Origin of the sequence: Actinoplanes hulinensis, from assembly GCF_019429605.1 — a bacterium.
GTDB classification, from domain to species: domain Bacteria; phylum Actinomycetota; class Actinomycetes; order Mycobacteriales; family Micromonosporaceae; genus Actinoplanes; species Actinoplanes campanulatus.
Genome location: NZ_JAHXZI010000026.1, coordinates 57,672 through 114,569 on the forward strand (window position 1 = coordinate 57,672; position 56,898 = coordinate 114,569).

Consider the following 56,898-nt stretch of genomic DNA (forward strand, 5'->3'; position numbering starts at 1 on the left):
GTTGCCGGGATCGATCAGGGTGGGACCGGATGTGGTCGGCAGGTGCGGCACCCGCTCGGTGTCGTCGTGTACCAGGCAGTAGATGGTCCGCAGATCGGACGGGTACACCGCCGAGCCGTGCCAGAGATCCGTGCCGGGCACACGGGTCAGCGGGACGTCGATGTTGAACCACGCACGGATGGCGGTCGCCTCTCCCCGCCAGAGGAAGGTGACCAGGTTCCGGCCCTCGTCGTACGGTTCGACCAGCGGCGTTCCGGTCACCGTGATCTCGGCCCAGAAACGGTCGACGGCTTCCGGTGTGGAGTCTTCGAGAAGAGCGGCGATCCGGGGACTCAGCATGACGGGCGTCTTTCGGTTCCGGATGGCGGCCGACCTGATGATCGGCCGCCATTCTCGATGGTCAGTTGCCGCTGGGGTTACTGATGCCGCCGGTGGTCTCGATCTTGTCGAGCTTGCGGATGACGATCTTCTCCATACCGTTCACCTCCTCACAGGTGTCGACTCGAATTCCTCCGCCGGGGCTGTCCGCAGGAAGAACCGGCGGACCCGGCCGCCGTGCCGCCGCCACCAGACGAAACCCCACACGGTCCAGTACGTCCCGATGATCGCCGAGGTCACCACGGCATCGATCATGACCGTTGCGCTATTGCCAGCGGTGAACGCGTTGACCGTCCGGGACGCGACGGTCACGGCGAAGGGCAGTGTGATGGTTAGGGCGACGGCGAGACAGACCGCGGTCCCCATGGCGAGCGCGATTGAGTAGAGGCGCACCGCGGTCCGTTCATGAGCAGGTAGTACGCGGGTCGGATCGTGCCGTGAACGGCGCCGCGGGTGGGCCAGGTAGCGCAGGTAAGCGGACCCGTCGGCGTACAGGTTTCGGCAGCCGGTCAGGTCCTGCAACGCGAAGTAGAGGTCAGTACGCATGAACATCAGCAACTGCGGCGGTAGCGCCAGCAGCGAGATGATCGACACGGTGGCGGCCACTCGGTCGGTAAGTGTTCCGGGCGCCGCGGGCAGACGGACCAGAGTCGCGGTCGCCGCGATGATCAGGTTCACCCCGATGCCGGACAGATAGACGATGATGCGGGCCCGCCGCGGAGCGCCCCAGATTCCGCTGACGTCGGTTTGCGCGCAGAGGAACTGCAGCCGGGTGGCGAACCCGACTCTGCCGCCGACTCCGTAGGCCCGTGCGGTTGCAAGGTGGCCGAACTCGTGGACGCCGACGATCAGCCAAGCAATGATCACGTTTCCGACGATCACGAGTGTGGTGTGGTCACTCCACAACAGGTCGTGATAGCTGGGCAGCACCTGCGGGCGGACTGCGGTAGCGACTCCGGCAGCGACTACGAGCAGCGCCGCGACGGTCAGGAACGGAACGCTGACGAGCCATCGGACGTGTTGTGCCCGCATCCGTGGCAGGGTCGAGCGCGGTGGCTCGTGCCCGGGAACGGCCACACCGTCGACGGCAGCGACGAACCCGAGTTCGACCAGGTCGCTGGCGAAGGACGCGACGTCCACGTCGGCCTGGTGATCGAGGAGGATGCGGCGGCGGGTCTCCTCTACGGTGAGTCCGTCACGCAGCAGCGTGATCGTGTCGGCGGCGACCGGCGGGACGGCGATGAACTCACCCGTGTCAGATCGGCCGATCACCCACTCGCACACGTCACCGTGGTGTTCGGCCCGCATGTGCAGGGGGTGCAGTCGGATACGGGATGTCGGCGTGGGGGTCACGGCCTGCCTCCGCATGCCGGGCACCGGGGATGTTTGCCGTATGGCGGGATGTCATGAGCTTCCTGGACGGCCAGGTTGATCCCGATCGGCCGCCCGGGCTCGACAGCGGGTACGCCCGTGATCAAGGCGACTGTCAGGTGTGCGGCAAGGTGCCCGGACAGGCCCGCCGAGACGGCTGTCACGGCCGCCGCGCTACCACGAGACGTCGAGTACGGACGTTCCGGAAGGGTGTCGCGGTGCCTGTCGTGTTCGTGTCGCCATTCGCATTCGTAACACGGGCCGTGGCCGGGGGTGTAAAGCGACGCCCGCACGGCTGGTCCGTGATAGCCGGCGTCGACCCATGGGGTGCCGGTGTCCAGGCACGCTTCGTTCACCCAGGCCCGGATCTCGCCCGGCTGGTCCGCACAGAGCAGAAAGACATCACAGTCTCTGGTGAGCTGCGGCAACTGTGCCGGCTGAGTGATGGTCAAGGTCGCGCTGGTGACCTCAATGTCGGAGTTGAGCCGCCGCAGCCTGCTCGCGGTGGCCTCGGCCTTCGGCCTGCCGATGTCGGCCTCGTCGAACTGCGACTGCCGGTTGAGGTTCGACAATTCGACGGTGTCGCCATCGACGCAGTGGATCCGCCCGATCCCTGACCCGGCGAGCGCCAGAGCCGCTGTGCCACCCGTGCCGCCGAGGCCCAGAATGGTCACTCGGGCCTGCTTCAACCGCAGTTGCGGCTCCCAGGAATTGTCCCGGCGGCGAAGATCCAGCCATCTGTAGAACTGCCGGCCACGGTCGTACCGCTGCTGGTCGCGAGGGGTGATTCGACCAGGTGGTTCGGCGGCGGTGTTGTCGAGGTAACCGGCGTCTATGAATCGCTGCACCGATGCGATGACCGTGGCGGGTTCTTCATGCTCGAACGTTGCCGTGACGTGGGCGGCGATGTCCTCTACCGACCGGGTTCCGTCGGCCGCTGAAAGCATCGCCCACACCAGGCCGTCCGGATCATCGACCTCCGCAGCCACCCCGTATACCGCACCGCCGATACGTACCCGGCCGTCAGGCATCCGGTAGAGACCGTGCTCCGGCTTGATGCGCGGACGCCACTCCACCGAAGCCATTCAGAACACCCCCCGTGCTCGTTTCGTGACCGAGCGTTCCAAGTGTGGGTGATCTGCGTCAAGCAATCGACATGTGACACAAGGCACGATGAACGTCGATGTCTTCTGTTGTATGAACCGCGCCGGTTGCCAGGACGAGGTCCGCGATCACCGCGCAGGCCACCGGTGCCGAGCCGAGCCGGTCAGTCAGTTCGGTGATCGCCTCGTCGATCATGGTGTCGGCTCGCTCCCGCTGCCCGGGCTGCCGGTCGCGAGTTGCCCCGGCAGGGCGGAAAGTCTTCCGACTCGTCCATCTGACCGTCTACCGACGTGACCGACTCGGCGGATTCTTGCACGAACACTTACCTGCATGAGTTCTGACCGTCCAGCGGTACTTTGTAATCGTTCTTGGGGTTCTGGCAGTGGCGCTTCGGCCCGCGCCGCGCGACGCTGAGCGAGCTGGGAACGCTTGGCTCGGAATCAGTCCTGCGGAGTGACCTTAAGGTAGGGCGTGGCTTTGAGTGGGCGGCCCCACACGGCCGAGCAGTGGCGGGTCTACCTCGCCGGATACAGCGCGGATCTCCTCCGTGTCGCCGACGCCGTTCGGCTTCACGAGCTGGGAGACGGACGGCGGGCCTTTGGGTGGCTCGGGTTCGCCGGCGCTGGCCAGGATGCGCTCGCCGCCGTCGAGGAGCGGCTCGGGGTGACACTTCCGCCGGGGTACCGTGCCTTCTTGGAAGCCTCTGACGGGTGGCTTGAGATGGGACCGTTCGTTTGGACGATGCGGACGACGGCCGACGTCGGATGGCTGCGGGACATTGAGCCCGAACTGTGCGATGCGGGTGACGAGGACGACGAGCTGATGGCCCGGGCGTTATTGGTGTCCGCCGATGCGGACGCGTGCTACTGGCTCCTTGATCCCGCGGACGTCAGCGATGACGGGGAGTGGGCGGCGTACGTCTGGGCGTCGTGGTATCCGGGTTTGGGTGATCGTTTCGATTCGTTCGCCGATCTGGTCGCCGCCGAGCGGGAGTCGTTCGAGGAGCTCAACGCCCGCGACGGGCGGCCAGTCGAGCCGGCCGGTGCGGCTGAGCTTGTTGCCGAGGGGCGGCGGATGGCACTGCGCGGCGACGTTGGGGGTGCGGCCGAGCGGTTCGAGTCGGCAGCCCGCAAGGGCTCGGGAGCGGGGCAGTACCTCGCTGTCGTGATAGCGGCGTTCCTGCAGCCCCAGGCGGCGCATCACAGGATCCGAAACGATGTACTTGGGCACCCGCATGTGGTCGAAGCGGTCGGTGCGGACGAGTGCGCGCCGAGCTTGTACCGCTGTTCCTGCGGCGCGAGTCCGGTGCGTGGGCCCAGCGGTTGGTGACGGAAGCGCTCGGTGAGATCGGTGACGCGCCGGCAGGGCAAGAATCATCCGAGTTCACCGCGGCACTTGAACAGGCCCGCGAACTCGTGCGCCGAGGCGAGACCGAGGCCGCCTGGTCGGTAGTGGCCGCAGCGGTGCCACGGTGGCACAGCGACGACCCACTGTGCATCGCGCCGTTGACGCTGCTCGCCGATCCGGAGCTGAGCCCGCTGGTAACCCCGCAGCGGGCCGCCTGGATCGCCACCACTCCGAGAGGTCATGATCACTGAGCGGCCCGGCGCGCCATGATCATGTGCGCGATACCGAAGGCCGCGTTGCGGGCGACGCCAGCCTTCGCCTGCCTCGCGTGCGGTTTGCCATCGACTACGTGACTCGCTCGCACGGCTGGCGCCGATTCAAGTTGCCCATCTTGGCGATTTCGTAGGCGTTGGTGCCGGATCAAGGTGCCGATCTTGCTCATCGACAAGCAGTGCATTCGAGATTGGTCGATCTTGCTGGTGCCCAAAGATTATGTCCGGGGCGCTCGATCAACCTGCCGGAAACAAGCGGTGCTTGAGCGGCCACGGGAACTTGCCCACGGAGGAACCGCAGCGATGGGGACTGGGCGGGGCTGGTTCGGGACCACCACGTGGGAGCGGTCGGCGGCTTTCGGTGAGCGTCGTGGGGATGACCTGTCTCTATTGGGCGACGACAGTGGGTCGTTGTGCCACCTATTGATGGGTTAGTGGCTGGTTCGTCTCTGCGTGAGGTGATCTGTGATGCCGATACCCCTGCCTTTATCTGCTACCGCGCCGCCGGATGTCTTCGATGCTTGGCAGCGCAGCGACCCGCCTGTACCGCGGATTCGTGGTCGCGGTCGACCGCTTGCCGCCGGTGGTTTGCGGTTCGCGTTCTACGGGCGGATTTCGCAACTGAAGGCCTTCGGGGTCGAGGTTTGGATGCCCGAGGCGGAAGGTCTGGTAGACCTCGAAAGCGCCGATCATCGGGCGTTGTTGATGATGTTGGGTCATCAGTCGCAGCGGGAGGTGTTGCGGACGCGGTTCCGGGTGCGGGCGGCGATGACGGCGCAGGTGCGGGAGCAGGGCCGTCATCCGGGTGGTCGCCCGCCGTACGGCTACCGGTTGGTGGATGCCGGGCCGCATCCGAGCACGGTGCAGGCGAGTTGGGGCCGGCGCCAGCATCGCCTGGTCGTGGATCCGGTGGCGGCGGAGCATGTGCGGTGGATCTTCGCCCGGCGTCTCGAGGGCTGGAGTACGGCGGGGATCGCGCGGGTGTTGAACGAGCGGCGGGTGCCGTCACCGGGTGTCTACGACCATGTCCGGAATCCGCATCGTGAGGGCACGGTGTGGACGTTGCGGACGGTGGCGGCGATTCTGGCTAACCCGCGGTACACGGGTCGGCAGGTGTGGAACAGGCAGTTCACCGATCACCGCGAAGCGGTACCGGGGGATCGGCGGAGCAGTCTCGGCCCGGTCCGGGTGTGGAATCCCCGTGCGGACTGGGTGATCTGCCCCGACCGCACCCACTCGGCGTTGGTGAGTGACGAGGACTTCACCACGGTCCAGGAGATCACCGCCCGAGCGGTGCCGGAGGACGGCCAGCAGCGCCGGTACGCGCTGACCGGCCTGCTGATCTGCGTGGTCTGCGGGCGACGGATGTCGGGGCACTGGGTGAACGGGCGGGCCGGGTATCGCTGCCGGCATGGGCACACCAGCGCCCAACCGACCCCGGAGGGTGCGCCGCGCTGGGTGTACCGGTCCGAAGCCCGCCTCGTTGAGGATCTGATCGCGGCCAACCCGGAACTGGCCGACCTGGTGGATGCCGGCGACGTCGCGGCCTATCTGAGGGCGCGGGACATGGTGGTCGTCTGCGGCCACGACAATCCGGTGATCGAGGAGGCCGCCGGCGAGCCCGAAGACCATCCTGTCACCGATGCCGAGCAGCCGGCCAGCATTGGAAACGCGAAGATCAAGTCACCATCGGGGGAGCGGGAGACCTCCGGTGCTGCGTCGACGGTGTCCGGTCGAGCAGAGGCCGGCGATGCGATCACTGTTTCGGAATAGCCGGGAGTTCGAGAAAGGCCAGGTAGCACGAAACCCCATTCGATCTTGCGGTGAGCGCGATGATCGATATGGGGTTTAACGTGTCCGAAGGGGGACTTGAACCCCCACGCCCTTGCGGGCACTAGCACCTCAAGCTAGCGCGTCTGCCATTCCGCCACCCGGACCTGCCTGAACAACATAACAACCCGCCGGCACAAGGTGTTGATCGGGGGTGGGTACCGTACGTGCGTGACATCGGAGAGATCGACGACATCGAGTGGGTCTCACTCTCACCCCGCGGAAGGCCCGATGGACTACCTCGCCCTGCTGCACGACGAGTTCGCCGCCTACCAGGCCTGCCTCGACGGGGACCTGACCGCGCCGGTGGAGCACTGCGGCGACTGGACGCTGCGTGACCTCACCGTTCACCTCGGGCAGGGCAACCTGTGGGCCGCCACCGCCATCATCGAGCTGCGCGGCGACTACCAGCCGGTACCGCCGCCGGAGGATCTGGGCGAATGGTTCGCGGGCACCGCCCGTACCCTCGAAAAAGCGCTCGAGCGTGACCCCGCCGCGGAGGCCTGGACCTTCGCCCCGCCGCGGACCGTCGCCTTCTGGCGACGCCGCCGCTGCCTCGAGACGCTCGTGCACCGCTGGGACGCCGAACACGCGCTCGGCCGGCCCGGCGAACTCGGGCCGGAGCTGTGCGGCGACGGCATCGCCGAGGTCATCGAGGTGTTCGTCCCGCGGATGATCAAACGCGGACTCGCCGTCGAACCGCAAGCGGCCGTCCGGTTCACCGCCACCGATCTCGGCGCATCGTGGGTGCTCGGGCCGGGGGAGCCGGTCGCCACCCTGACCGGTACGGCGCAGGAGCTGATGCTGGCGCTGTGGAACCGCCGCCCGCTGCCGTGGGAAACGGTCACCGGTGACGAGGCGGCCGCCCGCGCGGCGCTGACCGGCCCCCTCGTCCCCTGACCGCTTTTCAGAAGACGCGCTGACCGATTGTCACCAGACGGCGCGGACCGCCTCGGCGAGGTCCGCGCCCTGCCGCAGGCCGGCGCGCGCCGACGCCGGCCGGGCCGCCGGGTCCATGAAGTCGCGGCCGAACGCCTCCAGCGCGGCCGCATCCGGCTCGATGAGCAGCGTCTTCGTCGCGCCGGACGCGGCCATCTCGGCGACGATCCGGTCCCGGCCCAGCCATGCCAGCGGCGCGATCACCACGAGCCGTTCGGCGCCGGCGGCCAGGTCGGCGCCCGCGCCGAACCGCACGCCGCCATCCATGAACCGGCGTCCGTCGATGGTCACCGGCGGCATCAGGCCGGGCACGGCGCAACTCGCCGAGATCGCTTTCACCAGGGGTACGCCGGACGCCGCCCCCAACAGCACATCCTCACCGTCGGCCGTGTCCACCACCAGGACCCGCAGGTCACGGTCGGGCCACTCCTGCACCGGCAGCAGCGGCTCCATCCGGGCCAGGTACGCCTGCTCGTCGAGCGTGGAAGCGGCCAGCGCGAACTGACCCACCCGGGTGCGCGCCTCCCGTGGCGGCACCGACGGATCGGCCAGCACCGCCATGGCGGCCATCGCGGCGCCGGTGTCCCGGCCGCGACCGCCTCCGCCCGTACGCTCCTGTTCCTGCTGTTGGACGGTGACCGCCGCCTCCAGGTCGGTGCCCGCGGCGAGGATCGCGCCGACGACCGAACCCGCGGACGTACCGATGATGGTGTCGGCGTCGCCGAGCGGGACGCCCGCCCGCTGGAGGCCGCAGAGGACGCCGAGATGCCAGGCGATGCCGGTCACGCCACCGCCGCCGAGAACAAGAGCCTTCGTCACCTACCGAACGGTAACGACACGCCGCCAGGCGTCAAGACTCCTCGATGCGGCGACATGCGAGAAGTTCCCAGGTTTCCGCGGCGGCAGACGATATACCTGGAGAACTGCCATCCGAGATCGAGACTGGTGAGAAACGGTGACCGACCGGCACACGGACGCCATCGAAGAGGCGTACCTGCTGATCGAGGCCGCCCAGGGGCACCACGACGCCGCCCGGGTCGAGGCCGCCGACCGGGAGGCCATCGCCCACAGCTGGCACGACGTACGCCTGCTCCTGCACTTCGCCCGGTCCCTGGCCTGCCTGGATGCCGGACTCGACGACACCGAGCACGTCGACGCCATGCTCGCCGCCGCCGTCGCTCTCGACAGCCCGGCCCTGCTTGCCCTCTCCCTCGCCGTCAAGGCCGACCGGCGCGCCAGGAACCACCGCAACACCACCGCCGCCGGCGACTCGGCGTCCCGCCTGTTGGCCCAGGCCGTCGTGCTGCTCGACCACCCCTCGGACGAGCCGGTCGTGCACCGGGCCGCGGCCCTCATCCAGGTCGGCAGCGTCGCCCACGAACTCGGGCTCTGGGAACTCGCCCTCGAATACTACGAACGCACCCGGCAGCTCATGGCCGGCGACACCAGCCCCACCGGGAGACGCCAGTCGCGCGTCGTGGCCATCAACGAACTCGACCTGTCGCTGGACTGGGCGGCGGGGCTCGCCGGAATCGGCGACTGGCCCACCCGTACCGAAGACTTCGCCGACGTCACCGACGCCGAATGGCCGCCCATCTGGGTCGTCGAGTTCCACGGCAACCGCGACCTGCTCGCCGCCGTCGCCGGGCTGCCCGCCGACCGCGGCGTGCCGGTCGACGAGCGTGTCGCCACCCTGAGCGACGCCATCCGGGCCGCCCGTGCCGGCGACGCCGCCCGCGCCGCGCAACTCGCCGAAGAAGCCACCGAGGACTTTCCCTACCAGCTACCGACCCACGTCTACCTGCTGCAACTCGCGCTCATCGCCAAACGGCCCGGCACCAACCCCACCGCGATCCGGTACGGCGACGAGCTCGCCCGACTGCGCTGGAACGACCGGCTCGACCGGATGGCCGCCATGCGGGACGCCATCGCCGTCGAACGCCGCCGCCAGGATCACGAACAGCTCAGCCGGGACGTCGTCGTCGACGACCTGACCGGGCTGGCCAACCGTCGCGGATACCAGGCCTACCTGGACACCCTCGGCAACGCCACGGACCACGGGTCGTACGCGGTGATGATGATCGACGCGGACCATTTCAAGACGGTCAACGACCGGTTCGGTCACGATGTCGGTGACCTGGTGCTGGTCCGGCTCGGGCACATCCTCGCCGCGCAGGTCCGGCCCGCCGACCTGGCCGCCCGGCTCGGCGGGGACGAGTTCGTGGTCATCCTGGCCGAGGTGCTGCCGGGCGTGCCGGAGGCCCGGGCCGGGCAGATCCTGGACGCGGTCCGCACCCATCCGTGGGGCGAGATCGCGTCCGGCCTCACCGTCTCGGTCAGCATCGGCGTCCACCACGGCAGCCGGGCCGAGCTGCCGGCCCTGCTCTCCGACGCCGACCGCAGCCTCTACGAGGCCAAGCACCACGGCCGCGGCCGGGTCGCGATCACCGCCGGATAGTCAGGCGATCCGCGCGGAGCGGGGCATCCGGGCGATCACGTCGTCCCAGATGCCCTCGGGCAGGTCGTGGCCCACGCCGGGGTACTCCACGAACTGCGCGCCGGGGATCTGAGCGGCCAGATCGCGGCCCGCGTTCGGCTTGAGCATCGGGTCGTCGGCGCCCGACACGACAAGCGTCGGCGCGGTGATGCCGGACAGCGGCGGCAGCTTCACCGCCCGGCCGGCGGCCATGTGCCGCCGCGTCGTCCGCGGATCGCGGGGCGAGCGCTCGTGACCCAGAGTCGCCGCCTCGCGGACCCACTTCTCCGGGAACGGGTAGCCGGGGGAGGCCTGCGCCCGGTAGATCGCGACCTCGTTCTCGATCTTCTGCTCCGATGTGGTGGCCTTCGGCAGCTTGCGGAACTCCTTGAAGAAGCCGAGCTTGAGGTAGCGCAGCGTCCGCAGGACTCCCGCGGTGGCCGGGCTGCCCATGCAGAGGGTGAGGCCGCGGACCCGGCCGGGGTGCAGGAGCGCCATGCCCTGCGCGATCGCCGACGTGCCGCCCAGGACGTGCGCGCCGGCCCAGCCGAGCGCGTCCATCACCGCGAGCCCGTCGTCGATCATGTCGTTCATCGTGTACAGCGGGCGGCGGCTGCCCTTCGCCGGCTCCGGGTAGTGCGTGGACAGGCCGGTGTCGCGGTTGTCGTAGCGGGCCACGTGGAACCCGGCCTCGACCAGGCGCTCACAGAACGCGTCGTTCCACCAGACCATCTGGTAGTCGATCCCCAGAACCAGCAGCAACGGTTCACCGGTGGAGCCGAAGGTCTCGTACGCGATCTTGGCGTCACCGTTCGTGGCGTACTCGATTGCCATGTCTGCCTCCGTTTTCATGCACTCGCATGATAACGGGGTGCGGCCACCCCTTGCAATGCGCCCGCATGAGATAGGTTCGGTGCCGTGCCGAAGCAGGTCGACCACGAACAGCGCCGCCGGCTCCTCGCCGAAGCGGTCTTCGCCGTCATCGGAACCCGCGGATTCGAAGCCGTCAGCCTGCGTGACGTCGCCGTACAGGCCGGCGTCTCCATGGGCACCGTGCAGTACTACTTCCCGACCAAGCACCAGATGCTGCTGTTCGCCCTCGGCCACATGCGGGCCCGCGTGCTCGCGCGCATGCAGGCCACCCTCGCCGCTCTCGAGAACCCCACCCGCCGCGACGTCATCCGCGCCGCCACCGCGGTCATGCTCCCGGTCGACGAACCCGGCCGCGAAGAGGCCTGCGTGAACATCGCCTTCTTCTCCGCCGCCACCGTCACACCCGAATACGCACAGCAACTACGTGACGGGTACGCGCGCATCCTCACCGTCTCGACCGCGAACCTCCGGGAGGCGGCCCGCCTCGGGGAACTTCGCGACGGGATCGATCCCGATCGCGAGGCGCCCGCCCTCTACTTCCTCACCCAGGGGTTGATCGGCCCGATCCTCATCGGCCTCTACCCGCCCGACGAGGCCATGTCCCTGGTCGACGACCAGCTCGACCGCCTGTTTCGCTGAGCTGGAAGGATCATCGGCATGCCGAACCCCACTCTCACCGAATGCCGGTCACCGTGGGTCGTGGTCACCCGCGCGGACGACCCGTGGGTCACCGCCGAGGCGGGCGCCCTGCGGGATCAGGGCGGCATGATCGTACGGATGGCGGGCGCGGAACTGCGGGACCCGGCGTCACTCTTCACGGCCTTCGCACGTGAGCTGTCGTTCCCCGGGTACTTCGGCCGCAACTGGGACGCTCTCGTCGACTGCCTGCACGACTGGCACGGCCATGAGACGGCCGGGCAAGGGCTCGCCGTCCTGATCGACGACGCCGATCACCTGGCCCACGCCGACTTCCTGGGCGTCTTCATCTCGGTGCTCTGCCAAGCGGGATGGAAGGCGAACCTCCAACTCGACGCCGACGGCATCCCCCACGAGGATTGGCCGCCCTTCTCCTTGCACTTCGTACTCCTGGCCACCGAGCCCACCGCCTTCGCCGACGGTGCGGCATCCGGCATGGACGTCAGCGTGACGCTTGCCGACGGCCGGCTGGTGGCCACCCTCACCGGCGCCGACTGGCCGGGAAGCGACCCTCAAGAAAGCTGATCGTCGCCGACCCCGCCGGCCTGTCGTACAGCAGGTTCGAGCAGGGACAAGGTCCGTTGAGTGGCGTCGAGGGCGGCTCGGATGCCCACCGGCATCGGCAGGTTCGGGCCGGCGTGCCCGATGTCGACGTTGCCCAGGACCGGGATGTCGCGGTCGCCGAGGACGTCGAGGACTATCTCGGCGAGGGTGGGGGAGGCGTCCGGATCCTCCAGGCCGTGGATGTCGCGCGGGGTGCCCACGACCATGCCGGAGATGCGGTCGAGGATGCCGGCGTGGCGCATCACCTGTAGGTAGCTCCACACGTGCGCGGCCGCGCCGCCGATCTCCTCCCAGAACAGAACGGCTCCCTCGTACCGGTCCGGGGGAAGCGCAAAGCGCGTCGCCTGGGCCAGGACGACGCGGTTGATCACCCCGCCGATCAAGGGGCCCTCGGCGCGGCCGGGACGCCAGCACTCCCAGGACGGGCGGGTGGGCAGCGGGCCGAGCGGGTCGGTGCTGGTCAGCAGGCGGGAGTAGAGGTCTTCGAGTTCGGCTCGGCGGGACGGTGATGCGGTCTGCCAATGGCCGCCGAAGCCGGGGGTGGCCATGTCGGCGTGGAAGCCGATCAGGCCCGTACGCGCGTGGAGGACCAGATGCAGCAGGGAGATGTCGCTGTAGCCGAGGATGGGTTTGGGGTCGGCTTCGATGGCCTCGACGTCGATCAGGTCGAGGTAGCCGAGGACTGTCTGGCCGCCGTCGTTCGCGACGATCGCGCGTACCTCGGGATCGCGCAGGAAGCCGTTGAGCTCGGCGGCGATCTCCGCAGGGGTGGCGGCGCTCCACCAATGCCGGCGCCCTGCCTCGAGGAGCGGGGCCCGGCGAACCCGGAAGCCCATCCGTTCGAGCACGATGATCGTCTGCTCGACGTGGGGTTCGTAGATGTCGGGGAGTGGGCCGGACAGGGCCGCGATCACGATCAGGTCCCCGGGCTTCAAGGCGCGTGGGCGCAGCGTGGGAAGCATTCGGGCATCGTGCCCGGGCGTGTGACGAACCGCCACACATTTCCCAGGGCTTCGGCCCAGGTTCCTAGGATGATTTAGGAGGTGTGAGTCGCTGTCCGTCGGTATCCGGTAGGAGGTGGCTCGTGGCGACCGGTGTGGTGGTGGACAGTTCCGGCTTCGAGATCGTGGCCGGGGATCAGCGGATGGGGCCGCGCCGGGCGCTGACCGAGGCGGACGAGAAGTTGCTGTCCGATCTCGCGGCACGATACGTGCGGGCGGTGCAGTCCGAGGCCGGCGACGACGTCTTCCTCACGCTCGGTCAGGAGCTGTGGTCGTGGCTGGACGGTGACCAGGGCGAGCTGACGGCACTTCTGGCTCGGGTCTCGGCGCCGGTGACCTTCGAGATTCGGGCTGAGCGGGCGCCTTCGGAACGGGCGTGGGCGGTGCTACGGGCGCCCTTTGAGCTGCTGGCGCGCCAGGACGGCGGGTTTCTGGCGGCGGACGCGCTGGTGCGCTTCGGGGTGGTGCGCCGCCTCGGTGTCCCCGAGGCCGCACCGGAGCCTGACGGCTACCGGCTGGGACTGGCGTTCATGGCGTCGTCACCACGACGGCAGCATGAACTCGACTTCGAAGCCGAGGAGGCGGCGATCCTGGCCGCCGTCGACGACACCCGCGTCGACCTGGTGGTCGAGGACACCGGCAACCCTGAGGAACTGGGCCGCCGACTCGCCGACCTGGGCGGCATGCCGGTCGTCCATCTTTCCTGCCATGGCGTCAACAGATATCCGGTACGGGCGGGACAGCCCGCCGAGCCGGTCCTGATGATGGAGGACGAGGTCGGCGACGACCTGCCGACCACGGCCGCCGACCTGGTACGGCTGATGACCATCCGGCCGAGGTTGCTGTTCGTGTCGGCGTGCCTGACCGCGACGGCGGCCGGCGCGGCCGGGCATCTTCCGGCGGGTGCCGGGCGCCGCACCGGGACGGCGGACGGGGGGATGGACCCGATGCTGGTTCACTCGATGTCGACAGCCCTGGTCACGGCGGGCGTCCCCGCGGTGCTGGGCTGGGACGGCTCGGTCGGCGACCGGGCCGCGACCGTGTTCGCCAAGGATCTCTACAAGCAGCTGAGCAACCGCGCCGACCTCGCGGTGGCCGTCGGCGACGCCCGCCGGACCCTGCTCAACTCCGACGACCGTGCGGTACGCACGGACTGGCACCTGGCCAGGCTGTGGCTCGGGCCGACCGGCGGTGGCCCGCTCGTGACCGGAATCAACCGGCGGTCGCGGGTGTCGGCGGTGCACGGGACCAAGGTCTTCCTGGACCGTAAGCAGCATGTCCCGGTCGCGGCTCCGGCCATGTTCGTCGGCCGTCGTCCCGAGCTTCAACGCGCGTTGCGGGCCCTGCGCGGGCAGGACAAGGCGGGAGTGCTGCTGCACGGGCAGGGCCGCCTCGGCAAATCCAGTCTGGCGGCCCGGATCGCGGACCGCTGCCCACAGCTCGCACCGGCGGTGGTCTTCGGCGACTACAGCGTCGCCGCGATCCTGGAAGCGGTCGACGAAGCGGTACGCGCCAACCCGGAGGCCCGAGAGCTCATCAAGCGGCGGCGACCAGACGTCCGTGACCGGCCCGAAGCGCTGGAAGAGCTACTGATCGACCTGCTGAGTGGACCGTGCGCGCAGGCCACCGACGGACGGCGACCGCTGTTGCTCGTCATCGACGATCTCGAACAGGTCCTTCTGCCGGACCCCGACGGCCCGCATCGAGTCGATTCGCGGGTGGCTCCGGTGCTGGCAGGCGTGCTGCGGGTGTTCGACCCGAGCCTCACCGACAGTCGCCTGCTGATGACCAGCCGTTTTCGGTTCACTCTCGATGGTCTGGACTCCCGGTTGGAGCAGGTGCCGCTGCGCCCCCTGTCGCCGGTCGCCCAGCGCAAGCTGCTCAACCGGCAACAAGCGCAAGTCACCCTGCAACGCCGGCAGGAGCGAGACGCGCTTGCCGAACGCGCGATGACGGTCAGCCGTGGCAACCCGGGCCTACAGGACCTCATCGGTCTGCGCCTGGTCTTCAGCGACCAGATCGACCTTGGCCGGGCGGAGAGCGCGGTCGCCGGCATGGAGGACTATCTACATCAGGGCCAGCCGCCTTCGGAGGCCAAGCTGCGCGAATTCCTGGAGAACCTGGCCCTGGACACGCTGATCGAGCAGGCCGGGCAAGCGCATCGCGCGCTGCTGCGAGGCCTTACCCTGTTCGATCTGCCGGTGCCCGAGCCCGTGACCGACACCCTGGCTCACCGGACCGGAGGCTCGACAACCCGACTGCTCGGGCTCGGCCTGCTCGACGTCTTCTCGGACGCCTATGACCCACAACGGCCGGCCCTGGCCGCCAACGCCCTGGCCGCCGGGCGCCTTGACCCGCTCACCAGCGACAAGATCACCGATCTGGCCGGCGTGGTCATTGAGCCGCTGTATACCGCCTGGGGCGGCGATACGGAACGCGGCCGCGATACAGGCCTGGACCTGCAACTGACCCGGATCGCCCTGCATGCCGACACCCCGCGAGTAGTTGCCGACTGCGCCCCCGGCGCCGTGGAGGCGCTGCGTTCCGGGTCGGCAGTCGATGCGTTCCGACTCGGCGAAGAGGCCATCACCCTGCTTGACGGGCACCAGGTGCCGGTGCCGTTGCTACTACTTCGGTGGGTCGCTGAAGTGGCGAAAACCAGCGGAGACGGCCAGACGGCCGGGACGCTCTACAACCGGGCGATCCGGCAGACACAAGCCGAAGGAGTCGAACAGAGTGACCCGCTCGATCGCGCCCGCGTCCTGGCCGAACACGCCATTTACCTGGTTGACCGTGGTGAGCTGCAGCAAGCCGAACAAATCCTCCGGCAAGCCCACCAAATGTTCACCGCCGCAGGATCCGAATACGAAGCCGCCAGATGTCAAGGAGTAGTCGCTGACGTCCTCTTCCGGCGCGGAGAGTACGAGGAGGCTTTGCGTATTCACCGTGAGATCGAGTTGCCGGTCTATGAGCGGCTCGGGCAAGTCCGTGAGTCTGCGGTCGCTTGGGGAAAGGTCGCTGACATCTTCTTTTGGCGTGGTGAGTCCGAGGAGGCTTTGCGTATTCGCCGTGAGGTCGAGTTGCCGGTCTATGAGCGGCTCGGCGACGCGCACTCGGTTGCGGTTACCTGGGGCCAGATCGCCGATATTCTCTTTCAGCGTGGTGAGTCCGAGGAGGCTTTGCGTATTCGCCGTGAGGTCGAGTTGCCGGTCTATGAGCGGCTCGGCGACGCGCACTCGGTTGCGGCTACTTGGGGCAAGGTTGCTGACATCCTCTTCCGGAACGGTGAGCACGACGAGGCCTTGCGTCTTCGCCGCGAAGTGCAGTTGCCGGTCTATGAGCGGCTTCAGGACAAGCATTCAGCTGCGGTCACCTGGGGCAAGGTCGCTGACATTCTCTACTGGCGTGGTGAGTACGACGAGGTCTTGCGTATTCGCCGTGAGGTCGAGTTGCCGGTCTATGAGCGGCTCGGTGACGCACATTCGGCTGCGATTATCTGGGGCAGGATTGCTAACATCCACGTCCGGAGGGGAGAATACGATGAAGCGGCTTCCCTGCAAACCAAACGGTTACGTGCGAATGAGCGGTTAGGTGCGCTGGATGGAATTGCGGCTGCAAAATGGGAACTGGCTCAAATTGATATTATGCGGGAAGATTTTGAGGCCGCATTCCCCCGCCTTGTTGAGTCATTCCAAGCTTTTCAGCAACTTCGGCAAGCCGACGGTATCGCGATTGTCGGTACCACTCTTGGACAGTTCCTCGTGGCCTTCGGGCGGCAGGAAAAGGCAAGACCGGTTCTGGAGGCGAGCCTGTCCGCCGCTGAGAAGATCGGCGCAACGGAAATTGTCCAGGCCATCCATCAGCTGATGGATGGATTCCAGTGAATGTAGGGACGCTACTGGCCGCCAACGCGGAGGACCTCGGCCAGTTGACGGCGGCGGCGTGCTACGGCTTCGAAGCGGACGATCACCGGGACCGCCGCGACGAAGAGTGCGGCCACCACGGCCAGGCCAAGCCATGGCCACATGACTGCCGGGTCGACCTCCTGACCGGTCAGGAGCCGCAATTCCAGCGCACTGAACAACGCCGTCAAGGCGGCACCGGCCAGGACTCCACCCACCGCGGCTGTCAGGGCCCACGGCAGGAGTTCGCCGGCTGCGACTCGGCGGGCGTCTCGCGGGGTCAGGCCCAGCGTGCGGAGGCGGCTCAGGGTCTGCCAGCGCTGCGGGGCTCCCGCGGCTGCGGCCAGCGCGAACCCGGCCAACCCGAGCAGCACCAACAACACGGCCGAAGCCCAGGACAGCCAGAGGAGGCCGTTCACCAGCGGGGCGCCTTGGCGGTCACGCAACACCTCGGAACGCAGGAGCGCGCCGGCACCGGTGACGGCGGATTCGGTGCCGGGGCCGTTCACCCAGATCGTGTTCGGGACTGATTCGACGCCGGCGGCCGTCAGGGCCGCCGCGTCCACGATGACCACCTCGTCGGCGCCGCTCACCACCGGGGCCACGCCGGATGCCGTCAAGCGGACCGGTGGTTCGTCGTCGCGGCGCAGTTCCAAGGACATGCCGGGGCGCAGCTGGCCGGAGGCCGAGCGGACCAGCGCGGGCACCGACGGGTCGGGGACCCCACCGGAGCGGATGACCAAGCGGGACGGGACCAGGGCCTCGCCGGCGATGATGCGCGCTCCGTCGATCACCTGGGCGGTGGTCACCGACGTCACCCCCGGCTGCGCGGCGATGCGTTCGGCCACCGATGCCGTCGTGCCGGAAGCGTCGTCGGTGATGTCGATGCGGGCGTCGGCGCCGACCGTCTCGCGGGCGCCGTCGATCAGGCCCTGCCGCACGGTCGCGCCCAAGGTCAGCGCGAACACCGCCAGCACCGCCGACGTGACCAGCGTCAGCACCGGCAACGCCCGGCCGGAACTCTCCGCCGCCTGGGCCGCGCCGAACACCGCGAGCGGACGTCGCGACCGCAACAACCGGCGCAGCACCAGCCCGGTCACCAGCGGCAGCAGGCGCAGCAGCAGAAGAGAAGCGGCGACCGCCGCCAGGGTCGGCGCCAGGGCGGGCAGGCCGGGGGCGGGACCACGCTGGAAGAGGGACACGACGGCGGCGGTGGCCGCCAGCAGGACCGCGACCTCGGTGGCGGCTCGGCGCAGCGCGGCGGTGTGACGCAACCAGCGGCGAGCGGACCGGTTCGCGGGCACCTTACGGTCGCGGGTGGCCGAGGCCGCCGCGATGATCCCGTACGCCGGACCGGCGCCCGCCGCGGCGAGAACCACCGGCGCCACCCACCACCCGGCCACACTGCCCGTGACCAGGTAGGCGGCGGCGCACCCGACAGCGGCCGCCACCAGCGTGACCAGCCCCGATTCGAGGAGCAGCTCGGTGCCGAGGACGGGCAGCGTGGCACCCCGCTGACGGGCCAGCGCCAACGCCGCGGAACGACGGCGGCCCAGAAGCGAAGCGGCCAGCGCCAGGACCAGCACCGCCCCGGCGATGACCGCGAACAGCAGCACCGACGCCTGCACCCGGGCCGCCGAAACCTGTTCGGTCACGTCCCGCAGCACCGAGTCGAGCTGGGTGTTCCAGGTGGGCGCCGTGTCGAAACTGCTGGACGTCGCCGACGTCGCCTTCAACGTGATCGCCGTGGCCGCGATGCCGTGCGCCGTCTCCCACGTGAGCACCGAAGGGTCGGGGGAGAACGTGACGATCCGCCGCAGCTCGTCCGGCTTGAACGCCAACCGCGCGTCCGGCAGCGACTCGGCCGTCAACAGGCCACCGAACCGGGTCGTTCCGGCGCCGTCCGCGTCGGCGGCCGGATCCAGCAGCCACGGCGCGAGACGCCACGCCGGATCATTGCGGTCCACCGGACGGAAAATGCCACTGACCTGTACGTTCTTGGTCGCACCGCGCTCGTCGCGTACCTGAAGGAGTGCTCCCGGCCGTACCCCTGAGGAAGCCGCCGCCGACTCGCTCAGACCGACCCGCACCCGCCATGGTGGCCCGTTGTAGGGCACGTCGGCCTGGCCGTCGACGGTCGCCGAAGGCGCCGAACCGTCGATCCACTCCACCGCCGGGCTGTCGCCGCCGTCCAGATAGGCCATCCGGAAGGTACGCAGCACGCTGCCGTCGGTGAACCGCAACGTGGGAGTGATCACCGACGCGACCGGCGGCCGCAGCGCCGCCCGCAGATCAGGACTGAGCTGTTCGAGGGACCGGCCGCGAAGGTCGGCGAGGTCGGCGGCGAGATGTGACATCCGCATCCGGCCGGGGGAGCCGTCGCTGGTGAAGTCGTCCGGTTCCCAGCGGGCCTGCACGGTCACGTCGGCGCTGGGCCCGGCCTGGCGGACGGCGTCGCGGACGGCGGCGTCGGCGGTGTCGCGCATCAACCCGGGAACCGCCCCGGCGAGCAGGCTGACCAGCGCCACCACCAGCGCGGACAGGATCAGCGGGCCGGTGTCGGCGCGGGCCCGTCCCCGCACGCTGGGCCAGTGCAGGCCGACCCGCAGGACCGAGAGCCGGCCCGTCAACACGGTCATGACGTCACCCGCAGGTGGGCGGCGTCGGCGCGCCGCGACTGGACGATCACGACCCCGGCGACGGCGATCAGGCAACCGGCGGTCAGAGCGCCGAGGACGGCCAGCTCGGCCGGCCACGGCCACACCGGCGCGACGCCCGGCACCGGCGCCGCCCCCAGCTCCGAACGGATCATCAGCGGCGCCACCACCCACGTGGCCAGGGCGCCCACGGCCGCGCCGGCCGCCAGCAGCGGCACCATGACGATCGTGTGCTGGCCGAGCAGGGCGGTACGGATCTCGCGCCGCCGCATCCCGAGACCACGCAACCGGGCCACCTCCACGGCGCGGGCGTGCAGGTCACAGGTCACGTGCAGGGTCACCCCGGCGAGCAGCAGCAGGACCGCGGCCGGGACCAGCAGCCGCAACACCGCGGGCAGCCCGGCGGGAACCGGTCCGGTGGTCAATCGCATGGCTTCACCCGTACGCGTGTGGACCTCACCGAGATGGAGCCCGGCGGAAGCCGTGGCGTTCGACGGATGGGCGACCCACCACGCGTCGACCGGCATCTGCGGGTCACCGCGCACGAGCAGCGCCCGCGACAGCGTGTCCAGGTCGGCGAGCAGCGCCACCGACCCGGGCGCCGACGGCACGCCGGGCACGATCGAGGCGACCTTCACCGGTACGGGCGTGTTGCCGACCGTCACCTGCAACTCCGATCCGGGCGACACCGACAGTTGTTCGGCGAGCCGCCGCGACACCGCCACCGGCACCACCCCGGGATCCGGGAACGACGTCGCGACCACCTGGCGGGCCGCCTCGGTCGGACCGCCGAGCTCCACCGTCGCGGTCATCCGCAACGTCGCGCCGGAAACCGTGATCGCCGGCTCCCGCAACTGTTCCGGATAGGGCTGCGACGAGGCGGCCGTCCACGGTGCACCGCCGGACGCGCCTGGGATCGTCACCGTGACGTCGATGCGGCTGTCGCCGGTCGCGTCCCAGCCGAGCGCGTCGGAGGTGACCGGCAACAGCACGGCCACCAGCCGCAGCCCGTCCCCGTCGGCGCATCCCGGCAACTCGTGCGGTCGCCCGTCCAACGGGGTCGCCGCCGCCGAGCACACGGTCCGCAACCCGGTCGGGTCCTGGAGGATCAGTCGCGGCGTGGTGGCCAACTGCACGGCCCCGGTGGCCCGGCCGGTCACCGTGATCCGGCTCCCCGACGGCACCGTGATGCCTTCGGCAGCGGCGACCGGGGCGAGGCCCGCGCCGACCGCCGCCCAGTCCTCGCCGCCGCCGCGCAGCAGGGTTCCGGCCCGGTGGGCGTCGACGGCGACGAGCCGGGGCGGCTCACTGTTGCCGCCCAGCCACTGGCCCACGGCGACACCCCGGTTCGTAGCCGGGGCGACCGTCCCGCCGACCGCCGCCGCCACGACCGCGCCCTGCCCGGCGGACGGCGCGCCGCCCAGGGTGATCGCCAGATCGGTGCCGACCGACAGGTCGGCCTGATCGTGCTGGGACCGATGCCAGGTGGCGTCGAAAGCGACCCCGAACGTGGCGGCCGCACATCCGAGCGCGATCAGCAGGGCGGCCGCGGTGGGCCGGCGGGCGGCCTGGACCACGGCCAACGGCACCGGAAGACCGCGGGTGCGCGGGACCAGACGGTCCGCCATGGTGAGCGCCGGCGGCACCAGCCGCAGCGCCAGCACACAACCCGCGGCCAGCAGCAGCGCGGGGGACAGGATCCGGACCGCGTCGACCCGCGTCTGGGCGGTGTCCGGCTGCGACGTCAACTGCCACCAGCCGGCCGCCGCCAGCGCCACCAGCAGCAGATCGGCGCCGGACCGGGCCAGCGGCGCCGGGCGCTGCCGCCCACCGGCCGTCACCAGGATGGCCAGCAGCGTCCCGGCGGCCACCGCACCCACCTGCACACCGGTGACCGCCAGGTCCCCGCCGAGCCAGACATGCGCCGCCGACGACAACGGCACCGCCAGAACCGTCGCGACCAGCGCGAGAAGCCCCGCCTCGGCGGCCGCGACCCCGCCCAGCTGCCATCGGCTCGCGCCCATCGCCGACAGCAGCGCCGTCTCCTCGCCGCGTACGTCCGCGGTCAGCCGGCCGGCCAGCGCCAGAGCGGCCGCGGTCAGCGCCACCGCCAGGACCCCGACCGCCAGCACCGCGGCCGTGGTGACCTGCTGCTGCCGGCGGGCCTCGGCCAGCACCCCGGGCAGGGCGGAACCGACCCGCTCGATCTGTACCCGCTCACCGAGCACCGCCGACAGCCGCCGGTCGGCCGCCAGGGTGCCGGCCTCGATCCGGGCCAGCGCGCGATGGTCGGGATCGGACAGATCGGGGCGGGCGGTGATCTCCAGCCGGGACAGTGCCGACGTGCCCGACAGCAGGCCGGGATAGTCGACGAGGAAGGGCCCGTACGCCTCGGCCGGCTGCAACGCGCTCGCACCCCGGTACGCCAGGTCGAATCCGGTGCCGCCGAGCGGGTCACGATCCCAGCCGGCGCCGGGCTTCGTCCGTACGATCGCCGTGATTTTGATCGTCACCGGCGGCGCCGGATCGCGGGCCTGCTCAGCCCCGAGAGCGACCCGGTCACCGACCGTCAGATCCAGCAGCCGGGCCGTCGGTTCGAGTACGGCGGCCTCATCAGCGGAACCGGGCCAGCGCCCCGACACCAGCGACGCCCGCTCCGGAAGATCCTCCACCCCGGACAGATAACCGATCCGGCCGTCGGACAGCGGCCGCATCACCGACGACGCCCGCCCCGACATGGCCACCGGAAACGGCGCCAGCGCCTCGGCCAGCACCCGCCCGGTGTCGGCCACCACCGAGGGCACGTCGGCGCGGGCGACCGTCACCGCGTACCCGGTCACCTCGGTCCGCGCCGGCGTGGCCGCCGCGGCCGCCTTCTCCCGCGCCCGGTCCGCGCTCACCGTCACCAGCAGCGCACACACCCCGAGCAGCGCCGCCCCGGCCGTCACCACCGCCAGCAGCGCGGCGAGCAGCGGCCACTGCGCCCGCGCCCGGCGCCCGACGAGCCCCAGCACTACTCGTCGACCTGCCCGTCGCTGATCCGGACCACCCGGTCCGCCAGCGCCATCATCACCGGATCGTGCGTCGACACCAGCGCCGTCACCTTCTCCGACTCGACCACCGCACGCAGCAGCGCCATCACGGACCGGCCGGTCTCCGCGTCCAGCTGCCCGGTCGGCTCGTCGGCGATCAGCAGCCGCGGCGACGACGCCAGCGCCCGGGCGATCGCGACCCGCTGCTGCTGCCCGCCGGACAGCTCACCCGGCCGCTGTCTCGCGTGCTCACCCAAACCGACCAGGTCGAGCAGCAGCGCCACCCGCTTCTCCCGGTCGGCGGCCGGCATCCGGGCCAGCCGCAGCGGGGCGCCCACGTTCTCGGCCGCCGACAGCACCGGGATCAGGCCGAACGTCTGGAACACGTACGACACCTTCTCCCGGCGCAGCCGCGACAGGCCGTCCTCGTCCAGGCCGGTGACCTCGGCGCCGTCCACCTCGACGGTGCCCTCGTCCGGACGGTCCAGGCCGCCGACCACGTTCAGCAGCGTCGTCTTGCCCGAACCGGAACGCCCGACCAGCGCCACCATGCTCCCGGCCGGCACGTCGAAACTCACCCCGCGCAGCGCGTGCACCTGCCCGAACCGGCGATGCACCCCACGGATGCGCACCATCGCCGTCACGACGGGTCCGACCGGATCGTCACGTGATCGGCCTCCAGCGCCAGCCGCACCCGCCGGGTCAGCGCGAGCGCCTCCCGGTACTCGCGCGGGATCTGCACCCGGCCAGCCCGGTCCATCACCGCGTACTCCTCCGCGATCACCAGAGTGTCCCCGTCGGCGCCGGTCTCGGTGCGGCGCAACACCTCACTGCTGGTGCGGCCGTCCCGGATCGCCACCGTACGCTCCACCTGCCCGCTCACCTCCGGATCGTGGGTGACGACCACGACGGTCACCCCGAACTCCAGGTTCACCTTCCGCATCGCCTCGAACACCCCCGCCGACGTCGCGGTGTCCAGCTCACCGGTCGGCTCGTCGGCCAGCAGCACCCGCGGCCGGTTGGCCAGCGCCACCGCGATCGCCACCCGCTGCTGCTGCCCACCGGACATCTGCGCCGGCCGCCGGTCCGCGCAGTCGGCCACATCCAGCGCGGCCAGCAGTTCGTCGGCGCGGATCCGGCGTTCCTTTCCGGACATCTTGGCGGCGGCCATCGGCAGCTCCACCACCTGCCGCGACGTCAGATAGGGCACCAGGTTCGCGGCGGTCTGCTGTCGCACGAACCCGACCGTGTGCCGCCTGTACCGCACCCGGTCGCCGCGCGACATGGCCAGCAGATCCCAGTCGGCGACCCGGGCCCGCCCGGCGGTCGGCGCGTCGATCCCGGCGAGAATCGACAGCAGCGTCGACTTGCCCGACCCGGACGCCCCTACGACGGCGACCATCTCACCCTCATCGACGGCCAGGTCCAAACCTTGCAGCGCCTGCACCTCGATCGACCCGGTCTGATAGATCCGAACCAGACTCTCGCAGACGATCACGACATCTCAACTTTCTGACGGATCATGAGCGAGCCTATGTAACCCTCCGTTGTGACCGCGGTCAACCAGCCCTGAGAGAATGGATCTTCGAACGGCTGGGGGAGCGGATGAATCGACAGGTGCTGTTAACGCTAACTGTTTTGGTGCTCGCTGTGGGGTGCACCTCACCCGCACTCGACGACACCCCGTGGACCGGCGCGGCCTGCACGCTCGCCCACGACAGCGAGACGACATACGGCTACACCTGCGACAACGACGTCACCGTCACCATCGATCGCACCGGCGCATCCAGCTCGAAGAATTTCGATCAGAGCGAGAAATCGGCCCGCCAGGCCGGCATGCTCGTCACCGGCCTCGACGACGTCGGTGACAAGGCCATGCTCATCGCCGACCCGCCCGGCAAACTCATGCCCGCGACCACGCTGCACGGCGAGGCCGTCTCCCGCAACGCCATCCTCGTCGCGAAGATGACGCTGCCGGCCCCGATCGCCTCCGAAGCCGACATGACCGCTCACGCCACCGAAATGGCCACCGTCCTGAACGAAACCCTCAAAAACTTGCAAACCACTTAGCATTCGTACGGCCTGCGCCGCCCCCCGCCGAACCCACCCCGTCGGAGTGGCGCACCGCCACCGATTGCCGGGTCGAGGCCGCAGGGCCCGCTACGGCGCGAAGCGTCACTCACCCTCCGGACCGAACCCCGTCAGCCGACCGCCTACCGCCGAGCCACCAGTCAGCCCGGTGTAATAGACCGGCGGGGCAGACGACGTCGACACCGGCGGAACATCAGGCCCTTCCTCCGAGGCGCACCCTGCCAGCGTGACTAACAGTGCTCCCAGGCACAGGACCGGCCAAGATCGACGCATGCGCGGACAGTATCGTGCCGCGACTCCAGCCGTGCGGCAGGGCGTTCATCTCCTTGAAGTAGGCCGCAGTCGGGCTTCCGCTCGGGCCGGCCTCCAACCCGCCATCAGCCGACAATGATCCACATTGCACCATTTGGATTCCCGTGAACCGCTCATCCGGTTTTACGGATCTCTGCTCGGGCACCGGTGGGCGCGACAACGTTCATCGATGAAAGGAAGCGATCGTGCGCCTGACGACCATCCCGAAGATGCTGCTGGCCGGTGCGCTGGCACTGGCCACCGTGGGTGCCGTCGCGGCACCCGCTGCCGCCGCGCCCGCTCAACCGCCCGCGGTGGCGAAGGCCGCCGAGGGAACGATGACGTCCAGTGTCCAGGGCGCCTTCACTGATGCGTCGGGAGGCATCGGGCAGGTCACCGGCACCTTCGTCCCGACCGAGTTCGCCGTCCAGGGCGACGAGCTGGTGGCCGTCGGCACCCTGCACGCGGTGCTCACCGACTCGGCCGGCACCGCCGTCGGCACCGCGGACGAGACGGTGACCCTGCCGGTGCAGCTTCCCGGCTCCGGCGACGCCAGCGCCCTGGCGGCGTGCAACATCCTGCACCTGGTGCTCGGCCCGCTGGACCTGAATCTGCTCGGCCTGACGGTTCACCTCAACACCGTGGTCCTCGACATCACGGCGCATTCGGGGCCCGGCAATCTGCTCGGCAATCTGCTCTGCGCGATCGCCGGCCTGCTCGACGGCGGCCTGCCGTTCCCGCTGGCTCAGCTCGCCGACCTGCTGAATCAGGTCCTGGCCATCCTGGCCCTGTAGCGCACCTGTCGGTTCGGGGACGCCCGCCAGGCGTCCCCGAACCATGTCTATCGATATCCGGCGACCTTCCCGTAAGGTGGCGTCAGGGCAACCCTGACATCCGAGTCGGGCTGGGAGGCCGTCATGACCAGCGGAGCCAACGCCACCACCACCCCCCTTCAGCTCAGCTGCTCGTTCTGCGCCAAACCCCACACCGAGGTCGAGAAGGTGATCGCGGGCCCCGGCGTCTACATCTGCAACGAATGCGTCCAACTGTGCAACGACATCCTCGAGATCGAGCGGCAGAACCCGGCCGGGCCGACCCCACTGCCGGCCTGGGAGGAGTCGATGACCGACGAACAACTCCTGGACCTGCTGCCCCGGGTGGCCGCGGTGGGCGCCCAGATCGAGGCGAACCTCAAACGGCTGGTGTCCACCCTGCGCGGCCGCAACGTCACCTGGGCGCGCATCGGCGGCGCGCTCGGCATCACCCGGCAATCCACATGGGAACGCTTTTCCGGCGAGGAGTAGAAACGGCCTCCTCAGTGTTCCCGGCCACGGGCCGCCGCCAGCTCGTCGGTCAGCAGCAGCTCACGGCGCACCAGCCCGGCCCGGTAGGCGGCACGCCCCACCATGTGTGCCGCCACCGGAGCCGTGATCAACTGGAAGACGCCGACCAGCACCAGGGTGGTGATGTCCACGACGGTGCCGAGCCGGATCGCCGTACCGGTGAGGATCAGCAGCAGGCCCAGCACCTGCGGCTTGGTCGCGGCGTGCATCCGCGACAACAGGTCCGGAAAGCGCAGCAGCCCGACCCCGGCGGCCAGACTGAGCAGCGCCCCGCCCAGCAGACAGAACCCGGCGACGGCGTCCAGCACACCCATCACGACCCTCCCGCCACGGTGCCGGACTCCCGCGACGCCGGGCGGCCCGGCCCGGACCGGGCCGCCGGATCGGCGAACCGGGCCACCGCCACCGAACCGACCGCACCGAGCAGCGACAACCCGAGCAGAATCGGAAGCCCGGTCGCGTCCCTGCTGTAGGCGGCCTCCGCGGCGATCGCACACACCGTGATCGCGAGCAGCACGTCCATGGCCACGATCCGGTCCAGCGTCGACGGCCCCCGGACGATGCGGACCAGTGTCAATCCCGCCGCAGCGGCAAGGAACACAGCGACGACGATCATCCTGCACCTCCCTCGACGGCGGCGATCTCGGCATCGGAACCGACCGCCCCGATGATCCGCCGCTCGATCCCACGAACATCCCGCCGGAACCGGGCGATGTCCGCCGGCCCGGCCACATCGAACACATGGACGTAGAGCACCCCGGCCTCCCGGTCCAGGTCCACGATCAGGCTCCCCGGCACCAGCGACACCGCCTCCGCACACATCGTCAGATTCAGATCGGACCGGACCGCGAGCCGAAGCGCCAGCACCGCGCTGCGCGGCGCCCGCCGCCCCGCCAGAGCCGTCCACGCCAGCTGAAAACTCGCCACCCACAGGTCTATGACGAACCGGACCGTGAACCGCAGCAGCCCGACCGGCCGCAGCCGCCCCGCGAACGTCACCCGCGGCAGCGGGAACACCGCCAGCACCAGCACCGACACCAGCAGGCCACCGAACAGCGTCAACCACGAGAACGAGCCCCACAGCAGCATCCACACCACGGTGAGCGCGGCGACCGCGACCAGCCGGTCCCGCGTGCCCGCCATCATGGCAGCACCGCCCGTACGTAGGGGCTTCTCGCCAGCAGATCCGCGGCCACCGTGTCGGTGAGCGCGTACAGCGGCCCGGCCGCCACGGTGAACAGCATCCCCGCCACGACCAGCGCGGCGGTCGACGTCACCATCAGCCGCGACGACCGCAGCGGCGCCGCCACCGGAACGGTCGCCGGGGTACGCCAGAACGCCAGGTTCCACACCCGCGCCAGGGCGTACAGGGTGAGCAGGCTGGTCACCGCCGACCCGGCCACCAGCAGCCACGACAGCGCCGAACCGTCGCCGGCGCCGGCCTGGATCAGCCCCAGCTTGCCGAGGAACCCGGAGAACGGCGGTATCCCGGCCAGGTTCAGCGCCGGCAGGAAGAACAGCACCGCCAGCACCGGCGCCGTCCGCGCCAGCCCGCCCAGCCGATCCAGCGCGGTACTCCCGCCACGCCGCTCGATCAGCCCCGCCACCAGGAACAACGTCGTCTGCACCACGATGTGGTGCAGCGTGTAGAACACGGCCGCCGACAGCCCGGCCCGCGACGCCAGGCCCACCCCGAACAACAGGTAGCCGATGTGACTGACCAGCGTGAACGACAACAGCCGCTTGATGTCGGACTGCGCCACCGCGCCCAGGATGCCGACCACCATGGTCGACAGCGCCGCGACCATCAGCAGGTCGGCGACCCGCCCGCCGGGGAACAGCAGCGTCTCGGTCCGGATGATCGCGTACACGCCCACCTTCGTCAGCAGCCCGGCGAACACCGCCGTGACCGGCGCCGGCGCCGTCGGATAACTGTCCGGAAGCCACGCCGACAGCGGGAAGATCGCCGCCTTGATCCCGAACGCCAGCAGCAGCATGCCCTGCAACACCAGCCGTACACCGTCGGGCAGCGCGTCCAGCCGCTCCACCAGCTGCGCCATGTTCAGCGTCCCGGTGGCCGCATAGATCAGCCCGATCGCGGCCAGGAAGATCACCGACGACAGCAGGCTGACCACCACGTACGTCGTCCCCGCCCGGATCCGCGTCTCGGTCCCGCCCAGCGTGATCAGCACATAGCTGGCCGCCAGCAGGATCTCGAACCCGACGTACAGATTGAACAGGTCACCGGAGAGGAACGCGTTCGTCACACCCGCGGTCAGGATCAGATAGGTCGGGTGGTACACCGACAGCGGATGCTCCTCGTCACCGTCCGTGCCGCCCTGCCCGATCGAGTAGAGCAGCACACACAGCGTCACCGCGGACGACACCACCAGCATCAGCGTGGCCAACTGGTCGGCGACGAGCACGATCCCCAACGGCACCGGCCAGCCACCGACCGCCACGACCAGCGGCCCGTCGGCGGCCAGCACCAGCAGCACGGCCGACACCACCAGGGTCGCGGCGAGCACGCTCACACTGATCGCCCGCTGCACCCGCGGCCGCCGGAACATCAACAGTGTCGCCGCGGCACCCAGCAGCGGCATGACCACCGGCAGAGGAACGAGCCACGTCATCGCGAAGCCTCCAGGGCCTCGGCGTCGGATCCCTCGTCACGGTCGGCCAGCTCCCGCACCCGCCGGTCCTCGGCGTCGTCCTGCACCTCGTCATGACCGGTCAACAACCAACTGCGGTACGCCAGAGCCAGCAGGAACGCCGTCATCCCGAGAGTGATCACGATCGCGGTCAGGATCATCGCCTGCGGCAGCGGATCGGTCATCTCCGCCGGGTCGGCGACGCCCACGATCGGCGGCGCCCCGGGCCGGGCGGCCGTGAGCACGAGCAGATTCGCCCCGTTGCCCAGCAGCATGACGCCCAGCAACACCCGGGTCAGCGTACGTTCCAGCAACAGCACCGTCCCGGCGGCGAACAACACGCCGACCGCCAGCAGCAACGAGACGCTCATACCAGCTCCTTCGTGGCCGAAGCCGGTTCCGCGGCGGCCGCATGCCGGTCCACCTCCGCGCCGAGACTGCGCAGCACGTCCAGCACCAGCCCGACGACGATCAGATACACCCCGATGTCGAACAACGTCGACGTCACCACATGCACCTCACCGAGCAGTGGCACATGCAGGTCCAGGACGGCGCTCTGCAACACCTGCCCACCCAGCACCAGCGCCCCGGCCCCGGTGCCGACCGCCACCAGCAGCCCCGCCCCGAGCACCGCCCCGGCGTCGACCGGCGCCGCCGCGGCCAGCTCGTACCGGCCCCCGGCCAGATACCGCACGGTCAGCGCCAGCCCCGCCACCAGGCCACCGGTGAACCCGCCACCCGGCGTGTCATGGCCGGTGAGCAGCAGATAGACCGACAGCAGCATGATGACGTGGAAGATCAGCCGGGTGACGACCTCCAGCATCGTCGACCGCCGCCCCGCCTCCACGGTGTGCCCGGCCATCAGCCACACCGGCTCGTTCCGCGGCGGATCGGACGGCGTCTCCACCGGCCCGCGCCGATGCAGGCGCTCCGCCCGCCGGAAGATCAGACTGGCCACCCCGGTCGCCACCGCGACCAGCACCGCGACCTCGCCCATCGTGTCCCAGGCGCGGATGTCGACCAGGATCACGTTGACGATGTTGTGGCCGCCACCCAACGGCACCACCAGCTCCGGATAGGCCTGCGACACCGGCACCGCCTGCCGCGCCGACACCGCCAGATAGCCCACCCCGGCCATCACCGTGCCGACCGCCACCCCGATCCCGACCCGGACCCGGCGCCTCCACGGCCCGGGCCGCTGCGAGAAGTGACTGGGCAGCCTCCGCAGCACCAGCACCACCATGACCAGCGTGACCGTCTCCACCAGGAACTGGGTCAGCGCCAGATCCGGCGCGCCGTGCAACAGGAAGACGACAGCATTGGCGTAACCGGTGACCCCGACCAGGATCACCGCGGTGAGCCGGCGCCGAGCCGGCACCGCGAACACGGCGGCGACGATCAGAACCGCCACCGGCAGCAGATGCAACGGCGTCTCCCACAGCCGCACCGCCGTCGCGCCCGGCCACCCGGCCACCATCGCCGGACCCGCCGTCACGATCAGCATCAGCAGGATCAGCGCCAGATAGAACGGCAGCGAACCACGCTGCGTCGCCCCGGTCACCTCCACCGCGAGCCGGTCCGTCCCGGTCATCACCCGCTCATACCCCCGGCCGCCGGGCCGCGGCCCGGCCAGACCGGCCGGCAACACCTGGAACAGCAGCAGCCCGGCGGCCACGACCAGCACGGACAGGACCAGCGGCACACCGGGCCCGTGCCACAGCGCGAGGTGATCGGCGCTTCCGCGGAAACCGTCGGCGTACGGGCTGAGCACCCGGTCGAGGTGCCCCGCCCCGAAACCGGCCGCCACCCCGGCAGCGGCCAGCACCGCCGGAGCGGCCAGCAGCGACCCGCCCGCACCGGACGCGACCGCGGCGTTCTCGGCGGCGGGTCTGCGGGCGAAGGCACCCCACAGGAACCGGGCCGTGTACGCCACGGTCAGCACCGAGCCGGCCACCACACCGGCGAGCACCAGCCGGCCCACCGCCCCCGCGTCCAGCAGCGCGGCGAACACCGCCTCCTTCCCGGCGAACCCGATGGCCGGCGGCAGACCCGCCATCGACAACGCGGCCGGCACCGCGACCATCACCAGCAGCGGCGCACGCCGACCCCACCCGTCGAGCCGCCGCAGATCCCGGGTGCCCGCCGCCTTGTCGATCACCCCGACGACCAGGAACAGCGCCGCCTTGAACAGGGCGTGCGCGAACAGCATCGCCGTCCCCGCCAGCGCCGCCCCCGCCGTCCCGAACCCGAACACGGCGGTCAACAGCCCCAGCTGACTGACCGTGCCGTACGCGAGAAGAAGTTTCAGATCGTTCTGGAAGAGCGCCGCCCAACCACCCACCAGCATCGTGACCAGGCCCAGCCCGACCGCCGACACCCTCCAGACCGTCGCGGCCGCCCCACCCGCCGCGACGATCATCGGCGCGAACCCGGCCACCAGGAACACCCCGGCCTTCACCATCGACGCCGCATGCAGATAGGCGCTCACCGGGGTGGGCGCGGCCATCGCCGCCGGCAGCCAGAAACTGAACGGGAAGATCGCCGACTTCGACAGCGCCCCGATGAGGATCAACACCACCGCCACCACCAGCACCGGGCCGTCCGGCAGCGCCACCGCCACCTGCGACCAGCGGTAACCGCCCGCGTGCTCACCCAGGATCACCAGACCGACCAGCATCGCCAGCCCACCGGCCGTCGTCACGATCAGCGCCTGCAACGCCGCCCGCCGGTTCGGCCGGGCCTCGCCGGTGTGCCCGATCAGCAGGTACGACAGGACCGTGGTCAGCTCCCAGAACATGTACATCAGCAGCAGGTCGTCACTGACCACCAGGCCGAGCATCGCCCCCGCGAACCCGGTGAACACCGCCGCGAACCGGCCCAGCCCGGCCGTACCCGGCGCGAAGTAGCGGGCGCAGTAGACCAGCACCAGCGCGCCGACACCACCGACCAGCAACACCAGCAGCCACGACAGCGTGTCCACCCGGAACGCCAGGCTCAACCCGAGACCCGGAACCCACGGCTGAACCCACTCCCCGGACCGATGCGTCACCGCCCACCCGAACACACCCGCCGGAACGGCCGCCAGCAGATAGAACGCACGAGGCCCCCACAGCCGAACCAGCACCGGCGCCAGCAACGCGGCCACCAGGTGCGCGCCCAGCAGCATCAGCACGGCGCCGCCAGCAGATCGTGCAGCCGGGCCAGCGCCGGCGATCCACCGACGGCGATCAGCACGTCCCCGGCCCGCAGGAGAAAGGCGGGACCCGGGTGGGGGAGCATCCGCTCCCCGCGGATCACAGCGACGACGTCGGCGCCGTGCGGTGAGGCCAGCGGCCGGTCCACCGACCCCGAACCGGCCGGAACCCGGATCCGGATCGCCCGCATCCCGTCCGCGGCCGGGTCCGGCCCGTCGACGTGATCGAGCGTGACCATGGTGTGCAGCACGTCGGCCACCAGATGCGCCTCCTCGGCGCACAGCACCACCGTGCCGGCCGCCCGGTCAGGATCGACCGGATCGTAGATGGCCAGGTCACGGCCGCCATCAGGGCGCACGACGATCCCCAGCCGCGCCCCGTCCTGCGTGGTGAGCAGGTGTGACACGCCGACCCCGGGCAGACCGATCCGTTCCAGTGTCATGACGCCACCTCCCACTCGTTCCGGCATGACCTCCATCCAAGCCGCGCCGCCTCCCGGCGACCATCGGGACCGACCTCCATTCCCGGGGCGGGCCACCACCCATTTCGCCTCCGCCGTCCACGCGGAGGATGGGTGGCGGCCCGGATGGACGTCTCCCGACCGGATCGGGGACGCTGGGCCCGCAAGCAGTCGAGGATGGGTGCGATGGTGGACGAGAACCAGCGGTTGTCGCTGTTCTGGCGGATCTTCCTGCTCAACGCGGCCGTGGTGACCGCGGCATTCGGCCTGCTCATGGTCGGGCCGTTCACCGTCTCCACCCCGGTCCTGCTGACCGAGGCGATGATCCTCAGCGGTGTCCTGGCGGTGATGCTGGCCGCCAACGCCGGGCTCCTGCGCCTCGGGCTCGCCCCGCTCGACCGCCTCGCCCACACCATGAACACGGTCGACCTGCTACGCCCCGGACACCGGCTCACCGTCACCGGCCGCAACGGCATCGCCGACCTGATCCGCAGCTTCAACACCATGCTCGACCGCCTCGAAGCCGAGCGCGCCACCAGCGCCGCCCGCGCACTGTCCGCCCAGGAGGCCGAACGGCAGCGGATCGCCCAGGAACTGCACGACGAGGTCGGGCAGACCCTCACCGCCGTACTCCTCGAACTCAAACGGGTCGCCGACCACGCGCCCGAGCCGGTCTCCGGCGAGGTCCGGCAGGTGCAGGAGACCGTCCGCAACGGGCTCGACGAGATCCGCCGCATCGCCCGCCGCCTACGACCGGGCGTCCTCGAGGAACTCGGCCTCGCCAGCGCCCTCAAATCACTGGCCGGCGAGTTCTCCACAGCCGGCGTGACCGTGCGCCGCACCATCGATGCCGACCTGCCCGGCCTCGGCAAGGAGACGGAACTGGTGCTCTACCGGGTCGCCCAGGAGGCACTGACCAACACGGCCCGGCACTCCGGAGCCCGGCAGGTGACCCTCAGCCTCTCCCACCAGTCGCCCCGCACCCTGATCGAACTGCGCATCCGCGACGACGGCCGCGGAATCGCCGGAGCACCCGAAGGCGCCGGCATCGGCGGCATGCGCGAACGCGCCCTGCTGATCGGCGCCGACCTCACCATCGGCCCGGCTCCCGGCCGCGGCACCGAGGTCCTGCTACGAGTCCCCCTCGGCGAGGAGAAGCCCCATGACTGACCGCGAACCGGCACGCATCCTGCTCGCCGACGATCACGCCCTGGTCCGCCGCGGGGTCCGGCTCATCCTCGACAGCGAACCCGACCTGACCGTGGTCGCCGAAGCCTCCGACGGCGCCGAGGCCATCGCCCAGGCCCGCACCGAACGCCCCGACCTGGCGATCCTCGACATCGCCATGCCCCGGCTCACCGGCCTGCAGGCGGCCCGCGAACTGTCGCGCATCCTGCCCGACCTGCGCATCCTGATCCTCACCATGTACGACAACGAGCAGTACTTCTTCGAAGCCCTCAAAGCCGGGGCCTCCGGATACGTACTGAAATCCGTCGCCGACCGCGACCTCGTCGAGGCCTGCCGAGCCGCCGTCCGCGGCGAACCGTTCCTCTACCCGGGCGCCGTCAACGCCCTCATCCGTAACTACCTGGAACGCGTCGCCGACGGCGAAGACCCCGCCTCCGGCCGAACCATCACCGACCGCGAGGAGGAGGTCCTGAAACTGGTCGCCGAGGGCCACTCCTCCAAAGAGATCGCCGACCTGCTGGTGATCAGCGTCAAGACGGTAGAACGGCATCGCTCCAACCTGCTGCAGAAACTCGGCCTCCGCGACCGCCTCGAACTGACCCGCTATGCCATCCGCGCCGGCCTCATCGAACCCTGACCCCACCACACCCCGCCGCCGGACGACGTCAACGGCGATCCGCCTCCGTCTCCTCGATCGTGGCCCGCAGAATGTCGGCGATCTGCCGGAGAACGACCGTGGCGCCGCGGCGGTGTCCGGTCTGTGGCGGGCGGTCGCCGGGTAAGGCGTGGACGTCCATGGTGTTCTGTTCGGCGGCGTGCCGGGTGCGGCACAGGCCGCTCCTGGCACGCCGAAGCTCCGCCCCCTTGCGATGGGGATGGATGGACGCCAGTCACGCGTTCCGATGCCATCCATGGGGGCCGGAGCTCAGCGGCCTATTGTCTGCACTACGACGCATCGACCACCTCCTCCGTTTTCGGCCGACTGTCCGCCCCGTCCGGCCTGTGTGGCCGCCGACGCGGGGCGTGACTCGGTTTCGGCTGGTCACGCCCCGGCCGTCTCAGGCACCTTGTGCTCTGCCGGGGCGTGCCGGCCGCCGTCGGTTTCCCATGCGTCTCCGGGTGCGTTGTCGACGGCTGCTCGAAGGGCTGGTGTGCTGACCGTGGAAATGATGTTCTGGGCGTGGACGGGGTTGGTGCTGGTGGCGGCCAGGATCATCGCCGTGTCGGCGGTGCCGCTTGCGGTGTCGGGTGCGACGACGAGCAGATCGACGCGTTCGTTGCGTTCGCAGATCGCGGTCAGCAGGCTGAGCGGTTGGCTGGTGAAGTAGCCCAGCCGGAGCACCCTGCCGTGCACGCTGAGGCGGCGGGGGTGGTTGTCCCAGCCTCCGGCTGCCAGCACGAGCCGGGTGACCGGGCCGCGAATCTTGTCGATGGCCAGGACCAGGCCGGGTAGTTCGGCGATGGGATCGGTACTGCGTGGCCACCAGGCGCCGTCGAGCAGGGTGCGTCGGGAGCCGGTGGGCTCCAGGCGCAGCCGCGGAACGGACGGTGGCGTCACCGAGGCGATGGTCATGCGTGCGTGGGCAGTCGTGACTTTCATGGTCGACTCCTTTCGCCTGCCGCCGATGTCACCCGCGGGTCGAAACCGTCGGCAGGCTGGGTGTGCTGGTCCAAAGAGGCGTTGCTGAGGCACGTGCGATGAGGCGCCAAGTTGATCTAATGCGGGATCGTGAGCGTCTTGGCGGGGTGACGTCGAGTGGCTCGGCCCACCGCGGCGACGGCGGCGGAGCCGGGTTTGACGTAGCGGCCGGTGGTGCGTGGGCTGCGCCAGCGACCTTCGGCCATGAGTACGGATGGCGGCGTCACCGAGACGATGGTCATGCGTGCGTGGGCAGTCGTGACTTTCATGGTCGACTCCTTTCGCCTGCCGCCGATGTCACCCGCGGGTCGAAACCGGCGGCGAGCTGGCGGGGTGCGGTGGTCTAAAAGGGGTGCCGTACCCGGGTGATCGGTCTAGCGGCGCTGGTCTTGTTAGCGGCGCTGGTTGGACAGGCGGCGTAGCTGGGCGATCCGGACCGTGCCGACCACCATGGTCAGAATCGCCGCGCCGACTGCAGCGATCAGCAGCGCCAGGGCCAGCGGCAGGCTGCCGCCCATTCCCAGGAAATCGACCTGCACGCTACGGCTGTTCTGCCCGATGAAGACGATCAGCACCACGGACAGCAACGCGGCGGCACAGATGCCGGACCACGTCGAACCCGCGCGAGTGCGGGGCACCCGACCCGTCGGCGACGCCGCGGGCGTGACGCCCTCGGCCCGCGGCGGCGAGGCCGTGGAATGAGTAGATGGGATTCGAGTGAAGTGCCGGTCGTCGAACATGACATCCCCTGAGTGGTGGGCCGGTGTGGCGGGCACCTCAAGGACGGATGTCGTCGATTCCGGAATACCTTCATCGTACGCCTGTTCGGCCGCAACGGCCTGCTGTGTCAGCTGCTGATCGGCAAACCTGATCAACAGCCACCCGAGTCTCGCCGGGTATCCGTCCCTCGGACGCGCATGTCACTTACCCAGCGATCACGTGGGCGTACGGCGTTGGCCCTGGCATAACCGTCACGCAAAACCGAATGCCGCCGCCCTGATGATCAAGCCGAAACCTCGTGCTACCTGCGGAAACGGGTTCAGATACAGTCACTGACCTTGTCGTTTGACCGCCAACTCGGCGTTGCCACGGGCCAGCCTGCTGCGTTACCAGGTGCGACTACGGCAAGCCCGGTGGACGAGTCGCTGCGGGTAGAGCCGGATCGACCGTGCGTTATCTGTGGCCAGATCCGGATGTCGGGTTGCGCACATCAGACGAATATCGTCTCGGATCTCCTCGGAATTGGTGGCATCGGCGACGTAGCCGTGCAGGAAGTGCCGGACCTTCTCGATCGACGGAAGTGCCGAGCGTTCTTCCGCCCGTGAGCGAAACGGCTCGGGCAGCCGAGACGGATCCACGGTGACCTCAGCGTCGATCGGACTCACGAATTGCATCGCGGATCATCTCGGCTATCTCCCGAAGGAAGACTGCTGCGGCTTCGTCCGTAGCATTTTCACCCATTCCCCAGTTGGCATCCCAGGCCACCAGGCGCAGCAATGTTCCAGGAGGCTGCGGTTCGGAGAGGATAGTCTCGAACGCGGCGAGATACTGGTGGAGATAAAAGGTGCTGAAATTGGTGGTATCTCGTAGCTCCCGCCTGACCTCGTCCAAATCCTCGGCGTCTTCGACGTAGGTCTGCAGCATGTCGCGCACCTTGTCGAGCGGTGGACGGGCGGAGCGTTCGGCGATGCGGTTGCGCATCGGCTCAGGAAGGTCAGAGAAGTCCATGGAGTTCAGCCTAGTCCTGCGGGGAACGTCGTGATGATGAAGAATTCTAGCGGATCCGAACCGGCAACAATCTTGATGGCGATTCGTGCGAGACTTGTCACGGAATATTCGGGATCCGGAGGGCCTGGGTTGAACATGTTTTTGTTGCAATACCCATGGCCCACACGATGTCCGGCATCGAACCTTGCTTTATGTATGCCGTCCATCGCCAGATCGCTACGAATCTCTTCCCAATTGTTTTGGACATATTCGTTTACCGCGCGGTTCATAGTGGACGAGTCGATCCATTGGTACGACTTATTCTCAGAATGGCGCCACGGTTGATCGCCGTAAATTCGTCCCTCGACCGTTCGGACCCCCGAGGTCGGATCGTGGTGTCGCTGCAGCTGAACGTCTGGCCCGTGCCGTTCGATGGTGTGAGCGCCGCGTGGCTGGTACAACCGGTCGTTGTTCTCGAGGTTGACTCTCGGCGGGTCCTCACCCAGCGCCTCGTAGCGGCGCATGGCCTCCGACACATCGGAAGCCTTCAAGCCCGGTTCGTCCTGGCCGGAAGGGTCGGTGGCGATGTGGGGTGGATCGCCGGCCGTCATGGGGCGGGGGCGACCCTGACCGTCGACCGTGAGGGCGTCGAAACGCATGACGTCGCACGGCACGTCGCGGCCCGAGTGCATCGGGCCGGACTCGCTGATCTGGCGGGTCTGAGCGTCCAGATAGAGGATCGTGCCGTTCTGGTTCACCGCGGCGAACGCGTGCGTGCGACCCGCCTGGTCCTGCGTCGTGACGAACGCGAACGAACCGTGACCCAGGCCCAGCAGATGGTTGCGCAGACGGGCCTCGGCCAGGCGCACCTCGGTGCGGGCGTTCTCCGGATCCAGGGCGCCCACGTCGGTGAGGCCCTCGAAACGGCCGCCCGTCGTCGACTCGATGCGGGACGAGACACCACGCTCGGCACCGTACGGGCGGGACGGATCACCATTGCGGTAACCGTCGAACGTGCGCGGCGCGGACACCCTCGGGCGCCCGTGCATGTACGTGTCGAACAGTGACAACACCGTGTCACCGCAGTTGATCGACCGGGTCGGGTCGGCCTCCGGGCCACCGTCGTTGACCAGGCCGAACCACTCGCCGTCACGCGGATCGGCCTGCCGCACCGGGTTGCCGTCGCCGTCGCGCGGCACGGCACGTTCCAGGTCGGTCTGGTGCACCCGCAACGGCGGACGCAGGCCACCCCGCTGGTGGTAGCGGCGCGTCGTGTCGATCGAACGCGGGCTGTCGTCGCCGGTCAGTGCCGAACGGTCACCCGTCTCCACCGGGCCGGGCGCGAGATCGCTCGCACTCTCGTTGAGCCGCTCCCACTCCGCGCCGGTGACCTCGACGTCCCCGATCTCACCGCCACGCTCGATATCGGACGCCCGGACCTCCAGGTCATCGGCGTCGACCTCGAGCCGGCGGCGGTCCGCGACGATCCGGTCGGCTTCGGCGAGATCGCCGCGCTCGTCCGCGGACCGGAGCGGGTAACGCAGGTCGTCCGCCTGCGCCCGCTTCGTCTCGGCCTGCTTGCGCAGGTCACGGCCCATCTCCTGGCGATGGTTCTCGTCGAACTCGCGCCGGGTCCGCTCGTTCTCGTACTGATAATTCTCCCGGGCCTGCTGATCGGCCACCGCGTCCACGGCCGGCGTCTCCGCCAGCGTGACCTCGGGCTCGGTCCGCGGCCCAGGGTCAAGAACGGACAGCGGATCGCTGTCCGTCGGCGCGTCCATCGACGTCGGGTCCAGCACCGCCAGCGGATCGAAGACCCCGCGGTCCGGGTCGGCCTCCGTCGACGGCGAGCTTTCCTCCTCACCTGTACGCGTGACGCGCTCATTTTCGGGCGAAGGCGCACTGTCCTCCACCGACGTACGAACGGTGGTCTGATCCGCGCGCGCCTGAACGCTCGGCTCATCGACCGGACTGTCTACGGTCGCCTCCACCGTCGTCGACTGCTCGACGCTCGGCGAGGGCGTCACCGTCTGCGCCTGCTGCGTGTCGACAGTCGGCGGCGTGCTGACGGTCGGTGCCGGCTCCGTGTTCACCGACGGCGGTGCGGGTGGCTGTGTGGTGACCGGCGGGGTCGTGTTGACCGGGGGCGCGGGCGGGGCCGGCGGCGGGGACGGCTGGGTTACCGGGGTCTGCTGCTGGGGCTGGGCCTGCTGCTGGTAGGCCAGTGGGGGCGGAGGCGGCGTGGTCCGGCTGCTGTAGTGCGGGGCCGGCGGGGTGTTCGGAACGGCCATCGGGTTGCCCTGGCCGTCGAGCAGCAGGGCGTTGAGCTGGATGACGTTGGACGGGTCGTTCGTGCCGTTGTGGCCGTAGAGGGTTCGGTGGCCGGGGCCGCCCGCGAAGTTCGTGGCGTCGACGCACACGCCGCTCTGCGGGTCGATGAAATAGAGGACGCCGTTGTGGTTGACGGCGTTCCAGGCGTGCGCCGAACCGCCCGACCACTGGTTGATGATGATCGCGGTGGAGCCGTGGCCGCCCTGGAGCAGGGTGCGGGCGATCCGGGCGAAACCCTGGTCGATGTCGTTCTTGGCGTCGGCGTCGGACCTGTTGCCGACATGGGGTGTGACCTCGGTGAAGCCGCTGCCGGTCACACGTTCGGCGCGGTGGTGGCCGTCCGCCTCGCCCACGTGCCGGTCGGGGAGACCGTAGTTGTAGGTGTCGACGGTTCGGGCCGCGGCCACGGTCGGGCGGCCGTGCAGGTAGGTCTCCAGGAACGACAGCGAGCAGTCCAGGCAGTTGACGCCACGGGTCGGGTCCGAGGCCGGACCGCCGTCGTTCATCAGCCGCAGCCACTGTTGAGTCGGGTCCGGGGTGCGCTGGGGGCGGCCGTTCTGGTCCCGGGGGATCAGGCGCTCCAGGTCCTCCTGGTGCATCGCGAGTGGTATCCGCAGGCCGCCCGGCTGGTGGTAGCGGCGTTCGGTCCGGGCGTTCGGCGGGTTCGTGGTGCCGGTCAGCGCCGACTGGTCATTGCTCCAGATCGGGTTGTCGGAGAGGGTCCCCTGATCGAAGTTCGCCCGGTCGAAGTCCGTGCCGGTCAGCTGGATCGAGTACGGGTTGCTCAGGAGCTTCACGGCGTCGGCCCGGCGCTTGAGAGCGTCCAGTTCCTGCTTGCGGTACTGCAACTCCTGGTTCAGGTAGAAGTCGCGCCGCTTGATGTCCAGGGCCTGGGTGGCCATGTCCGCCCGCTGCCGGGCCGTCCACTGCCGCTGCCGGGCGTCCGCGATCTTCTGGTCCAGTGGTGTCAGCGTGCGCTGGACGATGTCGTTCTGGACGTCCAGCTTGTTCTGGTCGCGCTGGTCGAAGTACGCCTGCTCGGCCTGCTGCTGTTGCGGGGTCCGCTGTGTCAGGTGCGGAGCGCCGTGGGACGCGCCGGCCAGCGGCAGATCGTTGCGGCCGGCGTCCTGCCGTGATTGATCCTGCGAACCGGGCCGCTGATCCGGCGAGGTGGACGGTCCGGTCTGCGACGGAATCGACGTGGACGGGCCGCCGGGGGTGCCGGTGCTCGGCTGACTCGGGCTCGTGACGCTTGTCGAAGTCGAAGTCGAAGTCGAAGTCGAAGTCGAAGTCGAAGTCGGGTTCGAGGTCGATGTCGTCGCGGTCGGCGTGCCGGTGGTGGCCGTGGTCGTGGTGGTCGGCGACGTGGTGTTGGTCGTCGCGGTGACCGGTGCGGTGCTGGTGGTAGCCGGTGAGGTGGAAACCGTCGTCGGGGAGGAAGACGACGGCGACGTGGCAGGGGAGTACGACGGCGAGGTGGACGGCGATGTGCCGACGTTCAGGCTGGTCGGGGTGGTCGGGTTACCGCTCGCGAGCGACACGTTCGGGCTCGGCGAACTCATCGGGCCGCTGGTGGCCACCGACGGCCCGCCGACCGGCCCGGAGTTGCCGGTGTTCGGGGCGAACGCCACCGGCCCGTTCGAAGCCGTGCTGGACGGAGCCGTATTCACCGACGGCGACGGCGACGAGGTCGAGACGCTCGGACCGGTGTTGGCCGGCGCCTCGACGGTCGGCGTGACCCCGGACAGCGTGACCCCACTGCTGGAGGTGGAGGTGCTGACCTGCGAGTGAGTGGTCGTCGAGGCCTGAACGGCGTCATGCGAAGGCGACGGCGAGGACATGGGTGAAGACGACGGCGACGGCGACGAGGTGGAGGCGGACGACGGCGAGTGCGACGCGGGGGAGTGCGACGAGGCGGAGCTGTGGCTCGCCGGGGACGACCCGCCACCGGACACGCTTCCGCCAGAGGAGGACGACGAGGAGGACGAAGGCGACGAAGCGGAAGAGCCACCCTCCGACGCCCCCGAACCCGAGGACAGATCGCCGACCGCGGTGCTCACCCCCGTACCGGAAGAGGGGTTTGAAACCGACGACGAACCCGGCCCCGCATCACCCAGGGTGAGGCCCCCGGCGCTGTCGAGGCTGTTGCCGAGATCGTTGAACTCGGAGCGGGTGCCGCCGACCGCTGACCCGGCCGCGCCGGACGTGGCCGCCTTGCCGAGGTCCTCCCAGCCCGGCAGTTCGCCGCCGACCAGGGATCCGCCCAGCTCACCGAAGACCTCGCCACCGGCGCCGCGCAGCAGATTGTTCTTCCCGCCCGCACCGACGCCGGCGATCGTGGACGCCGCGCCACCGGCCGCACCCGCCGCCGTCGACTGGACCAGGTCACCGACCGAGAAGTCGTCGTGCCCGGCCGCGTCCTGGTAGGCCTGCACGCCGAGGTTGGTGAGCGCCTCCTCCTTGGCCTCGTCCTTGGCCTCGTGCAGCGCCTTCTTACCGAGGTCCTTCAGGCCCTTCTTGGTGGCGATGTCCTTGAGCGCCCGCTGCCCGGCCTCCTTGAGCGCCTGCTTGACGCCCTTCTTGGCGAGCTGCGCGACCAGCTTCTTGAAGATCTGCTGGATCGCGAACCGGGTCGCCGCGATCAGACCGCCGGCGGCCGGCGACGCCGCACCCAGCGTGAGCACCACCGTGATGCCGAGGCCGATCAGTTCGATGACGAACAGGCCAAGCTCGATCCACGCCTCGAGCTTGGCGGCCTCGATGTCGGCGCCGCACTCCTTGACCATGTCGCCCATCGCGTCGGCGAACGTGATCAGTGCGTTGAGCGGCGCGTCCTCACCGTTGGCGACCTTGTGCCAGGCGTCGATGAACGCCTCGATCGTGGTGCCGCTGCCGCCGTACGCGTCGATGAACCGCTGGGCCGCCTCGGCGGCGTCCTCCCGCGGGGTCACCAGCGCTTCCGCCAGCCGGTACCACTGGTCGGCGACGTCCCAGGTCAGCTTCTCGTTGCCCTCGGGCCAGTCGAAACCGACCACCCATTCGAGAGCGTCGTACGCCCATCCGGGCAGGTCCCACGGCGAGAAGTCGAACGGGTGCGGGATCGGGCTCGGCAGGATCGTCACGGCATCAGGCCCCGTACGACTTGGTGACGGTGTCGGAGGACCGCGCGTCGGCGCCCAGGTTGTCCTCGACCGAGGCGATGGCCGCGTCGCCGAGGCCCTGCACGTACCCGGAGATCTTGCCGAAAGCGTCGGTGAACTGCTGCAACAGCGGACCGTAGTTCTGCTGGAAGGCGGCGCCGATGTCGTCGCGGCCCCACGGCTGGCCCTGACTGGCCGCGTTCACCTCGGCGACCGTGCTGCTGTTCAGGCTGACCAGCTGTTTCCCGGCGGCGGACAGGTCCCGGCCGGCGGCGGTGGCGCGTTGCGGATCGAGGTACAGCTCACCGGTCATCGTCGTCACCGGCCTCCCGCATCAGCCGGTCCTGGCGGGCCAGCAGGCCACCGAAGTCGCCGTCACGCATGAACCGCGCCCCCGGCGAGTCGGCCGGAAGGTACTCACCGACCATCGCCTGCACCTGGTCTGTCGTCTTCGCGACAGCCTGCTCGACGGTCCGCAGAATCGTCCGGGACAGCTGGTCCGGATCCTGACGGCGGTAGACCTCCCGGTCCAGCTTCAGGTCGACCAGCTGGCCGCGGGCGCCGACGGTCGCCTTCACCAGACCGTCCGGCGACTCCGCGGTCACGGAAAGCCTGGCCAGCCGGTCCTGAATGTCGTCGAGGCCCAGCCGCAGACGCTGGTACTGCGACACCACGTCGTCGAAACGCGCACGCAGCGCATGATTCGGGTCGCGGTCGGCCTGTCTGCTCACGGTTGTCTCCCCGAGGACTCGCGAATTGACTGGAGCAACCTACCAGCAGCCTCTGCTCTAAGCTCCCCTCTCGATGGTTGAAGGAGGCGCTGGATGATCACGCTCGCCGAGGCGCGGGAGATCGCCACGGGATGGGCTCACCGGCAGACGGTCCGGCGCGGCTACCCGTGCACACCGCAGGTCGATGAGCTGGCGCTCGGCTACGCGGTCTGGATGCGGCTGCCGCCGGAGGCGCGGACCGGGCCGGGCGAGGACGTGATCACCGTCATCGACCGGGAGACCGGCCGGCTCTCGCACTGGCCGCCCGCGCCGTCCGAGGAGCTCGACCAGCGCTACACCGCCCGCCGGGACGCTGCCGTCGGGTCGCATCAGACCGCCGATCCGGTCGCTGAGCTGCGGCGGGAGGCGTACCGGCGGGTCAGCCCCTCGGTGGCCGCGCATTTCACCACCGAAGATGGGCGGCTGTTCCGGGCCCGCGGCGCCAAGGGCGACCAGGAGCTGCGGCACCACCCGCTGGTCGCCGAACGCCTGGCCGCGATCGCGCCGGGGGAGCTGGTCCGCGGCGCGGAGCGGCACGCCGAGCTGCTGGTCGTCTCCGACGTCCTGTACGAGACCGGCAGCCTCGGTGGCGGGCAGTTCGAGACGTTCCACATCCGGGAGAGCGGCGACCCCCGTGGCGGGGAGCCCGCGACACCCTGCTTCACCTGCTGTGACGTGCTCGTGGCGCTGGGCGTGCTGGGGGAGGACGACCGCACGTACCGCAAAGTCCGCCGCCTTGCCGAGGGCACCGATCCGGAGCCGGGCCGGTTCCCGCCGGACGTGGCGTGGGAACTCGCCGCCGAAGGCTGGGAGCCCTCACCCGTGCGGGAACGCCGCGCTTCAGCGGTTCTCCGGGCCATCGAGGAGAACAAAGGCGCGGAGTACGAGCTGAGGCGCTTCCCGGCCGCGGAGGCCGCGTTCCTGGAGTTCTACGACGTCGCCCCGAACCGCAACTGCCCCGGCGCCGGGCAGCGGGTCCGCTGGTTCCAGCTGGGCACCGGGTCGCCGCGTCATCTGGCCGACCCGCTGGGCGAGTTCGGCCGGGTCGTCGGCGCCCCAATGTTTCCGCTCGGCACCGAGGGCTACGAGGAGGCGGTGCTCGCGATCGACGAGCGCGGCCGGGTTTTCTCCCTCGACCAGGGTGGTGAGTGGTTCATCGGCGAGACCCTCGACGAGGCGATCGTCGCGCTGCTCACCGGTCTGCCGGCCGCCCGCATCCGTGACGATGGCACCTGGAGTCAGCCATGATCACCCGCCTTCGTGACGCCGGCATTTGGAGTCAGCCATGATCAGCCGTACCGAAGCCGAAGCCGCCGCCGCCGCCTGGGCGCGCGCCGAGACGCTGACCCGCGGGCAGCAGTGGCGGGCATCTGTCGAGGAGTTCGACCAGGGGTTCATCGTCCGGACCATCGCGGACGGGCCCGCTGACCCGGGCACCGGCGTGACCGTCATCGACCGGGAGACCGGCCGCGTCTCGACCTGGCCGGCCTGGCCGTCGGAAACCCTCAAGCAGCAGTACGAGCAGCGCCGCCCCGAAGTGGTCGGCCCGCCGAAGACCGCCGACCCCGAGATCCAGCTCCGCCGCGAGATCCACCGCCGGGCCGCCCCCAGCATCGCCGCCCACGCCACCGTCGACGGCCGCGTCTACATCGCCCGCGGCGCCAAAGGCGACCAGAAACTCAACCACCACCGGCTCGTCCTGGAACGGCTCGCCGAACAGTCACCGCAGGAGACGGTCCGCGGCTGCGACCGGCACGCCGAACTGATCGCCTGCTCCGACGCGCTGCACGACGTCGACCGCCGCCGGCACATGGCCGGCCAGGCCCCGCTGACGCTCGACGACGCCCGGCAGCTGCTGCGTGCCTCACAGTTCCAGACGTTCCAGATCCACGCGCCCGGCGACCCGCTCGCCGGCAAGCCGAACGACCCGTGCGAGACCTGCACCTACGTGCTCACCCAGCTGCGGCTCATGCCGTGGGGCAAGACCGGGGCGCTGCACCACTTCGTCGCCCCGTCCCGGCCCAACCCGGATCCGGCCCGGTTCTCCGACACGCTCGCCTCGGAGATGCTCAACGGCGGCTGGCTCCCGGACGTGCCGAACGAGTACGACACCGAGATGATCGAGACGCTGGTGGAGAGCGACGTGCTCCCGGTCCACGGCCAGGAACACCAGCACGAATGGTTCCCGGCGGCCGGGGAGGCGTACGGGCACACCAACCTGCTCGTGCTGTCGCGCCGGGCGCCCGGCCTGGAACAGCGCTCCCGGATGGTGCATGTCAACCCTGTCGATGCCGCGCACACCGCCGACCTGCTCCACGAGTTCGGGCGGGTCATCGGGGCGCGACTGTTCCCGCTGGGCCGGGTCAACGACGAGTCGGTCCTGGCGATCGACGAACACGGACGGGTCTTCGACCTCGACCAGGCCGGTGAATGGTTCGTCGCCGACACGTACATCGAGGCCCTGGAGACCCTGGTGCTGGGCAAACGCACCTACCGCGTCCGCGACGACGGCACCTGGGGCCCGTCCGCCTGACGCTGACTAGCGTGTGACGGCATGCGACGTACGCCGGAACAGCGGGCCCGGGACGCGCTGCGTGTCCACGCCCCCGACCAGGCACTCGTCCGGCTCGGATCCGGGCTGGACAACACGGCCTTCCTCGCCGGTGATCTGGTCCTGCGGGTGGCCGACGGGCACGACGTCCGGCGTGAGGCGGAGCTGCTTTCCCGCGTACGCCCGCTGGTGTCACTGCCCGTGCCCGAGATCCGGTTCGCCGACGAGGAAGCCGGGGTGCTCGCCTATCCGCTGCTGCCCGGCCGGCCGCTGCTGGGACGACCCGCCGGACCCGGGCTCGCGGCCGCGATCGGCCGGTTCCTGCGGGAACTGCACGCGATCGACGTGGCCGGGCCGGTCGAGCCCGCGGAACCGGGGGAGTGGCTGGAGGATCTCGACGGGCCGCCCGATCTGCTGCGGATCCTGCGGGATTCGGTGCCGGCGGCCGGTGAGAGGCTGGTGCTCACCCATGCCGATCTCGGCGCCGAGCACCTGCTGGAACACGACGGCCGTATCACCGGGGTGATCGACTGGACGGATGCGGCCGTCACCGACCCGGCCCTTGACTTCGCTCGCCTCTACCGTGACTTCGGCGCCGGTTTCCTCGCCGTGGTGGCCGACCTCTACGGGCCGCTGCCGGACCGGGACCGCATCGTGTTCTTCGCCCGGTGCGCGGCGCTGGAGGACCTGGCCTATGGCCACGAACCGTACGCTCGCGCCGCCCGTAACAGCCTCACCTGGCTGTTTCCCTGACCGCTCCTTACGCGATGATCATTGGCTGTGGGTCGATTGGTAAGGTCCGTAGCAAAGATCGGGCATTACTGAAGGAGTCGCGGTGAGCACGCTCGGCCGGGATGGGCGCAGCTGTCTGCTGGTCATCGACCTACAGGAGGCGGTGGTGGCCGACTGCCTCGACCGCGACGGTGTCCTGCACCGCACCGCGCGGCTCGTCGACCGGGCCCGCGCCGCCGGGACGCCGATCGTCCACATCCAGCACGACGGCCCCGGCCTGGAACGCGACAGCGACGGCTGGCAGTTCGCCGCCCCGCTGCGGGCCGCGCCGGGCGAGCCGGTGGTCGCCAAGAACTACCGGGACGGCTTCGCCGCCACCGACCTGGAGACCACCCTCACCCGCCTCGGCGCCGACCGGCTGATCATCGCCGGAGCGCAATCCGACTTCTGCGTACGCGCGACGATGCAGCACGCGGCCGCCGACGGCTACGACGTGACCCTGGTCGGCGACTGTCACACCACCGCCGACGCCCACCACGACGGCGTCACCATCAGCGCCGCCCAGATCATCGCCCACACCAATCTGTACGCCTCCACGCTGCGCTACCCGGGCCAGTCCTTCGCCGTCGACACCCACGACACCGTCACCCTGACCTGATCACCGGCTGTTCGCCCGCCGCTTGAGGGTCCGCTGATAGTCCTGGAAGCGGGCCTTCGCGATCACCGACCGGTCAGCGGTCCGCAGCACCAGGCCCTCGGCCGCGCCCTGACCGGACTCGTCCAGCGCCACCAGCGTGCGGGGCAGCCGGTCGCCGAGGAACGCGTACATGCCCTCGACGCCGGACGGCAGCTCGCCGGAGTCGATGGTGAACAGTCGCGGCGTCAGCTCCAGATCGGTGGCGAAGGCTTGCTCCGCCAGCTCCTGCTCGCCGAGGAAGCTCTGCCCCTGCTCGTCGCGCCACCGGGAGATCCGCTGGGGTGCCCACGCCAGCTTCTCCGCCCAGCCGTCGAGCACGGCGACGTCGAACAGCCGCCAGCCGGTGCCGCCCCTGGTCGAGTACTGCTTGGCCTGACCACCGATCTTGCCGCCGTAGAGTTCCAGGTAGAACACCCGAATCGTGTCGGCGCGCGTGCCGGCCAGGGCGTCGGCGAGCGGGCGCAGGTTGTCCACGATGCCCAGCGCCGGGTTGCCGATCAGATCACCCCGCGCGTAGAGAAGCTCCTCCCGCGAACCGAGCAGGTAGCCACCGTCCGGCAGCAGGATGACCCGCGAGTTGGTGCCGTCCACCTTCTCGGTCCCGATCACCGGGCCGGGGAAGACCGTCACCTCCTCGGTGAGGCCGCCGTTACGCGGGTCCAGCTCGTGATAGGTCGGGATCGACGGGTACTTGGTCAGCGAGTTGAGCGCGGCCAGATTCACGGCCCGGATGTCGAAGCCCGGCATGTCTCCCCCAGGAATGCGGTACGTGATGCCGACGATCGTGGCAGCGCCCTCGACGACGGGCGACCGATTTACGCGCCTCAAGGGATCGTGCCGGGGCTGCGCCGGCTCGTCGACTCACCCGCGCCGAAAAGCCGTCAGGCGCGGCAGCGGTCAAGGCAACCAGTGACCAGGGTGGACGCTGTCGTCCAGCGTCGTGACCCAGTCGCCGTCGGCGGCGCGGACGATGAGGTCGCCGTCGCCGTCGCCGTCGCCGTCGCCTTCACCGAAGCGCAGCACCGCGCCCTCGGCCTGCGCATACTTTCCGAACAAGGGTGCGGCGCCGATCAGCCGGGCGCCCACGAACGCCGCCGCCGGACCGTACGCTGACCGCTGATCCGGCGAAACGGTGACCGGCCGCAACTCCACCTCGTTGCGGCACCCGCACGAAATCAGGAGTGGGTGGTCGCCGAAGCGCCAGAGCAGGTCAGGCGCCGCCGGGTGGCTCAGGTGTTCGCCGCGCACAGGTTGATGCGCGATGACGTCGACGCCCTCCAACCGGTGCCCGATCAGCCCGGTCAGCAGCTCGGCGATCGTGGCCCGAGCCGGCACCGCGTAGGTGTCGACGCCGAGCCGGTTGAGCACCACGAAGAGCTGGCCCTCGACGAATGTTCCGGTCGTGTTCAGCGCTGCTTCCACCTCGGCGACCGGCGCCGGTTTCAGGCCGGCCTCCCGCGCCCACGCCACTGCGGCGTCGGCGGCGGCGATGCCGCTCAGCGTCTCGGCGAGCATGCGCTGCCTGGTTGCGGCCGCCTCGGCTTCGTATTCCGGGTCCACCCAGTCGTCACCCAGATAGTTGCCGTCCTCGTCGAACGGCGAAGACGGCAGCACAGTGTACGCGACCGCGCCGTCGATGTCCAGCCAGGTGTCCCAGAACGGCGTCCGCACACCGACCGCGTGCACATATGCGGCGGAACTGTCGAGGATGTCGGCGGCCAGCACCGGAGCCTCGGTCGCGTCACGCAGGTCGGTGAGGAACGTGTCCGGGAGGTCGCCGGACGAGGCCCAGATCCGGGTCACCTGCCATCCACCGGAAACCTGGTCGTACTCCAGGTCACCGTCGTGCAGCTCCGGCACCTCGGGCAGCAGCTCCCACACCAGAGGCTCGCCACGATGGATGACAAAACTTCCCCAGAATCCCATGGGAAGTGATCATGGCCTGTCCGGGCGAGCGTGTCAGCCCGAAGCGCCTGGTTGTCAGCAAGCGTAGTAGCCGGCCCGCGTTGCCGCTTGGCCGTTGAAGGCGGCGAACTGTTCAACCCACGCCGTCACTTGTTCGGCGCCGGGGTGTTCATCGAAAAAGGACAGCAGCTCCGCAACAACTCCTGCGTCCAGGGCGGCGCGTAGTCGGCGGGCGATGAACGCCGCCTCCGCCGCCGTAGTGTGGCCCTCGCTGTACAGGAAACGTCGGGCAGGCAGCGTTTCCTCGGAGATCTCCAGTCCTGGTGTCTCCAATGCTTGCGTGAAGCCGTCCCCGCTCAGAATCCCGGCCTCGATCATGATCAACCGGACGTAGTTCATCTGTTCGCTGCTGAACGCGCAGGGGGTGCCGGCAAAGCCGTCGTCGGTCGGCGGGTCGAAACTGAACGCGAATCCCATGATCGCGAAGAATAGCGCTGCCCGGTCGTGGTGGCCGGCCAGAACTGGACCAGGAACCCGGGATCGTCGCCGTCGCCGAAGCGGCAGGACAGGCGCACGTGCTGGTCGCCCGGACGGGTGAGGGTGAACCCGGGATCGGCCCAGCCGGCGGTCACCTGGTTCAACCGGATCGTCCCGGACGGGCAGGCGATGGTCACGGCGACGACGTCGTCCCATTCGTGGTCCTCGGCGGGTTCGCCGTCCCACTCCTCCAGGCGCAGGACCGCCTCGTCGCTGTCGAACGGTGTCTCCACCAGGATCGACGACCGGCCGGCGCACACCCAGTCGCCGGCCTCGTGCGGGAACGGCAGGTCCTCATCGGCGCCGTCGTCGGCGATGCCGAAGAGCCGGTGGTCGAGTAGCGTCGTGGTGGTTACCGCTGTCAGCCGGCTGCTCACAACCGGTCTCCTTCCGTCCGGGGGAGTGGACATGAACTGTGTGATCGTCCAGCAATGGGTCTCTGTGGATGGTTTCCTCGCCGGCCCCAACGGTGAGCGGGACGTCTTCGCGGCCGTCCAGGACTTCTCGGCCTCCGAAGCGCACAACATGGCGTTGCTCAAGTCGGTCGACGAGGTGCTGCTGGGACGGCGAACGTACCAGTCGTTCGCGGCGTTCTGGCCGACGGCGACCGACGAGCCGATGGCCCGGCAGGTCAACGCACTGTCCAAGACGGTCTGCTCGACCACGCTTACCGAGGCGCCGTGGGGATCGCACGCGCCGGCCCGCATCGTGGCGGACGCGGTCGAGCATGTGCGGTCGCGGCGCGAACTGCGGTTCCGGACCATCGTGTGGGGCAGCGCGTCGGTGATGCGTGCCCTGTTCGCGGCCGGTGAGGTCGACCAACTGGAGCTGTTCGTCGCCCCGATCGCGCTGGGTGACGGCACGCCGCTGCTGGAGCGCGGCGGCCCTCCGCTTCCGCTGCGGTTGCGGGAGACCGAGACGTGGCCGGCCGGCGTGGTCCGCATCCGCTACACCACCTGAGCCGTGTCCAGGGACTCACGGACGGCGTGCGACCGGTCGGCGTGCAGGCGCTGCGGACCGGTCATGAGGTGGCCTCCCGGTCGCGGAGGTGCTCCAGGCCGGTCATGAGGTGGCCTCCCGGTCGCGGAGGTGCTCCAGGCCGGTCATGAGGTGGCCTCCCGGTCGCGGAGGTGCTCCAGGCCGTCGAGGATCAGGTCCAGGCCGAAGGTGATGTCCGGGTCGCCGGGGTGGTGGCCTTCGGCGACCTGGCGGGTCAGCTCGGCCATGTGCGGATAACGGCCGCCGGCCAGCAGATACTCATACGCCGCGGCGGTGTCGGCGTAGTCGGAAGCGGCGATCGGGAAGTTCAGGCGGCGCAGGGTGAAACCGTAGACATAGCTGTCCATGGTGTTCCACGCGTAGTCGGCGAGCCGCCAGGAGAAGCCGGCGCCGCGCAGCACGCCGAGGGTGAAGTCGATGTAGCGCAGCATGGCCGGGCCGGTGTTGGTGCGTGACATCAGCAGTGCCGGCGCCCAGGGATGGCGGGTCAGCACGCGGTGGGCGGTCTCGCCGCGGCGGCGCATGGCGGCTTTCCAGTCGCCGTCGTCGCCGGGCAGGTCGATCTCGTCGACCACCAGGTCGACGATGCCGTCGAGGACGGCCTCCTTGTTGGCGACATGCCTGTACAGCGACATGGCCTCGACGCCCAGCTCGCGGCCGAGGTGGCGCATCGAGAGCGAGTCGGTGCCGCCGGAGTCGGCCAGCGCCAGGGCGGCCTGGAGCACCCGTCGCGTGCTCAGCGGCTCTCGGGACTTTGGCATCTTCTCGTCTCTCCGACGGGGTTGCGGAACCGCTCGACCATACCGCACCCTTGCTTACATCGTAAGCTTACACTGTAATCAGGAGGTGGAGTGCGATGAGGGCACTGGTCCAGACCGCGTTCGGATCACCCGGCCAGGCCGCGTTGCAGCAGGTCACCGACCCCGTCCCGGGCCCGGGTGACCTGCTCGTGCGGGTTCACGCGGCCGGGCTCAACGCCGCCGACCGGATGACCCTGCGCGGCGAGCCGTTCGGGATCCGGGCCGTCGCCGGCGGCCTGCGAAGACCCCGTGCCGGATTCGTCGTCGGCCGGGCGCTCGCCGGCCGGGTCGAGGCGATCGGAGACGGCGTCCGTGACCACCGGGTGGGCGACGACGTGCTGGCCGAGACCCCGGCGGCGATCGGCGAGCTGGTTCGCGTCCCGGCCCGGCTGGCCGCCGCGAAACCCGCCGGTCTCACCTTCACCGAGGCGGCGGCCCTGCCACTGGCCGGGACGACCGCGTTGCAGTCGATCCGGGACGCCGTCGGCGCCCGCGCCGGCCGCCGAGTGCTCATCACCGGCGCCTCCGGCGGCATCGGCACCTTCGCCGTCCAGCTGGCCGCCGCCCACGGCGCGATCGTCACCGCCTCCTGCGCCGGGCGCAACGCCGGCCTGGTCCGGGCACTCGGCGCCACCGGGGTCGTCGACTACGAGCACCGTGAACCACTCGCCGCGCCGGGGGAGGGCTACGACGCGATCCTCGACCTGGCCGGCAACTACACCCTCGCCGAGCTGCGGCGGTCGCTGCGGCCCGGCGGTGTCCTCGTGCTGTCGGTCGGCACCGGCGGCCGTTGGCTCGGCCCGGCCCGGCGCATCCTCACCGGCAAGCTCACCCGCGGCGGCCCGGTGCGAACCCTCCTGGCCCGCCCCGACCGGGACGACCTCACCGAGATCGCCGAGATGGCCGCCGCCGGCGAGCTCCGCCCGGTCATCGACCGGGTCTACCCCTTCCCGGAGGCGGCCGCCGCCCTGCACCACCTGGACCGCGGCCGGGTGGCCGGCAAGATCGTGATCGCGATGACCGGCGAGCCAGGCTGATCAAGAACACACCCACGTCCCGTACCGGGCCGGCACGGGACGTGGGTCCGTGGGCGTCAGTCGAAGATATCGACGTTCAGTATCGGGTGCTGGCCATTCGGCGAGCCGATCGTCGAACAGGTGAGCTCGTCCGGCGCATCGCACTTGAAATCATTTTTATCCGACGTGTCCGGGTCATTCCAATAGATCACCACATCGCCGTAATCACTTTCATAGGTGACGGTCCCCCCGGTGCCACCCTCGTCCTCGCTCGACGCCGTGCTCATCCGGCCGATACCATTGCTTGCTATCGTGTCCGGCGGATATTGAATCCATTCTCCATCGGTAACCTGCGAATGTGTCAGAACCATCACCTGACCGGTGCGGTTCTTGACGATGACCTTGGTGGTGTAGTCACCGGGATCGGCGGATGCCATGGTCGGCAGCCCCGCGGTGAGCGTTCCGGCCGCCAGCACGGCGGCGCCCAACGCGCGCATACCCGATATACGGAAACCAGGCAGGGTCATGCTGAAATCCCCTTCACAAGATCGCGAATACGGAGGCGATAACCGCCGTCCGTGAGTCGTTCTCAAGTATCCCGTCCATGCCCCGGCCGCTCACCGAATCCGCAGAACCCAATTGAGGACGTACGGCCCAGAATGCCGTTCCGGCGATGGAGAGACAGATACGGAAGAGCTATGCGAACAAAGCGGCCAGATTGCTCAAAGCCATCCGGGTGCCCAGTTCGTTGTCGGCGGCGGGGATCGCGTCCGGGATGTTCTCGTGCACGATCACCACCTCGGTCCCGCCCGGCACGGCCGTCAACCTCGTCGTCATCGTCATCACCGTGCGCAGCGCCGGATCTCCGGACTCGAACCGGAACTCCTCGACCACCTCGGCATCCGGCACCAGCCTGCGGAAACAACCGTGGTACGTGTCGGTGTGCGCCGACGACTTCCCCGACCCGGCCGGCGACTCATACGTCAGCGAGATCCGGAAACCGCCACCCTCCCGGGCGTCGAACTCGTGCACCTCACTGGTCATACCCTCCGGCACCCGCCACCTCGCGAGCGCCGACGGGTCCAGCAGCGCCCGGTAGACCTCTGCCGGACTGGCGGGCACATGCTGGGACACCGTCGTCGTGTACACCCGGCGATCCTATGCGGTCAGGATGATCAGCCGCCGGGTCGCGCGAGTCATCGCCACATAACGGTCCACCGCGCCGAACGCCTCCGGCTCCACCAGGACCACCAGGTCGAACTCCAGACCCTTGGCCAGCTCCGGGGTCAGCGAACGGACCCGCGGCGTGCCCTCGAACGACGGATCACCGATCACACAGGCCACACCGTCCGGATGCCCGGCCTGCCACGACGACAACACTTCGGGCAGGTCGTCGACGGCACCGTGGACGACCGGCAGACCACTGCGCCGAATCGACGCCGGCACGTTGGCATCCGGCAGCACCGCCCGGATCACCGGCTCCGCCTCCACCATCACCTCCTCCGGAGTGCGGTAGTTGACGGTCAGCGACGCCACCGCCACCCGGTCGACACCGACCCGCGTCAGGCGCTCGCGCCACGACTCGGTGAACGGCCGCCGGGTCTGCGCCCGGTCACCGACGATGGTGAAACTGCGCGACGGGCAGCGCAGCAGCAGCATCCGCCACTCCGCGTCGGTCAGCTCCTGCGCCTCGTCGACCACGATGTGCGCGAACGGCCCGGCCAGCCGATCCGGGTCGACCGTGCCCAGGGCCGCCTCGTCGACCAGGGCATCGTGGAAATCCTCGCCGCGCAGCATGGTCACCAGGCCGGTGCCGTACTCGTCATCGGCCGCCTCGATCAGATCGTCGACGACCCGGGACATGCGCTCACGCTCGGCGGCCGCCGTCGCCTCCCGCCGCCGCGACCGCGCGGACGCGTCCGGGTCACCCAGCCGCTGCCGGGCCGCGTCCAGCAACGGCAGATCGGACACCGTCCACGCCTGCGCGTCGGCGCGCTGCAACCGGCGGACCTCGTCCACACTCAACCAGGGAGCACATTTGCGCAGGTAGGCGGGCACCGACCAGAGATCGGCCACCAGATCGGTGGGCTTGAGCACCGGCCAGACCCGGTTGAACGCCGCCCGCAGGTCACGATGCGGCGGCACGTCCAGGACCGCCAGCAACTCGGCCCAGATCTGGTCGCGAGCCTCGTTGTGCGGGGTCCCGGGCTCCACCGCCTCGAACGCCCGCGCCCAGTCGGCGGCGGTCACCCGTACGTCCGTCTCGTCGGTTTCCATGATCGTCGGCTTGGTGGGCGGCTCCTCGTAGAACCGGACCGCGGCCTCGATCGCCGCCACCATGTCCACCGACGACTTGAGCCGGGCCACCTCCGGATCGGCCTCCACGGTCGCCGTGGCACCCTCGGCGACCAGGTCACGCAGCGTACAGATCTGCACGTCCTCCTCACCCAGGCTGGGCAGCACATCGGAGACGTACGCCAGATAGGGCTGATGCGGCCCGACGAACAGCACCCCACCACGACGCCGGCCCAGCTGCGGATCGGAGTAGAGCAGATAGGCGGTCCGGTGCAGCGCCACCACCGTCTTGCCGGTGCCCGGCCCGCCGTCGACGACCAGCGCCCCACGCGAACCGGCCCGGATGATCGCATCCTGATCGGCCTGGATGGTGCCCAGCACATCCCGCATCCGATCCGAACGCTCCGCACCGAGACTCGCGATGAACGCCGACTGGTCGTCGAGCGCCGCGGCGTGCCCGGCGAAGTCGTCCGCCGCGAACACCTCGTCCCAGTAGTCGCTGATCCGCCCCCGCGCCCACCGGTAGCGGCGACGGCTGACCAGCCCCATCGGATTACCGTGCGTGGCGCCGAAGAACGGCTCGGCCGCCGGCGACCGCCAATCGATCAGCAACTGGCGGCCGCTGCTGTCGGTGAGGCCCTGCCGCCCGACATACACCGGCTCCGGATCATCGGCGCTGACCATGTGCCCCAGACACAGGTCCACACCGAACCGGCGCAGCGACCGCAGCCGCGCGCTGAGCCGCCGAACCTCCTGGTCACGATCGAGCGCCTGCTGACCGATCCCGGCCCGCGCCCGGCGCGCGGTGTCGAGCCGATCGGACAGTTCGGACAGTCGCTGTTCGAGCGACTCCGCCAGCACGGCGAAATGCCTCTCGTCGGCGGCGATCAGCGCCGGGTCGGCCTTGGCGGCAAGGTTCGCGGGCAGGTGGAACACAGAGTTCAAAACGCGGAATCCGATCCTCGATCGCGACCGGGGACGACGAACGCCGACCCCATGAGCAGCGATTTTGCGCCCTACCCCGGGTCTTGCCGCAAGCCCCGGGGTGCGATATACCTTAGAAAGGGAAGGGGAGTGACCAGACCTCCGAACCCCAAAATCCAATCCTTCGCGTGGGGCGTCGCACGCTCGCGGAGCGCCCTAATCCCGCCAGCGGTAACCGATGCCGTCGAAGACGATCATGCTGAGGTCCCGGTGGTCGTTCATCACTCACAGCCGCCGAGGATAGCCACACCCCCCGACTTGAGCGATCGCTCAAACAAGAGATATCGTCGGCTTGAGCGCCCGCTCAAAAGGCGCTCGTACGGGGGAGGCCGAAGGTGGAGAAGTTCCGGATCAGGTCGGCGAACATTGTGCTGACCGGCATCGTCATCGCGTTCGGCGTCGTGTTCTTCACGATGACCGTCCGCGCCGGCAAGGCCGACAGCGCCCTGCTGTTCGTCGTGCTGCCGACCGTCCTGGCCGCCGCGCTCACGCTCACACCGGGCAGGAGCACACACGGCACGGTGTTCCGGCTCACCACCGTCGGCCTGTTGCTGGCGGCCGTGGCGCTGCACGAAGGCGCGATCTGCGTCGTGCTCGCCGCGCCGCTGGTCTACGGCGTCGCACACGGCGTCACCGCCCTGTGCCGGATGTTCCAGGACCGCGACCGGATCATCCCCGTCCTGCTCCCGATCCCGCTGCTGCTCACCGGGGTCGAGGGCGTCAACCCCGAATGGCGCGTCGACCCCGACCAGTCGGTGCAGGTCAGCCGGGTCGTCGCGGCGGCACCCGCCGACGTCGCCGCCCGCCTCGCCGCCGGCCCGCAACCCGTCGCCACCCGTCCGCTGCCGCTGCGCCTGCTCGGCGTGCCCACTCCCGGGCACGTGCACGGCACCGGACTCACCGTCGGCGACCGGTGGATGTTCGGCTACCACGGCAGCGCCCACGGACCCGGCGGCCAGATCGTCACCGAGGTCCGCGCCGCCACCGACCACGAGATCACCTTCGCGGTCCTCGAGGACACCTCCATCACCGGCCGCTGGGTGCGGATGCGCGACGCCACCATCAGCTGGCGGCCCAGCGGCACCGGCACCGAGGTCACGCTGCGCATCGACTACCGGCGCGGCCTCGACCCGTC

53 protein-coding genes, 1 tRNA gene and 1 pseudogene (2 of these 55 running past the window's edge) are annotated in these 56,898 nt (G+C 69.9%); 20 read left to right on the top strand and 35 right to left on the bottom strand.

The window, feature by feature from the left end:
• The 4 genes from KZ829_RS36765 to KZ829_RS36780 form a co-directional block, all read right to left on the bottom strand.
• Positions 1–339, bottom strand: partial view of an alpha/beta hydrolase gene (locus tag KZ829_RS36765; RefSeq protein WP_220148445.1) — the 5' portion only. 837 nt of this gene lie to the left of the window's left edge; 339 of the gene's 1,176 nt are visible here — the first part of the coding sequence; the start codon lies at positions 337–339; its stop codon lies beyond the left edge, outside the window.
• A gap of 141 nt (positions 340–480) precedes the next feature.
• Positions 481–1,686, bottom strand: a complete 1,206-nt coding sequence (locus KZ829_RS36770) for a M50 family metallopeptidase (protein WP_220148446.1) — start codon at positions 1,684–1,686, stop codon at positions 481–483.
• 41 nt (positions 1,687–1,727) lie between these two features.
• The gene (locus KZ829_RS36775) at positions 1,728–2,834 is read right to left on the bottom strand and encodes a ThiF family adenylyltransferase (RefSeq protein ID WP_220148447.1); all 1,107 of its coding nucleotides are present in this window, start codon (positions 2,832–2,834) and stop codon (positions 1,728–1,730) included.
• Between the two features lie 58 nt (positions 2,835–2,892).
• Positions 2,893–3,048: a hypothetical protein gene (locus KZ829_RS36780; RefSeq protein ID WP_220148448.1), complete on the bottom strand. Its 156-nt coding sequence runs from the start codon at positions 3,046–3,048 to the stop codon at positions 2,893–2,895.
• 276 nt (positions 3,049–3,324) lie between these two features.
• On the opposite strand from KZ829_RS36780, the gene KZ829_RS36785 reads away from it, so the two are divergent.
• The 3 genes from KZ829_RS36785 to KZ829_RS36795 all read left to right on the top strand — a co-directional run bounded on the left by KZ829_RS36785 (position 3,325) and on the right by KZ829_RS36795 (position 6,245).
• Positions 3,325–4,182: an SMI1/KNR4 family protein gene (locus KZ829_RS36785; RefSeq protein WP_220148449.1), complete on the top strand. Its 858-nt coding sequence runs from the start codon at positions 3,325–3,327 to the stop codon at positions 4,180–4,182.
• Positions 4,179–4,451 carry a hypothetical protein gene (locus KZ829_RS36790; RefSeq protein ID WP_220148450.1) on the top strand — a complete coding sequence of 91 codons (273 nt, stop codon included), beginning with the start codon at positions 4,179–4,181 and terminating at the stop codon, positions 4,449–4,451. The genes KZ829_RS36785 and KZ829_RS36790 overlap by 4 nt, the downstream gene beginning before the upstream one ends.
• A 489-nt stretch (positions 4,452–4,940) precedes the next feature.
• The gene (locus KZ829_RS36795) at positions 4,941–6,245 is read left to right on the top strand and encodes a recombinase family protein (protein WP_220148451.1); all 1,305 of its coding nucleotides are present in this window, start codon (positions 4,941–4,943) and stop codon (positions 6,243–6,245) included.
• Positions 6,246–6,326: 81 nt separating this feature from the next.
• Here the strand turns inward: KZ829_RS36795 and KZ829_RS36800 are convergent.
• A tRNA-Leu gene (locus KZ829_RS36800) sits at positions 6,327–6,409 on the bottom strand.
• 124 nt (positions 6,410–6,533) lie between these two features.
• On the opposite strand from KZ829_RS36800, the gene KZ829_RS36805 reads away from it, so the two are divergent.
• Positions 6,534–7,202, top strand: a complete 669-nt coding sequence (locus tag KZ829_RS36805; RefSeq protein WP_220148452.1) for a maleylpyruvate isomerase family mycothiol-dependent enzyme — start codon at positions 6,534–6,536, stop codon at positions 7,200–7,202.
• A 30-nt stretch (positions 7,203–7,232) separates the two neighbouring features.
• On the opposite strand, the gene KZ829_RS36810 is transcribed toward KZ829_RS36805, so the two are convergent.
• Positions 7,233–8,060, bottom strand: a complete 828-nt coding sequence (locus KZ829_RS36810) for a patatin-like phospholipase family protein (protein ID WP_220148453.1) — start codon at positions 8,058–8,060, stop codon at positions 7,233–7,235.
• 136 nt (positions 8,061–8,196) lie between these two features.
• Between KZ829_RS36810 and KZ829_RS44720 the strand changes: the two genes are divergently transcribed.
• Positions 8,197–9,699 (top strand): GGDEF domain-containing protein, encoded by a 1,503-nt coding sequence (locus KZ829_RS44720; RefSeq protein WP_220148454.1) that lies wholly within the window; start codon positions 8,197–8,199, stop codon positions 9,697–9,699.
• Here the strand turns inward: KZ829_RS44720 and KZ829_RS36820 are convergent, their stop codons facing one another.
• Positions 9,700–10,551 (bottom strand): alpha/beta fold hydrolase, encoded by an 852-nt coding sequence (locus KZ829_RS36820; protein WP_220148455.1) that lies wholly within the window; start codon positions 10,549–10,551, stop codon positions 9,700–9,702.
• Positions 10,552–10,635: 84 nt separating this feature from the next.
• On the opposite strand from KZ829_RS36820, the gene KZ829_RS44725 reads away from it, so the two are divergent.
• Together KZ829_RS44725 and KZ829_RS36830 are read left to right on the top strand one after the other, a co-directional pair.
• Complete coding sequence (locus KZ829_RS44725; RefSeq protein WP_220148456.1) at positions 10,636–11,229, top strand: TetR/AcrR family transcriptional regulator; 594 nt, start codon at positions 10,636–10,638, stop codon at positions 11,227–11,229.
• Between the two features lie 18 nt (positions 11,230–11,247).
• The gene (locus KZ829_RS36830; protein ID WP_220148457.1) at positions 11,248–11,811 is read left to right on the top strand and encodes a barstar family protein; all 564 of its coding nucleotides are present in this window, start codon (positions 11,248–11,250) and stop codon (positions 11,809–11,811) included.
• On the opposite strand, the gene KZ829_RS36835 is transcribed toward KZ829_RS36830, so the two are convergent.
• Complete coding sequence (locus KZ829_RS36835) at positions 11,799–12,812, bottom strand: S66 peptidase family protein (protein ID WP_220148458.1); 1,014 nt, start codon at positions 12,810–12,812, stop codon at positions 11,799–11,801. The genes KZ829_RS36830 and KZ829_RS36835 overlap by 13 nt on opposite strands.
• A 122-nt stretch (positions 12,813–12,934) precedes the next feature.
• Here KZ829_RS36835 and KZ829_RS36840 point away from each other — a divergent pair, with 122 nt between their 5' ends.
• The gene (locus tag KZ829_RS36840) at positions 12,935–16,735 is read left to right on the top strand and encodes a CHAT domain-containing protein (protein ID WP_220148459.1); all 3,801 of its coding nucleotides are present in this window, start codon (positions 12,935–12,937) and stop codon (positions 16,733–16,735) included.
• Positions 16,736–16,746: 11 nt separating this feature from the next.
• Here KZ829_RS36840 and KZ829_RS36845 read toward each other — a convergent pair whose 3' ends face one another.
• Genes KZ829_RS36845 through KZ829_RS36860 form a run of 4 tightly spaced genes read right to left on the bottom strand, consistent with a single transcriptional unit; the run spans position 16,747 to position 23,940 of the window.
• Positions 16,747–19,392, bottom strand: coding sequence for an FtsX-like permease family protein (locus tag KZ829_RS36845; protein WP_220148460.1), 2,646 nt, complete (start codon positions 19,390–19,392; stop codon positions 16,747–16,749).
• Complete coding sequence (locus KZ829_RS36850; RefSeq protein WP_220148461.1) at positions 19,389–22,424, bottom strand: FtsX-like permease family protein; 3,036 nt, start codon at positions 22,422–22,424, stop codon at positions 19,389–19,391. The genes KZ829_RS36845 and KZ829_RS36850 overlap by 4 nt, the downstream gene beginning before the upstream one ends.
• Positions 22,424–23,077, bottom strand: a complete 654-nt coding sequence (locus tag KZ829_RS36855; RefSeq protein ID WP_220148462.1) for an ABC transporter ATP-binding protein — start codon at positions 23,075–23,077, stop codon at positions 22,424–22,426. Before KZ829_RS36855 ends, KZ829_RS36850 begins: the two co-directional genes overlap by 1 nt.
• A gap of 5 nt (positions 23,078–23,082) precedes the next feature.
• Positions 23,083–23,940, bottom strand: coding sequence for an ABC transporter ATP-binding protein (locus tag KZ829_RS36860; protein WP_220148463.1), 858 nt, complete (start codon positions 23,938–23,940; stop codon positions 23,083–23,085).
• Positions 23,941–24,047: 107 nt separating this feature from the next.
• Between KZ829_RS36860 and KZ829_RS36865 the strand changes: the two genes are divergently transcribed.
• From KZ829_RS36865 to KZ829_RS43600, 3 genes and pseudogenes are all read left to right on the top strand, one after another.
• On the top strand, positions 24,048–24,512 hold the full coding sequence (locus KZ829_RS36865) for a hypothetical protein (RefSeq protein WP_220148464.1): 465 nt from the start codon (positions 24,048–24,050) through the stop codon (positions 24,510–24,512).
• A gap of 518 nt (positions 24,513–25,030) precedes the next feature.
• Positions 25,031–25,618 carry a hypothetical protein gene (locus KZ829_RS36870; RefSeq protein ID WP_308285820.1) on the top strand — a complete coding sequence of 196 codons (588 nt, stop codon included), beginning with the start codon at positions 25,031–25,033 and terminating at the stop codon, positions 25,616–25,618.
• A gap of 123 nt (positions 25,619–25,741) precedes the next feature.
• Positions 25,742–25,897 (top strand): annotated as a pseudogene (locus KZ829_RS43600) (ClpX C4-type zinc finger protein); the annotation flags it as partial.
• Between the two features lie 242 nt (positions 25,898–26,139).
• Here the strand turns inward: KZ829_RS43600 and mnhG are convergent.
• The 7 genes from mnhG to KZ829_RS36910 are packed head-to-tail and all read right to left on the bottom strand — an operon-like array spanning position 26,140 to position 32,454.
• Positions 26,140–26,481 carry a monovalent cation/H(+) antiporter subunit G gene (gene mnhG, locus KZ829_RS36880; protein WP_220148466.1) on the bottom strand — a complete coding sequence of 114 codons (342 nt, stop codon included), beginning with the start codon at positions 26,479–26,481 and terminating at the stop codon, positions 26,140–26,142.
• Positions 26,481–26,783 carry a monovalent cation/H+ antiporter complex subunit F gene (locus KZ829_RS36885; protein WP_220148467.1) on the bottom strand — a complete coding sequence of 101 codons (303 nt, stop codon included), beginning with the start codon at positions 26,781–26,783 and terminating at the stop codon, positions 26,481–26,483. Before KZ829_RS36885 ends, mnhG begins: the two co-directional genes overlap by 1 nt.
• Complete coding sequence (locus KZ829_RS36890; RefSeq protein ID WP_220148468.1) at positions 26,780–27,313, bottom strand: Na+/H+ antiporter subunit E; 534 nt, start codon at positions 27,311–27,313, stop codon at positions 26,780–26,782. Before KZ829_RS36890 ends, KZ829_RS36885 begins: the two co-directional genes overlap by 4 nt.
• On the bottom strand, positions 27,310–28,800 hold the full coding sequence (locus KZ829_RS36895) for a Na+/H+ antiporter subunit D (RefSeq protein ID WP_220148469.1): 1,491 nt from the start codon (positions 28,798–28,800) through the stop codon (positions 27,310–27,312). The genes KZ829_RS36890 and KZ829_RS36895 overlap by 4 nt, the downstream gene beginning before the upstream one ends.
• Entirely contained in the window at positions 28,797–29,189 is a 393-nt protein-coding gene (locus tag KZ829_RS36900) for a Na(+)/H(+) antiporter subunit C (protein ID WP_220148470.1), read from the bottom strand. The genes KZ829_RS36895 and KZ829_RS36900 overlap by 4 nt, the downstream gene beginning before the upstream one ends.
• Complete coding sequence (locus KZ829_RS36905; protein ID WP_220148471.1) at positions 29,186–31,990, bottom strand: Na+/H+ antiporter subunit A; 2,805 nt, start codon at positions 31,988–31,990, stop codon at positions 29,186–29,188. The genes KZ829_RS36900 and KZ829_RS36905 overlap by 4 nt, the downstream gene beginning before the upstream one ends.
• Complete coding sequence (locus tag KZ829_RS36910; protein ID WP_220148472.1) at positions 31,984–32,454, bottom strand: cation:proton antiporter regulatory subunit; 471 nt, start codon at positions 32,452–32,454, stop codon at positions 31,984–31,986. The genes KZ829_RS36905 and KZ829_RS36910 overlap by 7 nt, the downstream gene beginning before the upstream one ends.
• Positions 32,455–32,649: 195 nt before the next feature.
• Between KZ829_RS36910 and KZ829_RS36915 the strand changes: the two genes are divergently transcribed.
• Both KZ829_RS36915 and KZ829_RS36920 read left to right on the top strand, forming a co-directional pair.
• Positions 32,650–33,642: a HAMP domain-containing sensor histidine kinase gene (locus tag KZ829_RS36915; RefSeq protein WP_220148473.1), complete on the top strand. Its 993-nt coding sequence runs from the start codon at positions 32,650–32,652 to the stop codon at positions 33,640–33,642.
• A complete protein-coding gene (locus tag KZ829_RS36920) occupies positions 33,635–34,297 on the top strand; it encodes a response regulator (protein WP_204300501.1) in 663 nt (220 codons plus the stop codon). Before KZ829_RS36915 ends, KZ829_RS36920 begins: the two co-directional genes overlap by 8 nt.
• 405 nt (positions 34,298–34,702) lie before the next feature.
• On the opposite strand, the gene KZ829_RS36925 is transcribed toward KZ829_RS36920, so the two are convergent.
• The 8 genes from KZ829_RS36925 to KZ829_RS36960 all read right to left on the bottom strand — a co-directional run bounded on the left by KZ829_RS36925 (position 34,703) and on the right by KZ829_RS36960 (position 43,208).
• Positions 34,703–35,260, bottom strand: a complete 558-nt coding sequence (locus KZ829_RS36925) for a DUF5994 family protein (protein ID WP_220148474.1) — start codon at positions 35,258–35,260, stop codon at positions 34,703–34,705.
• Between the two features lie 116 nt (positions 35,261–35,376).
• A complete protein-coding gene (locus tag KZ829_RS36930; protein ID WP_220148475.1) occupies positions 35,377–35,568 on the bottom strand; it encodes a hypothetical protein in 192 nt (63 codons plus the stop codon).
• Between the two features lie 123 nt (positions 35,569–35,691).
• Positions 35,692–36,174: a lipopolysaccharide assembly protein LapA domain-containing protein gene (locus tag KZ829_RS36935; RefSeq protein WP_220148476.1), complete on the bottom strand. Its 483-nt coding sequence runs from the start codon at positions 36,172–36,174 to the stop codon at positions 35,692–35,694.
• Positions 36,175–36,405: 231 nt separating this feature from the next.
• On the bottom strand, positions 36,406–36,693 hold the full coding sequence (locus KZ829_RS36940; protein ID WP_220148477.1) for a hypothetical protein: 288 nt from the start codon (positions 36,691–36,693) through the stop codon (positions 36,406–36,408).
• Complete coding sequence (locus tag KZ829_RS36945; protein ID WP_220148478.1) at positions 36,665–37,027, bottom strand: hypothetical protein; 363 nt, start codon at positions 37,025–37,027, stop codon at positions 36,665–36,667. The genes KZ829_RS36940 and KZ829_RS36945 overlap by 29 nt, the downstream gene beginning before the upstream one ends.
• Before the next feature lie 5 nt (positions 37,028–37,032).
• A complete protein-coding gene (locus KZ829_RS36950; protein ID WP_220148479.1) occupies positions 37,033–42,459 on the bottom strand; it encodes a toxin glutamine deamidase domain-containing protein in 5,427 nt (1,808 codons plus the stop codon).
• Between the two features lie 4 nt (positions 42,460–42,463).
• Positions 42,464–42,790 carry a hypothetical protein gene (locus KZ829_RS36955; protein ID WP_220148480.1) on the bottom strand — a complete coding sequence of 109 codons (327 nt, stop codon included), beginning with the start codon at positions 42,788–42,790 and terminating at the stop codon, positions 42,464–42,466.
• Entirely contained in the window at positions 42,780–43,208 is a 429-nt protein-coding gene (locus KZ829_RS36960; RefSeq protein WP_183227125.1) for a YbaB/EbfC family nucleoid-associated protein, read from the bottom strand. The genes KZ829_RS36955 and KZ829_RS36960 overlap by 11 nt, the downstream gene beginning before the upstream one ends.
• Positions 43,209–43,301: 93 nt before the next feature.
• Between KZ829_RS36960 and KZ829_RS36965 the strand changes: the two genes are divergently transcribed.
• The 4 genes from KZ829_RS36965 to KZ829_RS36980 all read left to right on the top strand — a co-directional run bounded on the left by KZ829_RS36965 (position 43,302) and on the right by KZ829_RS36980 (position 47,188).
• On the top strand, positions 43,302–44,495 hold the full coding sequence (locus tag KZ829_RS36965; protein WP_220148481.1) for an SUKH-3 domain-containing protein: 1,194 nt from the start codon (positions 43,302–43,304) through the stop codon (positions 44,493–44,495).
• A gap of 37 nt (positions 44,496–44,532) precedes the next feature.
• Positions 44,533–45,780, top strand: a complete 1,248-nt coding sequence (locus KZ829_RS36970) for an SUKH-3 domain-containing protein (protein WP_220148482.1) — start codon at positions 44,533–44,535, stop codon at positions 45,778–45,780.
• A gap of 21 nt (positions 45,781–45,801) precedes the next feature.
• On the top strand, positions 45,802–46,551 hold the full coding sequence (locus KZ829_RS36975; RefSeq protein WP_220148483.1) for a phosphotransferase: 750 nt from the start codon (positions 45,802–45,804) through the stop codon (positions 46,549–46,551).
• A gap of 82 nt (positions 46,552–46,633) precedes the next feature.
• On the top strand, positions 46,634–47,188 hold the full coding sequence (locus tag KZ829_RS36980) for an isochorismatase family protein (protein ID WP_220148484.1): 555 nt from the start codon (positions 46,634–46,636) through the stop codon (positions 47,186–47,188).
• Here the strand turns inward: KZ829_RS36980 and KZ829_RS36985 are convergent, their stop codons facing one another.
• The 4 genes from KZ829_RS36985 to KZ829_RS37000 form a co-directional block, all read right to left on the bottom strand.
• A complete protein-coding gene (locus tag KZ829_RS36985; RefSeq protein WP_220148485.1) occupies positions 47,189–47,974 on the bottom strand; it encodes an RNA ligase family protein in 786 nt (261 codons plus the stop codon). It lies immediately after the preceding gene.
• Positions 47,975–48,124: 150 nt separating this feature from the next.
• The gene (locus KZ829_RS36990) at positions 48,125–49,153 is read right to left on the bottom strand and encodes a hypothetical protein (protein WP_220148486.1); all 1,029 of its coding nucleotides are present in this window, start codon (positions 49,151–49,153) and stop codon (positions 48,125–48,127) included.
• A 54-nt stretch (positions 49,154–49,207) separates the two neighbouring features.
• Positions 49,208–49,609, bottom strand: coding sequence for a hypothetical protein (locus tag KZ829_RS36995; protein ID WP_220148487.1), 402 nt, complete (start codon positions 49,607–49,609; stop codon positions 49,208–49,210).
• Positions 49,528–50,046 carry a hypothetical protein gene (locus KZ829_RS37000; protein ID WP_220148488.1) on the bottom strand — a complete coding sequence of 173 codons (519 nt, stop codon included), beginning with the start codon at positions 50,044–50,046 and terminating at the stop codon, positions 49,528–49,530. The genes KZ829_RS36995 and KZ829_RS37000 overlap by 82 nt, the downstream gene beginning before the upstream one ends.
• Positions 50,047–50,077: 31 nt before the next feature.
• On the opposite strand from KZ829_RS37000, the gene KZ829_RS37005 reads away from it, so the two are divergent.
• Positions 50,078–50,629: a dihydrofolate reductase family protein gene (locus KZ829_RS37005; protein ID WP_220148489.1), complete on the top strand. Its 552-nt coding sequence runs from the start codon at positions 50,078–50,080 to the stop codon at positions 50,627–50,629.
• 143 nt (positions 50,630–50,772) lie between these two features.
• Here the strand turns inward: KZ829_RS37005 and KZ829_RS37010 are convergent, their stop codons facing one another.
• A complete protein-coding gene (locus KZ829_RS37010; protein WP_220148490.1) occupies positions 50,773–51,429 on the bottom strand; it encodes a TetR/AcrR family transcriptional regulator in 657 nt (218 codons plus the stop codon).
• Positions 51,430–51,524: 95 nt separating this feature from the next.
• Between KZ829_RS37010 and KZ829_RS37015 the strand changes: the two genes are divergently transcribed.
• Positions 51,525–52,505, top strand: a complete 981-nt coding sequence (locus KZ829_RS37015; protein ID WP_220148491.1) for an NAD(P)-dependent alcohol dehydrogenase — start codon at positions 51,525–51,527, stop codon at positions 52,503–52,505.
• 56 nt (positions 52,506–52,561) lie between these two features.
• Here KZ829_RS37015 and KZ829_RS37020 read toward each other — a convergent pair whose 3' ends face one another.
• The 3 genes from KZ829_RS37020 to helR all read right to left on the bottom strand — a co-directional run bounded on the left by KZ829_RS37020 (position 52,562) and on the right by helR (position 55,724).
• Complete coding sequence (locus KZ829_RS37020; RefSeq protein WP_220148492.1) at positions 52,562–53,011, bottom strand: hypothetical protein; 450 nt, start codon at positions 53,009–53,011, stop codon at positions 52,562–52,564.
• 169 nt (positions 53,012–53,180) lie between these two features.
• Complete coding sequence (locus tag KZ829_RS37025) at positions 53,181–53,633, bottom strand: SRPBCC family protein (RefSeq protein WP_220148493.1); 453 nt, start codon at positions 53,631–53,633, stop codon at positions 53,181–53,183.
• Positions 53,634–53,642: 9 nt separating this feature from the next.
• On the bottom strand, positions 53,643–55,724 hold the full coding sequence (helR, locus tag KZ829_RS37030; protein ID WP_246636888.1) for an RNA polymerase recycling motor ATPase HelR: 2,082 nt from the start codon (positions 55,722–55,724) through the stop codon (positions 53,643–53,645).
• 374 nt (positions 55,725–56,098) lie between these two features.
• On the opposite strand from helR, the gene KZ829_RS37035 reads away from it, so the two are divergent.
• On the top strand, positions 56,099–56,898 hold the 5' portion of the coding sequence (locus tag KZ829_RS37035; protein WP_220148494.1) for a hypothetical protein. Its footprint extends 79 nt past the window's final position; only the first 800 of its 879 coding nucleotides appear in the window; the start codon lies at positions 56,099–56,101; its stop codon lies beyond the right edge, outside the window.

Coding starts and splice junctions, on each gene's coding strand:
- KZ829_RS36910 (WP_220148472.1), bottom strand. CDS start 32,454: ATGACACTGGAACGGATCGGTCTGCCCGGGGTCGGCGTGTCACACCTG.
- KZ829_RS36985 (WP_220148485.1), bottom strand. CDS start 47,974: ATGCCGGGCTTCGACATCCGGGCCGTGAATCTGGCCGCGCTCAACTCG.
- KZ829_RS36865 (WP_220148464.1), top strand. CDS start 24,048: ATGAATCGACAGGTGCTGTTAACGCTAACTGTTTTGGTGCTCGCTGTG.
- KZ829_RS36900 (WP_220148470.1), bottom strand. CDS start 29,189: ATGAGCGTCTCGTTGCTGCTGGCGGTCGGCGTGTTGTTCGCCGCCGGG.
- mnhG (WP_220148466.1), bottom strand. CDS start 26,481: ATGGGTGTGCTGGACGCCGTCGCCGGGTTCTGTCTGCTGGGCGGGGCG.
- KZ829_RS36975 (WP_220148483.1), top strand. CDS start 45,802: ATGCGACGTACGCCGGAACAGCGGGCCCGGGACGCGCTGCGTGTCCAC.
- KZ829_RS37005 (WP_220148489.1), top strand. CDS start 50,078: ATGAACTGTGTGATCGTCCAGCAATGGGTCTCTGTGGATGGTTTCCTC.
- KZ829_RS36805 (WP_220148452.1), top strand. CDS start 6,534: ATGGACTACCTCGCCCTGCTGCACGACGAGTTCGCCGCCTACCAGGCC.
- KZ829_RS36775 (WP_220148447.1), bottom strand. CDS start 2,834: ATGGCTTCGGTGGAGTGGCGTCCGCGCATCAAGCCGGAGCACGGTCTC.
- KZ829_RS36890 (WP_220148468.1), bottom strand. CDS start 27,313: ATGATGGCGGGCACGCGGGACCGGCTGGTCGCGGTCGCCGCGCTCACC.
- KZ829_RS36770 (WP_220148446.1), bottom strand. CDS start 1,686: ATGCGGGCCGAACACCACGGTGACGTGTGCGAGTGGGTGATCGGCCGA.
- KZ829_RS37015 (WP_220148491.1), top strand. CDS start 51,525: ATGAGGGCACTGGTCCAGACCGCGTTCGGATCACCCGGCCAGGCCGCG.
- KZ829_RS36855 (WP_220148462.1), bottom strand. CDS start 23,077: ATGGTGCGCATCCGTGGGGTGCATCGCCGGTTCGGGCAGGTGCACGCG.
- KZ829_RS36920 (WP_204300501.1), top strand. CDS start 33,635: ATGACTGACCGCGAACCGGCACGCATCCTGCTCGCCGACGATCACGCC.
- KZ829_RS36965 (WP_220148481.1), top strand. CDS start 43,302: ATGATCACGCTCGCCGAGGCGCGGGAGATCGCCACGGGATGGGCTCAC.
- KZ829_RS36990 (WP_220148486.1), bottom strand. CDS start 49,153: ATGGGATTCTGGGGAAGTTTTGTCATCCATCGTGGCGAGCCTCTGGTG.
- KZ829_RS36940 (WP_220148477.1), bottom strand. CDS start 36,693: ATGCAATTCGTGAGTCCGATCGACGCTGAGGTCACCGTGGATCCGTCT.
- KZ829_RS36885 (WP_220148467.1), bottom strand. CDS start 26,783: ATGATCGTCGTCGCTGTGTTCCTTGCCGCTGCGGCGGGATTGACACTG.
- KZ829_RS36970 (WP_220148482.1), top strand. CDS start 44,533: ATGATCAGCCGTACCGAAGCCGAAGCCGCCGCCGCCGCCTGGGCGCGC.
- KZ829_RS36820 (WP_220148455.1), bottom strand. CDS start 10,551: ATGGCAATCGAGTACGCCACGAACGGTGACGCCAAGATCGCGTACGAG.
- KZ829_RS36945 (WP_220148478.1), bottom strand. CDS start 37,027: ATGGACTTCTCTGACCTTCCTGAGCCGATGCGCAACCGCATCGCCGAA.
- KZ829_RS36955 (WP_220148480.1), bottom strand. CDS start 42,790: ATGACCGGTGAGCTGTACCTCGATCCGCAACGCGCCACCGCCGCCGGC.
- KZ829_RS36835 (WP_220148458.1), bottom strand. CDS start 12,812: ATGCTTCCCACGCTGCGCCCACGCGCCTTGAAGCCCGGGGACCTGATC.
- KZ829_RS36995 (WP_220148487.1), bottom strand. CDS start 49,609: ATGGGATTCGCGTTCAGTTTCGACCCGCCGACCGACGACGGCTTTGCC.
- KZ829_RS36845 (WP_220148460.1), bottom strand. CDS start 19,392: ATGACCGTGTTGACGGGCCGGCTCTCGGTCCTGCGGGTCGGCCTGCAC.
- KZ829_RS36830 (WP_220148457.1), top strand. CDS start 11,248: ATGCCGAACCCCACTCTCACCGAATGCCGGTCACCGTGGGTCGTGGTC.
- KZ829_RS36915 (WP_220148473.1), top strand. CDS start 32,650: ATGGGTGCGATGGTGGACGAGAACCAGCGGTTGTCGCTGTTCTGGCGG.
- KZ829_RS36930 (WP_220148475.1), bottom strand. CDS start 35,568: ATGAAAGTCACGACTGCCCACGCACGCATGACCATCGTCTCGGTGACG.
- KZ829_RS36795 (WP_220148451.1), top strand. CDS start 4,941: ATGCCGATACCCCTGCCTTTATCTGCTACCGCGCCGCCGGATGTCTTC.
- KZ829_RS37020 (WP_220148492.1), bottom strand. CDS start 53,011: ATGACCCTGCCTGGTTTCCGTATATCGGGTATGCGCGCGTTGGGCGCC.
- KZ829_RS36925 (WP_220148474.1), bottom strand. CDS start 35,260: ATGAAAGTCACGACTGCCCACGCACGCATGACCATCGCCTCGGTGACG.
- KZ829_RS37010 (WP_220148490.1), bottom strand. CDS start 51,429: ATGCCAAAGTCCCGAGAGCCGCTGAGCACGCGACGGGTGCTCCAGGCC.
- KZ829_RS36895 (WP_220148469.1), bottom strand. CDS start 28,800: ATGACGTGGCTCGTTCCTCTGCCGGTGGTCATGCCGCTGCTGGGTGCC.
- KZ829_RS36780 (WP_220148448.1), bottom strand. CDS start 3,048: ATGATCGACGAGGCGATCACCGAACTGACTGACCGGCTCGGCTCGGCA.